Raw genomic sequence first — 57,671 nt, 5'->3', positions numbered from 1 at the left:
AAAGAAAACTTTGAATACCTCATTAATTGGTATCTCGAAGCTAGATTAAGAGATATTAAAAACGTTTCCATTGAACCGGAACAAGATGGTTTTATCCCCGCTAAAATCAACAATCAAGAAGTCGTATTTGTCCACGGTCACTATGATCGTGTTGATCAATGCGTAACCCGCCTACCTCAATTACTTGGTTATATCCCTTCTTACATATTTGGTGGTCATATTCATCACAACTATGAAAAAGAATATGGTAGCACAACAGTTGTTGTAAACGGAGCGCTTGTTGGCGCTGATGATTATGCGATGCAGGGTCGCTTTGGTACGAAACCGTCTCAAAAGTTTATGGTCTTTGATGATGACGGTGTTGAGGCTACATACATTATTCGTTTTAAAAATAAAAACTAAAGGAGGAACCTGCTTGGATTTAGCAATGCATGAAGTGTATAACCTTCACTTATATGATAGAAAAACTGAGGAATCTTTAGTTGATTTAACAACACTTCAAGATGTTGAAATTTTTTATAGTGATGAACATGAAACGTATTTGATTTTTGCAAAGAATGCTCTACTGAATTTTGAGGTACTTAAATTTTTAGGTGATTATAAAGCCCCTACCTCCTTTGAATCAAAGTTGGGAAAGAAACAATATATTTCTGTTTTAACTGAGACACCTAAGCATGAATTCAAACTGTTGGCTGAAACTGTCGGTTCTCGTCCTGAGTCATCAGAGGCCCATAGAGTTACCTTAGAATTTAACAATGTAGAAATTATTTCCAGGGCTGAATTAAAAGGTGTTAACGGAGAAGTATCGGGTTTAGACTTGATTTTTAAAGTGAACCCAGTTGATAAAGAATTTTTTAAAATTCACTATTGATAAAACTTTAATTTTATCCAGATAAAATTAAAAAGAGGGTGAAATTATCCCCTCTTTTTGATTAATATTTCTTTACTAATATGACCCATGAGGAAAAAAGTGTAAGGAGAGTAAGTGCTATTAAAGTGCTAACTATTTCAAACACTGACAATGTTATAACATTCAAGTAAGTACCGTACAATATGACAACCAGATAGGTAAGCAGAGCAGTGAATGAAATTTTCATTCCTTTTTGCTTTATGAAATTTGCTCTTTCATCTTTGTGTTTGAACTGAGGATAGATATACCCTCTTGCAAAGCATATAAATGCTGCAGTTCCATACATTAATATTTCTAAATACGATAAAGAGTCCGTCGCTATTCTAAAAAAAGCGATTACGCCTAATAGCATCAAAAACAAAACTCCAAGCAAATAAAAGTTCCTTTGAGAAGTCATGATTATCCCCCTATATAAAAATGATCAGTCCTCTTCCAGCAGAAAAATTTGCTCTACAATGGTATTGAATATCTTTGCAATGTGTAATGCCAAGGGTAACGAAGGGTTGTATTTACCTTTCTCAATTGAAATAATCGTTTGTCTGCTTACATTTAGTAATTCCGCAAGTTTATCTTGGGAATATCCATATTTTTTTCTATATTCCATTACCCGATTTTTCAAAAGCATTCCCCCTTATAATTTAATTGTAACGTAAAGCAACCTTAACGTAAAGTGTACTTTACATTATAAACAAGCACCTTTTTAGAACGCCCAGGATGATTGCGGTACTCCCCTTCTGCTCTATTACTGAGCGTTTTATAAAACGTGTTTACATCAACGAACTTTATGGAGGTGAAATATGGCTATAGAAAAAATCAAATGCTCATGCTGCGGCAAGGAACAAAATGCCAATCAATATTATATATCCGAATCTCCTTTCAACTCTGCAACCGGCAAGCTGTCAGTATGTAAAAGCTGTCTCCAAAATGAATTCCAAAAAGACAAAGATAACTTAAAGAATGTGCAAAACATCTTGAGAATGATTGACCGTCCATTTGTTTACGACTTGTGGGTTTCTGCTGTTAATGAATCAGAATCCAAGAAAAAATCGGCTGGAAATGTGTTGGGTACATATATGAAAAATATCGGAATGAAAGATTACAAGTCAAAAACTTGGGCAGACAGTGAATTTGACTTTGAAGAAGAACAAGAATACACAACACAACTGTTACTAGCTAAAACTACAGAAGATATATCTAAGAAAGACATAGATCAATTAATGCAATTCTGGGGTCGTGGTCTTGATGTTGAAGATTACATTTGGCTTCAGAATGAGTACATTGACTTCACAAATAGGTATGAATGTGATTCTAAAGGAATGGAACTTCTTATAAATGAAATATGTTTGACTCGGCTAGATATCCGTAAACGACGTGAAAATGGTGAAAAAGTCGATCAGCAGCAAAAAACTCTTCAAGATTTACTTGGATCAAGTAATTTAAAACCAGTTCAAGAAACTGGAGCAAGTGGAGTTGAACAAGAGTCATTTGGCACTCTGATCAAAAAATATGAGAATGAGAGACCTATTCCTGAGCCAGAGCCTAGGTGGAAAGATCCTGATAAAATCGGGAAATACATTAAGGTGTTTTTCCTTGGGCATCTGTCCCGAATGCTTGGTTTGAAAAATCATTATTCAGAGGAATATTGGGAAGAGATGAATAAGCATACTGTAGAAGAACCTATTGCAGAAGAAGAGGATCGAGAAAATGACCTCACATAAAAATTTTACAACAGATCGTAACAAGCACAGTCAAGGAATCAATATTTTTAAAAAGGGAAACAACTTTAAAAAGAAATCAAAATCCGAACGATTAATGGATGGTATCGGCGCATGGACTTCTTTCTATAGAGCAAACCCACACCGTTTTGTAAAAGAATACTTGGGTATTACACTTAAATTGTTTCAATGTATTTTAATTTACATGATGGTACATAACCATTATTTTATGTACCTGGCCAGTCGTGGGCAGGGTAAAACTTGGTTAACCTCTGTATACTGCTGTGTGCAAGCCATACTCTTCCCAGGTACTAAAATAGTTATCGCATCGGGTACAAAGGGACAAGCTCGTGAAGTCATAGAGAAAATTGATGACTTACGCAAAGAATCGCCTAATTTAAGGCGAGAAATTGAAGATTTAAAAACCTCAACGAATGATGCTAAAGTGGAGTTTCATAATGGCAGCTGGATTAAAATCGTAGCCTCAAATGATGGTGCCCGCTCCAAACGTGCAAACCTCCTTATTGTAGATGAATTCAGAATGGTTGATTTTGAAATCATAAGTAAAGTACTTCGAAAATTCCTTACAGCTCCCCGTTCTCCTAAATATCTCGAAAAAGAAGAATACGCTCATCTAAAAGAACGAAACAAAGAAATTTACTTGTCTTCTTGCTGGTACAAGGTTCATTGGTCATTTAACAGATTCATAACTTACTACAATGCCATGATGAAAGGATCAAAATATTTTGTGTGCGGTCTCCCTTATCAGATCGCAATTAAAGAAGGTCTTTTGGATAAAGATCAGGTTAGAGATGAAATGGCCGAAGAAGACTTTGACCCTATCGGTTGGTCTATGGAAATGGAAGCTCTCTGGTTTGGTGAATCTGAAAAAGCCTATTTTAAATTTGAAGACATTGAAAAGAACCGCAAACTTGCTTCTCCCCTCTTCCCTCCTGATTATTACAGTCTAATCAAGGATTCCAACTTCAAATATGAGGGCAAGAAACCAGGAGAAATTAGACTGGTAAGCAATGATATCGCTGGGATGGCCGGTAAGGATAATGATGCCAGTGTTTACACTGTATTCAGACTGATTCCAAACTCCAATGGATATGATCGTCATATTGTATACATGGAGAGCATCGTAGGCGGTCACACAGGAACTCAAGCAACAAGAATTCGACAAATATACGAAGATTATGATTGCGATTATATTGTATTGGATACTCAGAGTATCGGACTAGGTGTGTATGATGCATTATGCCAGCCTTTATATGATAAAGAACGTGCAAAAGAATACGAGCCATTTTCATGTATTAACGATGAAAGAATGGCTGAGCGTTGTACTTACCAAAATGCCGAAAAAGTAATTTATAGCATTAAAGGCAATGCACAATTGAACAGCGAAATTGCTGTATTACTCAAAGATGGATTCAAACGAGGGAAAATCAAAATTCCTATCAACGAAAATGAAGGAAAAGAATATCTGAAAAGATTTAAAGGCTATGAAGGGCTATCTCCTGAAGTTAAAGGAAAATTCCTTTCAAGCTATGCTCAGATTACCCTTCTGATAAATGAAATGATCAACTTAGAAGCTGAATATAGCGATAACGGACAAGTTAAACTTAAAGAGCCAAAGAGCAAACGAAAAGACAGATATAGCTCAGTGGCTTATGGCAACTACATTGCCACTGTATTAGAAAGGCAGTTAAACAAACAAACTGAGTATGACGTTGAAGACGAACTAGTTTATTTTTAAAAGAAATGAGGTGAAACATGGTAACCTTAAATAAAGTTGACATTGAGTCTGAAGAGTATAAACAAATGCTGAATGACTATTCAACTTATACTTCTACATTTGCTTCCGGCTTTATCTCAAATATGTTTTCCAATGGGATTGTTACGGAAATTGAGGCCGAACAATTAAAGAATTATTTTTCTAACCCCGATCAATTTCAAGAGGAAATTGAAGATCTTGCTGAGTATTTTTATATCTCGACTGCAGAGATTCACCAATTGTTCGAATTGATTGAAGCCCTTCCTACCCTCAACTATAAAATTGACTCCTTTAATAAAGTTAAGTCTTCAGATAAGCACATTTCTCTTCTGAATAAATCCTTACATAAGGTCAAACATAAAAGACTTACTAGGGATCTGTTAAAACAAGTAGCTACAGCTGGCACTCTTGTTGGTATATGGCTTGGGGATGCTAAGAGTCCTTATCCGTTTATCTTTGATGAGATTAAATATGTGTTCCCCTCTTTTAGGAGAAATGGGGACTGGGTATGTGTAGTTGACATGGAGATGTTCACTAAATATGAAGATGATCGCAGAAATGAATTGTTAAAAAGCCTCTCCCCTTATATTAAACAGAGCGATTATGAAAACTTCATTAAAGATCGAGAGAAATATCGATATAAGGAACTGCCACAAGAAAGAACTTTTCCACTACGCACAGGAACTCTAAAAAGAAATCAAGGATTGGGAACATCTTGGGTTACCCCAGGCCTATATGATGTTCTTCATAAAAAGAAGCTTAAGGATGTTGAAAGATCCATCGCAAATAAAATCATTAACGCTGTTGCAGTTCTAACGATTGGAACGGATAAAGGTAATGGCGAATATACAAACATGAAGCTACCTAAAGCAGTTAAACAAAAAATTCATGGTGGAGTAAAAGCAGCTTTAGAAAAGAACCAAAAGGATGGAGTAACTGTAGTATCAATCCCTGACTTTGCTGATATCAACTTTCCTGATGTTAAAGCAGATGGATTAGATGGAGCAAAATTTGACCATATCAATAGTGACATTCAATCAGCTTACGGCTTATCCGGCTCCCTTTTAAATGGTAATGGAGGTAACTACGCAACTTCTTCGTTAAACTTGGATACATTTTATAAGCGTATTGGAGTTTTAATGGAGGATATTGAGCAAGAGGTTTATCAAAAGTTATTCAACCTTGTTTTACCTGTTGCCCAAAAAGACAACTACTATATGAATTACGATAAGGACAAGCCACTCACTCTCAAAGAAAAAATGGATATCTTAATTAAATTAAATGATAAGGGATGGTCTATTAAGCACGTAGTTGATAATTTGGCAGGAGTGTCTTGGGAAAGTTACCTTGAACAAACTCTACATGAAACTGAAGAGCTGAAACTCCAAGAAAAAATTAAACCTTATCAAACTTCATATACCTTCACTGGGAATGAAGCAGGCCGCCCAAATGAAGGAAATAAAAACAACGACAACACAGTGAAGTCAGCTACATCCAACGGTAATGACAATCCTATTTAAAACTTCACTTTTGAAGGGAGGTGAAATTATTTGACAAAGAAGCAAAAGAAAAAACTATGCCAACTTCAATTGAATGAGATTAAAACATCAGATGACCCAACAAAGTTGTCATGTAGCTTTGTCATTTTTGATTTCGATGTCTCTCACAATAACGCAGTAATTTCTAAGGATGTTGCTCTTGAAGCTGCTTCAACAATTATTAATAAACCGATTGTTGCAAAATATTACGAGGTTGATGAATTAAATACTTCTACAGATGCTTTGGGAACTCATGAAGCTTATCTAGACACAGACAAGCACGGAGAACTTGAAGTAAAAAGAGATACTGCCCCAATTGGTGTCTTTACATCCGAGGGATACATAACTGAAATTGAAACCCCAGAAGGTAAAAAAGAAGTATTGGCAGCAGATGCAATACTTTGGAGCTCCCGATTTAAAGATGCATGTGAACTTTTACTTGAATGGTATGGTCGGGGTATTAACATTAATACAAGTTGTGAGATCCTTTATTCAAATTACACTATGCAAGATGGCATTGAACACCTACAGTCCCCTATCTATTTCGAAGGTCATGCAATTTTAAATTCAGAGAAACGTGGAGAGCATGACATTGTCCTCCCCGCTTATGATTCTTCCAAACTTCTTAGCTTTAATGAAATTCAACAATTTGAAAGATTAGTTGCTCAAGCAGCTACAAGACAAAATAATGAGGAAGGTGAAAAAATGAATAAGTTTAGAAAAGTGTTTGAATTGTCTCATTCTGACGTACGAACACTTCTTTATAACCAATTAGATCCAACCCTTGACAAGGAATCAGCATCTTATATTGCAGATGTATATGATACTTATTTCATCGTAAACGTGTATAGCTGGTCAGATGACAATAGCTATGACAAATACTTTAAGTTCAATTACACAAGAGCAGGCGATACTGTTTCAATTGATTTTGACAGTAAAACTGAGGTATTCATGACACGTAACTGGGAGGAAGTTGTTCCTGAACCTATTCAAACACAACTTAACCAAAAAGATGAACAGATTAAAGATTTAACGAAACAAGTAAATCAAATCAATAAGAATAAGGCAGATATTGAACTGCAATTCAACACTGCCAGTGAAAAGCTTGTGCAATTAAATTCTGAAGTGGAACAATTGAAGCCTTATAAAGAAAAACACGAGAAAACTTTATTAGAGCAAAAACTAAATGAGAAAAATGAATTCTATAAAGCAAAATTTGAAGCTTTAAATGCTGAGGATAAATTCAGTACAGAAGAAGTACAAAACCTTATCCATGCTTCCATTAAACAAGGGGGAGAAGGAGAAAAAGCTGTATTACAACTTAACACAATGTTAGTTGATTTAGTTAGTGTTCCTACTGAAACAAATACAACCATTAGAGAATTTTCAAGTAAACGGGAAAATTTAATCCCTAACGATGACTCTTTTGAATCACGCTTTTCACAATAAATTTTAAACTTGGAGGAATAAAATATGGCTACAAGATTACAAAAAGCCCTTACTGAAGTAGGCAATCATACTACTGGAAACTTGAATTCTTTAAAAATCAAAACAGTTGCTCACGGTGCAAAAGTGACTGGTTCAGACATTGATAACTTTATGCTTGTTGAACTTGGTTTTGATGCTGAGGGGAACCGTACAGCTTCGAAACTATCAGATAAAACAAAAAAAGCATATTTAATTGCATCCCCTGAAGCACGCTACCTTGGTGAATCAATGAGAGATTTTTATAACGGTGTAGGAGAACATGCTCGAATTGTTATCCTTGAGCCAGCTTATACCCGTTTTGATGTTTCTGCATTTTCATTTAATACAGGAGTGACTGAGGTTAAACAAGGTCAAGTAGCTCACTTTGATATCGCTACTCAAAAGTATATTCTTAGTGATCCTGCTTCACCTCATGAGGATTATGCTGATTCTTCTGCTAAGTTCCTCGTTGTAAACAATGAAGATGACCTTGTTTACACAATGGGACAAAAGCTTGTTCGCCTTGAAGTAATCGAGGCCTAATACATAACAAATAAATTTCAATAAAAGGAGTATTTTAAATGAAATTAGATACTGTGAAAATCAAAGGCTTGTTTAGCCGTGTATTAAATAATAAAATGGACGGTACAGATCAAGCTGATATCCAAACTTACATTAAGAAAGTGTTTGGCGACGGCGGTACTACACCTGACCCTTCCATGCTTCATCAATTTAATAACCTTGTCGTTGAACAAGCTGATGAAATTGCAAAACCCAAAGTAACTCAGCTGCTCTCCCTTTTGGCCAATGTCCAACAAGAAAAACGAGGTAATATTAAACAAATTAAAATTCCGAAAAAGAATAAAGCAAAAGTCATTTGGTCTGCTACAGGTTCTGGCGTTGACTTAGTTCGTGTTGAAGGTCAAGAAACTGTTCCAGCCGTTCCAAAAACTATGTCAACAGGTTTCTACTATGAGCCTCTAGACCTCGTAACAGATTCAATTACTTACTTTAATAAATTGGTGAATGATATTGCAGATGCTAAAGTCCGTTTATACCTCGATAAAATTCATCAATTAACTGCAAGTGCAATTACAGCAGGTAAAATCCCTGCAAAGAATGTTCAAACAGGCTCAAACCTTACTCTTCAACAATACAACAAAGTAGCATCTGTGCTTCAACGTTATGGCGGGAAACCTATCTTCGTAGCTGACACCCTTCTCATCGACTACTTCGCAATCCAACAAGGAACAGACTCAACGTATAAGAACTTCTTAACAGAAGAAATTAAAGGAGAACTCCTTACTGCATTGAACCCTGCTACAATCGGTAGAACAACTGCTGTCAACCTCACTAACCCATTTACTGACGATACAAATAGCAAAGTCGAACTCCCTGTCAATAAAGGATATATGTTTGCCGGCGGCGTTTCTCAAAAACCATTTTCTGTTGTTGAGTATGGCGGATTGCGTCAATTGACAGAGCAAGATATTGAAGATGAAAGAATTAAAATGAAAATTGTCCAAGATGCTTCTGTTAACCTTCTTTTTGGAGAAGCAATCGGAATTATTGAAGAACAAGCTGCAGTGTCTATCTAAATCAAAATATGAGGATTTTTTAGGAGGATATAAATTTGACTGAAAAAATTAAGTTAGCACGATACAGAAGTACATCTTATTTTGTTGGGTATACCGGCGATGGTGGACATAAACAATACACTTGGGCTGGTAGTAAAAATGGGAAGGCTGATATTAAAGAAGTTCCAAAAGAAGTTGTTGAATGGCTCACAATGAACAGCGTTTGTTTCGATAAAGGTGAATTAGTTATTGTTGAAGATAATGAGACAACCAAAGAAATTAAAGATTCTATTGTTGAGTCGGAGGCTTATGAAAATAACATCCATACTAAAGAAGAAATTGAAAAGATGATTAAATCGGGAAATATTGCTCAACTAAAAAATAAGCTCGATAAAATCACAGTGGATTCTGAGAAGCAATTTATTATTGACGTTGCTTCAGAATTTAGCGATGACATTGCTGTGGGCAAATTAAAAGTTTTGGCTGATTGGATGGGAGTCGCTGATCCTTCCCTTCTCTTTGACTAAAAGGAGGGATTTTTATGACATCTTATGATCAAATATGGGAAACCTTTTTAAACAACTGCGAGACATCTGATTTTGATGTTCCTCAAACAGAAGAACACATTTATCAATCAATTCGAAATGCAATCCTTCATTTCAACAACAGACTCAGAGACAATTTAAAGGCTGATGATTCAACAGAAACTGTAAATAGAGATTTATCTGAGGATGATCTTCTTATTATTGCACACTTCTTGAGATACATCTTTCTGTTAAATAAAAAGACCTTGTTTGAGAATACGTGGCAACCCTTCACCAATGACGTGGGAATCAAAAACTTTGGCACACAGCTCAATTCCCTTAAACAAAGTGTAATAGATCAGAAAAACGAAATTGAACGCTTGATATTGAACGCTGCGGTGGATTATCTATGAGTAAAATTAAAGTTAAATCGGCACATAAAGATGGACAAATAAAGCTTGAGGACTTAGATGTTTTTTGCAATAAACTGTGCAAGAGAAACAATTCAGTCCTCTTCAAACTGGAGAAATACCTTACTATAAAGCTACTAAGTGATCCTGAACTCACAGAAATCAGGGACACTATTTTAACTGTAAGTGGTGAATTAAGCAGACTTAGGGATAACTTAGTAACAGACGGTGATTCAAATGAAGGACTACAGTAATTACCACAAAGTTAACATTAATAATAAACTTCTTCATGATGGTAAGCTTATTTTCCAACAAGGCCTAAAGGGGCTTGAATCTGAAAAAGTCACAATTGATGGAATCGAAAAAACAGTAATGATTACCTCAAAGTACTCTAGTGGCGATGGTTCTGCAAGATATATACTAGGTGAAATTGCTGACATTTATTGTGGCGGGGTTGTTAAGTTTAATGATGTAACATGGCTCATCACCTCCCACCCTCTCAGTAATAAGATTTACAAAAAGGCTGAGATAAAAATATGCGGAACATCATTTTTTCTTACTTCAGAAGACAAGCTAATCGACACTGGCAAAATTAACGAAATCACCGGTAAGCCAATTTATGAAAAAGTACCTGGTGAAAAAACTGAAGTCCCCTGCATATTTGAAAGGACAACTTCAATAAATGGCACTGAATTGGCGGTAAATCTTCCGGATGGTCAAGCAAACATTACAATTCCTTATCTTGTTCATGAAAAATTGAAAATTGGACTTATCCTCACCTTCTTTGGCGAAGATTATCAAGTCGATGATATAGACTTTTCAAAAGTCTATGGAGACAACGGAACAATAAAATTGGTTGCCAAAAAGAAAGTTGGTGAAAAGACATGAGCATGACTGTTGAACAGATGACAAAAGTCTTCAGATTAGTTATGGATGATGTTGAACTAAATCGGCTCTTGTATTACAAAACTGATCCTCTCTCCCCTTCTCATCCAGATGTTCAATCACTCGAAAATTATTATGACTCCACAAATGATTCACCCGCTATAATCAATACCATATTTAAGCGAGCGCCTAAAACAGATGATCTATCGGATTCACCATTATGTAGGATATGTGTTTATTTAGGGAACGCATTACCAAAACCATCTAGCCAAAGCGTCATGCTTCTTGATCAAGACTTGATGATTGATGTTTTCACCCATATTAACACCTTTGAAGAAACTGAGTTTAGAAATCTTAAGATTAATGACAGAATTAATAAGCTTTTGTTCAATCAAAATTTTGCTGGTATTGGTAAGACAAGCTCTTATAAAAGACTGCTAATCACTAATCCTCCTGACGGTTACCTCGGATATAAATTAATTTATACCTTTGGGGCTATGAAATGATTGATAGTGAATTCTTTATAACCGGCGAACCAATTCCTACAGAATTTGGCGATTGTCGATTTATAAAAGTTAAAGAATATGCTTTTTTAACTCCGTACCTCAGTTGGTTTAAGATGTCTAAGAATGAGATTATTTATATTTACAGCAAAAAGGAAAATAATCAATTTGGCCAATTAGATGGTCTTATTGCCGAACTTAAAAAACGGACTTTGTTTGAAATTACAAGTATCCTTCCGAATTTTAAAGAAGCATATGAAGTGATATTTAGCACAGTTTTTAATGGCGTTGAAATTTTAGGGAAACTTACACCGGAAAACTTCGAAGCCCTAAGAGAATTGGTCTTGAGAATGTCTTGTCTAAAAGAGGAAAAAATCAGCTCTAACCCAGAGATACAGCGAGCTAACGAGCGCAGCAAGAGGGTGAAAAGTCAGGATTCAGATATGGTTGATATGGCAGACATCATGAGCAGTGTTGCTACTCACACTGGATATTTGTACAAAGATATAAATGAAATGACTCTGTTTCAGTTATACATGACTTACTACAGAGTAGGCCAATTCAAACAGTACGATACCTCCACCCTGTTTGCGACTGTTTCACCTGATGCAGCCAAACACATGGAAAGCTGGGGAAAACATATCGACTTATTTGAGGAAGAAAAGCACTACATAAGTAGAGAAAGTTTCATGAAACAAACTAAAGGTTTTGGTAAAGGCAGCGCATAGCTGTCTTTTTTTATTATTTAAGGAGGCAACAATTAGATGAAAACAGTTATTCAGGATACAGCTGACGTTTATTTCAAACGAAAATCTGACGGTAAGCTTGTATTCACAGCCGAAGCACAAACAGCATCATTCTCCCAAGCAATCTCCGAAGAAAAACTCAGAGGTGGAATCGGAAATAAACCGCTTTACATTCTTAAATCTGAGAAGGAAATTAACCTAACTGTCAAAAATGCTTTCTTTGATTTAGAATGGCTTGCAATGACACAGGGTGAAACTATTCAGGAAGAAACAAAAGTAAAGGTTTTCGATAGAGAACATGGCCTGATTGTAGATGATACAAACAAAGTTACTCTAAAAGGAGAGCCTGTAAGCGATGTAACTTTCTATAACAAAAAAGGGTTAACATATAAGATTGCAGTTTCAACTGATGGTACATATACAATTCCAACAGCATTTGCAGCTGCTAAAGAAAAACTTACAGCAGTGTATCAAATTGAAAAAGTTGGTAGACGTTTAGCCATTAAAGCCAGCAAGTTCTCAGAACGATATGAAGTTGAATATCGCACTATTGCTTATAATCCTGATACAGAAGAAGTATATAGTGACATCTATATTCAGTTCCCAAATGTTTCTCCTTCAGGTGAATTTGAAATGTCATTAGAAAACGGAAATGCTCTAGCTCCTGAGATTAAGTTTGAAGCATTAGCAGATTCGGATACAGACGAAATGGCTGTAGTAATAGAAGCAAGCAGGGACGCCAACGCAACTACTTCAAATCCTGATACCGATACAGAAGTTCAAACTAAATCGATAGATCTTGGCGAATAATTTATAGGAGTGATTTTTAATGGCAGCACAACTTAATGATTTTAATGGTGTAAAATCCTCTGCTAGAGATGACGGAAACGGTGGTTTAGTAACAGATATTCACTTAAAATCTCAAGAAAACCCTCTACAAGTTGACTTCCCTCAGGCTGGCTTGGATGCCATTAAAGGAATCCAAGTACAATCCCCTTCCGTAACAGTGAATGAAAGAGATCCAGGTTTCTCCTCTTTTAAGACGGATAAATTCACTGTTACTTCAACAGCTCAAAAGGTTACCGCAGGTATCACTGACAGAACAGCACTTACTGTCTATCCTCCTTCAGAAGGAACAATTTTTATCGGGAACTCTAATGTAACAGCTGATACAGGTATTCCGTTAGCTGCCGGTGACAAACCTTTTTCTGTTCCCGTTGCTGTTGGCAAGACCCTATATGTCTATGTAATTAATGATGGGACTGACAGAGACGTAAGAGTATTTGAAGCTAAATGATTTTGAGGGGATCTCTCCCCTCATATTTTTCTAGATAAAAGACAGTTTTTATTCAAATTAAGGAGGTGGAGTTGTTGACAGAAACGACTGAAAATGTCGTAATCACGATTCCAGACAAAACTTCAATTACATTTCATGAAGCCGCAACTTCCCCATCTGAAGGTGAAGAATTTGTAGTTGGTCATTTTCGGGAACTTACTGTTAAGATCTCCGGTTCCTCAACTTCACGAGAAATAAAGTTTTATGCAGTAGATGAAAATGGCGAAAAAACTGCACTCAGTGGTACTAATAAAACAGATTTCCAACTTGGAAGCAGTACTTTAAATACTAATGAGTATTGGGATTTTGACATTGCTGGATTGTTTAAAGTTATGTTCGAAGTATCCGCAGTTAATGGCCAAGTATCTGTTAAAGGAATTGCGGTGAGCTAATGAGTAGCAGTAAATTTGTTGGTCAATTAAAACAAAACAATGAACAAATTAACAATCTAAAAGCTTTACTCTCACAAAATGAAAAGCATATGACTGATCATGAACAAGAATTGACCGGTAAGGTTAATGATTTCATGGAGTATCAAAATTATGAGCTAATAAAACACATGAAAGATATAAGTAATCCACACCAAGTTACAAAACAACAAGTTGGGCTTAGTAATGTAACAAATGACAAACAAGCAACAAAAATAGAATTTGATGCACATGTTAAAGACACTAAAATACATGTTAATGATACTGAGCGATCAAGGTGGAATGCTGCTCAGTTATCAAAATTAACACAAGACAACGGTTTGGCTAAATACTTGTCTGGTGTAGATTTCAATACTGTCATTGAGTCGGGATTCTATTATATAACTTCGGTGTCAACCTCACTTAACGCCCCTGTAAATTCCAATGGATATTTATTGGTGTATAACTACGGAACCTATCCATATCAAGAGTTCACCGCATATAGTGGCGCAACAACGTCAATTCCAGAGACTAGAAGAAAATTTATGAGGAACAAGGTTAGCGGAACAGAGAACTGGACGCCTTGGATCGAGTTAGAGTATTCAGCAGGAGCCCAAGCGAAGGTCAATATCCATGAAAACAAAACAGATATTCATGTAACGAAAGAAGATAAGGACAAGTGGAATGCTGCTCAACTGATAAAAATAACAAATGATAACGGAAGTGTCTTAGTATCTATTGCTGACACAGATGACTTTCTCGAGAGAATAGTAAAAGTAGGTAAGACATTTGGGACATTTTATTCTACAGGAAAACCAGCGAATGCTCCTTCAACTATATCAACAAGAGGATATTTTCACTTTACTTCAACAGATGCCAATGGAAATGGCATTTACGGATATGTTGTGGCTATTGATTACAAAAATAATATGTACACAAATATTGTAGATGGAAGCTCTGGTTGGTCTGGATGGCGAAAGCTAACTTCAAATGCAGAGTTTGAAAATATATCTTGGCATAATGTCACACTCAAAAATGGAGCAGCTACAGGAGATAGACCTTTTCAATATGCTATTTGGGGGAATGTCCTTTTATTGCGAGGTCATATTACAGCTACTCGTGAAGTTGTATGCGGCACAATACCATCAGTTCGACTACCATTAAATGGAGCTACTGCTATGATTTCAGTCTCAGGTATAACTGGGTACAGCAAACTTCTACTTTTTGCAAGTGGCGATTTAAAATTAACTGGATTACATTCTAATAATGACAACAATGTGACGGGCTACTATATGGACGCTGTAATACCATTAGAATAACCGTTTAAACATTGCTTTAAGAAGTGTGACACCGAACACAGATTGGTGTCTTTTTTATATGGAGGATATTAAAGGAGGAAATAAAATGGCATCAAAAAAGTTGAATTTAGGTTTAATCGAGGAAAGTGTCAATAAGTACGATAAGAAAGAAAAAGTCCAATTAACAGATGATGTACATGTATTTATCTACCCATACTTTTCCCCTTCCCGGTTAACAAAAATGTTAGCCGGATTGATTTCTGATCAAGAAGAAGCAAAAGAAGCAGGAATTAAATCCTTTAAGGATATAAATCAAGTTCAATGGGCATTCTTTTCACTAATTAAAGAATTTACAGACTTGGGCATTCCAAATGACATTAAAAATAAGGTCAAATGGTATCTTAAACTTGTAGATTCAGAGTTCTTCCCTTTGATTATCAATAGCTTCCCTAAAGAGAGTTTAGAAAAACTAGGTAAAGCCACTGTTATGCTGCAACAAAACATAGATGAGTTATCAAAAAAATCTCAGGAAGAAGCAAATAATCTTATCCTTCAGAAGGTCGAAGAGATTGAAAGCAGCGCTGATCCACAGTAATGGCGAAAAACATAAAAGAAATCAAAGCTATGGTTGAACAAGCTGTAATTCAGTCTATACATAAATCTTCTTCTAACGTTAAGCAAATCATGACGAAAACAGGTCAAGATCATGTTGAAGAAGATGTTTACGGCACCTATACCCCCCTACTCTATGAACGTACAGGAAAGCTTAAAGACGCTTTTATAACCACCAACGAGAGTAACGGGATATCCTTGGACAATATTAGAGAAGATGATGGAAAAGATGTTGCTGCAGTTATTGAAACCGGACAAGGTTATACATACCCTGATTCATATGGATATGGCTACGGTAAACCTCGTCCTGTTATGAAGAATACCGCTGAGACCCTAAAAGATGGACGATTAACTGCAGCACTAAAAAAAGATTTAAAAGCAGATGGAATTAATACAGACTAATGGTGGTGAATTAATGGCCAAAATAAAGAAAAACATGTTACGGGATAGGGCTAAAAAACTCCCTGAAATCACTGACGAAATGTGGCAACATGTAAACGATGAATTAAGAACAATTGTTGATGAGTTCATTGCTGTTCAAAACTTTAGTCCAGCAACAAAAAAACAATATCAATCTGGACTAAGGCAGTTTGGATATTACGTGTATCAATCAATGAATAACAAACCTTTATATAAGCTTACCAAAAGAGACATTCTTCGTTATTTAAGCTATCTTCGTGATAACCGCAAACTCTCCTCATCTGCACAAAGCTTTAAAAAAGCTTGTGTTTCATCCATGTTTAACTATATCGAGAATGTTATTGCTGATGACGAGGATTTCAAAGAGTACCGTAGTTTTAGAAACTTAACTCGAGGGCTCCCTCCTATCCCCAAAAACAAAGTATATGACAAAGTGAAAATTACTTTTGATGAGTACAAAGATATGATGGATGTACTTGAAAAGGACGAGAATTATTTAGGTATGGCATGGCTTGCGACAGCCTTTAACGTCGGAGCCAGAAGGAGTGAAATTATACAATTCAAGACAGAAATACTTGATTATCCAATACCAGATGGAAAGACATTTGTATACAGTCATAATGTTCGACTAAAAGGACAAGGTGATGATGGTAAAGTAGAGCCTTATATGATTAACCTTGAGGCGTTAAAATACATGTGCTTATGGGTTGAGAAAAGGGGCTATGAATCAGAGTACATATTCTCAACTAAATACGGTGGTGAAGTTAGACAAGCTTCAAAATCATGGGCTGATTATTTTTGCTCAAATGTTTTAAGTGATATTCTCCAACGAAGAGTTAATCCGCATATATTTAAAGCCTCTTGTGTAACTTACCTTCTTGAAAGTGGAGTGGATTTAAAGCTCGTTTCAAAATATGTTGCACACCACGAAGATGTATCAACTACCATTGCCCACTATGATCTCAGGGAATTTGAAGAAGAAAAGAACAAAATATTCTCCTAACACTCCCCTCTCCTTCCAAATAAAATCCCTCTTTTATTCAGAATCAAGATTCCTCGCTTGAGGGATTTTGCTTATGTGTAAAAACTTAACAGATCCTCATATATGACCGATAATCATCTTGAGGTGAAATAATTGTTCAACAAAAGTATCATTAAAAGAAATCTTGTAGAAATGAAATCAAGAGATCTAATCAAGTTCATTAGACAAGAGTTTCCAGTTAAAGGACAGAACTATACTGAGCATATGGAGAAATACGAAACACTTAAAAAATTAAGTGAGAACGATCTTTCATCAGGGATTTCTCGCATGGCTAGAATTGAAACAAGCTTTGATAACTCTAAGAATGCCGCTCTCCTTGTAATGATTTTTAACTTTTTAATTGGATTCCTAAAGCTATGTATAGGCGCAGGAGTTGAACTAAATAACTTTTCAGAGAGAGTCGCTCAAAGTCTGAATTTAGCCTACGGATTTTTCACAACTTTTTTTATTGCAATTTTATTTGTAGGATTATTGCTCGATAAAAATAAAGTGACAACCGCCTCCTTTTTTAAAACTCTCCTTGAACAGGCGAAAGCTGATAAAGAAAAGGAGCATAAAAGCTCAAATGATAAATTACAATTTTCCGATAATACAATTGAAATAAAGTTAATTAAACGGCGTCCCTTTTGGAAAAAGAATGTTTATAACAGACAAGCAAAAAATTTAGAGGAAATCTTACTTAAATGGTCTGATGAAGAAATAATTGAGTATATTAGAATAAATTTTGGCTATTTGAGTGAAAAAAATAAAAAAGCTGAATTGCAAAGGATTAGAGGATTAGAATATGACACTATAATATTAGGAATAGGTAGAATGAAAGAGATGGAGGAAACTTCTGACAACTCCAAAATTATACCCGGTTTCACATCAGCAAGCATTTTTCTTATATCTCAATTTATTTACTTTGCCACTTATGGAAATAAAGGTGCACCGACTTTAACGTCTGTTTGTCTAGCGCTTGCTTCATCTGTTGCAATTTTTTTCGGGGTTACTTGGGGTATGGATAAAGGAAGAACACACCGTTCAGGAGCAACCCTTTTTAGAAGTTTATTAGAACAAGTGAAATCTGAAATGGAGAAAAAATGACCTTCCTCTATCTACCTAAGTTTTAACGATTCAAAAAATATATTTGTCATAAATTGTTCTAAAGAAAGAAGTTATATCAAATATAAAATATAACAAGGGTTCATGGAAAAATAGAAATGTATACAGTAAGTAAAGCTACTCAATAGCAGAGTGGCTTTTTTATTTCCCTCCCCCTACTGAAAGGAAGTGATTCTTACTTGAGCCAAAACCTCAAAATCATATTAACCCCGCAAGCTGATACCTCATCAAAAACTGTCGAACAGTTAAATCAGCAAATCAAATCTTTAGAAAAGAAGCTTAACTCTCTCAAACTCAACACCAATATTGATTCTACAACCTTAAAAGCTCTGCAAGAATTCTCTTCTGCTGTAGATGCGTATCAAAAAAATCTAAAATCCTACAATCAAACAGTAAAAGAAACATCGACAGTAATTAAGAATGCTGATGGATCTGTTGAAAAGCTCACCCAGCAATACAAGAAAAACGGTGAGATTCTTCAACGTGAAACTAAAATAATTAATAATCGCAATGCTGCTCTAAGGCAAGAAACTCAAGAAGTTAACAAACTCGCTCAAGCCACTGAAAAATTAGGTCAAGTACAAAAAAAGACCGAACAAAAGAACTTACAAGGCCAAACCACAAAGGTTGTACAGAAAAACCGTAACGGTTTTGAAGACATTGTTTATACGACTGACCCTAAAACTAATGCAACTTCTTCAAGAACAACAACCAATTACGATCAACAAAGGAAAGCAATTGAACAACTAAACCAAAGCCTAGAAAAGTTAAGAGAAAAAGGATTAGTCTCTTCCCAGGCGCTCTCTCGACTTTCCACTTCAATTAACGGTGCTCGAACTGCTGCTCAAATTGATCAAATTGCAAATCGTATTAAACGACTTGATGATTCCTCTACCGCTAAAGCAAAAACAAAAGAACTTGAGCATCAAGTTCAATTATATCAACGTCAAGCGCAAATAAATGTTCAAAACCTCAATACTCGTTACGGCAGTTCACTTAGTACCGCTAACTCCTCTGCCCTTCAGAATTATCTCAACTCAGTTAACCAACTTACGGCAAGAACTCCTAATTTAAGAACACAAATGCAGAATCTAAATATGCAGTTCAGAGAAGTATCTGCGAATGCATCATCTGCTTCTTCTAATGTTTCAGGCTTTGGAGAACAATTAGCACAATCATTTAGTCGTATGCCCGCATATTTTCTGAGTGGGACGATGTTCTATTCAGGGGTTCAAGCATTAAAGTCAATGGTGGAACAAGTCATTCAAATCGATACACTAATGACAGACATTAGACGAGTCATGGACTTACCTGATTACAAATTTAATGAACTACTGCAATCCTCAATTGATCTTGGTGATCAGCTATCTAATAAAATTTCGGATATCCTTGAAATCACTGGTTCATTTGGACGAATGGGCTTTAGTGAATCTGAACTTGGAGATGTAACTAAAACCGCTCAGGTCTTACAGAACATTTCTGATTTGAATCCTAACGATACTGTTAACACCTTAACAGCTGCAATGCTTAACTTTAATGTAGCAGCCGGTGATTCTATATCAATTGCAGATAAGTTAAATGAAGTCGATAACAACTATGCAGTTAGTACCTTAGACCTTGCAAACAGTATTAGAAAAGCCGGATCTACAGCCTCTACTTTCGGTGTTGAATTAAACGAATTGATTGGTTACACAACAGCAATTGCCAGTACTACTCGTGAGTCAGGAAATGTTGTAGGTAACTCACTAAAGACCATTTTTGCTCGTATTGGCAATAACCAAAGTTCAATCAAGGCATTAGAAGAGATTGGTATCTCAGTTAAAACAGCTGGCGGTGAAGCTAAGTCTTCTAGCGAATTAATTGAGGAACTCGCTGGGAAATGGGATATGCTAAGTGACGCTCAGAAACAAAATACATCAATAGGCGTTGCGGGTATTTACCAGTTATCTCGTTTTAACGCAATGATGAATAACTTCTCCATTGCCCAAAGTGCTGCGAATACTGCTGCTAATTCAGTCGGCAGTTCATGGAAAGAGCAACAAAAATATGCCGATAGCTTGCAAGCAAGAGTTAATCGTTTATCCAATGCTTTTACAGAAATGTCTGTGGCATCAGGTGAAGCGTTAATATCTGATAGTATCGTAGTGTTCGCTGATGCGTTAAAAAGTTTAATGCAATTAAGTGCCCAAGTGACCAAGTCCGTTGGATTACTTCCACAAGTATTTGGAGCAGCGACAGCTGCAGTTATATTATTTAACTCTTCCCTTCGTGCAAGTGCTTTAGCTTCAGGCACTGCAATGGGTGCAGCTCTAAAAAATCTTATCCTTAATTTTAATACTTTTACGGTTGGAGTGACAGCAGCTTCAGCCAAAACAGCAATTTGGAGTAAAATCACAACTGCTTTTTCAACTTCACTTACGAACTTAAAAAAGGCAGCAATGACTACAGGAGCTTTCTTAGCTGGTAGCTTCCTTCCTATGGCAGCAATGATGGCTTTTGGTGTTGTTATTGAGAAGCTAATATCCTCATACTCCAAATTAAAACAAGCACGAGAAGATTTTGAACAAGCTAAAATTACAAGTATTGAAGCAATTACGACCAATAAAGACACAACAGATCAATTAATTGCTCAATACAAAGAGCTTCAAAAAGCAAAAGAATCAGGTACTTTAAGTTCTGAAAAAGAACAGGAGTATCTTCAGGTCACGCAACAATTAGCTCAAACGTTTCCTAATTTAGTTGCTGGTTACGACTCACAAGGGCAAGCAATAATTAAAAATAATGATGCTCTACAAGATGCCATCAAATATACACAAGAACTAGCTGACCTCAATAAGAAAGATATTCAAACGGGTGCTAAAGATACTTTTTCTGATAGTTTGAAAGAAATTAAGGATCTTCAGGCTGAAGTTGATCAATATAAAAAGATGGCTGATACATACTCAAAAGGTAAGGGTTTTTGGTCATTCTTTGAAAATCCTTTTGCAGATGACAGCTCAATTAAAAATCAAGGTGTTAAAGCTGAACAAGAGGCTCTTCGTGTTGAACAATCACTCTCTAGCTCACAGTCAAAAATCCGTGAGCAAGTTTCCAAAACAGTCGAAGCATTTAACTCCGTAAAAATTAACCCTCAGCTTGCCAAGGAAGTCAATGATGCATTTAACAAAATTGATTTCAGCAAAATGGATGCATCGCAGTTAGAGTCCTTTTCTATCAATGTATCTCAATATATGGATAAGATACAAAAGGCTCTACAATCTGGAAATCAGACCGACTTTTCTAAAGCCTCTCAAGGTCTTGAAAACCTCATAAGTCAATATGTAAATGGTTCTGATAAGGCAAATGGTCTTGTACTCTCTTATGGGGATCTTAAGGATGCTGTTGACTCAACAAACAATTCAGCCGAATCAGCTAAAGTAACATGGGATGAAAATGGAGAAGGTATAGATGCTTTAGGAGAATCTGTTGGCACCCTATCTGACAAACTTAAAGATGCCAAAGGTGACTTCGAAGCAATTAGCTCCATTATTCGTGACCTTGTTGATTCTAAGCAAAATGATTTAGCCATTTCCGCAATACAAAACGATGCTTATGATGCCATGGCTGATAACATCTCCCCTTTAAATGAATTGCTTGAGAAAATGGCAGAAGGTAAGAGTTTATCAGCTTCAGAAGCTATGAAGCTAATCCAGAAGGAAAACGATCTTGCAGACGCTATTTCAATTGAAAATGGCGTTGTGAAAATAAACAGAGACGCAGTTGTTAAGCTGCGTGACGCCAAGCTAAAAGCATATAATGACATGCAACAGTCTGTTAAGCAGGATCTAATAAATCAAGCTAATGCTTTAAACAAGAAGATTAATATGTATAAATCCGAAGTTAAAGCGATCAAAACTGTTCAAGATGCTTATAATATGAAGTCAGATCTTGAAAAACAAAAGCAGAAAATTCTTGATGAAATGAAAAAAGGTAATGGTGGAGCAATTCAATACCTTCCTAAAACTCAAGAAGATTTGAATCAAGTTACTGACATTACAGATCAACTAGAAGAACTTGATAAATTAGCTGATTTAGCCTCTTCTTCCCTATCAGAGACTGGTACATCAATGGAAGACATGTCTTCATCTGCAGAAAAAGCTTCCGAAGAAGTAAAAACTTCAATGTATGTTGCTGATAAATACAAGGAAGCATTAGAAAAAGTTAATGCTGAGATTGACAAGTACAACAAGCAGGTCAATGATTATCCGAAATACTCTCAGAAATATCGAGATGCCATCAAGAAAGAAATTAAAGCACTTCAGCAAAAGAAAAAGCTTATGCAGGAACAAGCTAAGCTGCTTAAAGAACAAATTAAATCCGGTAACATTACCCAATACGGTATTGTAACCTCTACAACTTCTTCTGGCGGAACCCCCTCCTCAACTGGTGGATCATATTCAGGCAAGTATTCAAGCTACATAAATTCAGCAGCTAGTAAATACAATGTTGATCCTGCCCTTATTGCAGCTGTAATTCAGCAAGAATCAGGGTTTAATGCTAAAGCACGATCTGGTGTAGGTGCCATGGGATTAATGCAACTGATGCCAGCAACAGCAAAAAGCTTGGGAGTAAATAACGCTTACGATCCCTATCAAAATGTTATGGGTGGAACAAAGTACCTCGCCCAACAACTTGAAAAGTTTGGCGGTAATGTTGAAAAAGCATTGGCTGCATATAATGCTGGGCCTGGTAACGTAATTAAATATGGCGGTATCCCTCCTTTTAAAGAAACACAGAATTACGTTAAGAAGATCATGACCAACTACAGCAAATCCCTCTCCTCTGCCACTTCTTCAATCGCCAGCTATTATACAAATAATAGCGCTTTTAGGGTAAGCTCCAAATATGGACAACAGGAATCTGGTCTCCGCTCCTCCCCACATAAAGGAACTGATTTTGCTGCAAAAGCAGGTACAGCAATTAAATCTCTTCAAAGTGGTAAAGTCCAAATTGCTGGCTACAGTAAAACTGCAGGTAACTGGGTTGTTATTAAACAAGATGATGGAACAGTTGCCAAGTACATGCACATGCTTAACACTCCTTCTGTTAAAACAGGTCAATCAGTTAAAGCCGGTCAAACTATTGGTAAAGTTGGTAGCACAGGGAACTCAACTGGAAATCACCTTCATTTACAGATCGAACAAAATGGAAAAACAATCGATCCTGAAAAGTACATGCAAGGTATTGGAACTTCTATTTCAGATGCGTCACAAGCTGAGGCAGAACGGCAACAAGGGATAGCCCAGGCTAAATCTGATCTTCTCTCCCTTCAAGGAGATATAGATGCAGTCAATGATCAGATTCAAGAACTTCAGTATGAACTAGTTCAATCCAAACTCGATGAGTTTGATAAAAGAATTGGGGATTTTGATGTTCGGATAGCTAAAGATGAATCAATGGCTAACCGATACACTTCTGACAGCAAGGAATTCCGCAAATACACCTCTGATCAGAAAAAAGCTGTAGCAGAGCAAGCTAAAATCCAACAACAAAAAGTCAATTGGATTCAAAAAGAAATAAAAACAAATAAAGCACTGAATTCCGCTCAACGTGCACAGCTTCAAGAAGAGCTGAAACAAGCCAAGCTAGATTTAATTTCTGTTCAAGACCAGGTTCGTGAACTACAGAAACAACTTGTCCAATCTAAAGTGGATGAGACGCTTAAGTCAATTGAAAAATCATCTTCTAAAACCCAAGGGAAAATTAAAGATGTCGATAACAAAATTTCAATGACTGAAGAAGATGAAGACAAGGTTAAATACTATAGCAAACAGATAAAGCTTATTCAGCAACAACAAAAGGAAGCCAAGAAATATATTAAGCAGCTTGAAGAGCAAAAGAAAGCCGCGAAAGGCTTCCCTGACATCCAGGAACAGATTGCTGAAGAAATCGAAAACTGGAAAGATAAACAGAAAGATTTTAACCTTGAGCTTTATAACACCAAGAAATCGATCAAAGATATCTATAAATCATTGGCCGATGAAGTTGTATCCATCTACAAAGAGATGTACGAAAAAATGCGTGATATAGAGTTAGAAGCTCATCAGAAAGCGACACAAGATAAGATTGATGAGATCGACAAAGAAGACGAAGAAGCTAAGTATCAAAAGGAATTGAAGGAGAAAAACCAAGCAATACAGGAAACAAAAGATAAAATCAATAAACTTTCAATGGACGACTCCTCTGAGGCGAAAGCTCAAGTCAAAGACTTAGAGAAACAACTTCAAGAGCAACAGAAAGCATTAGATGAGTACCTTAAAGATCGTAGTAACACAAAACGAAAAGAAGCTCTTCAGGATCAACTTGATAAAGATGAAGAGTCGATCAACAACAAGTACGATGATCTTGTGAATGATGAGCGAGCATTCAAAAAGCTTGAAGATAAGCTTATGGATGGTAAAATTACTGACATCGCTAAGCAGCTTAATGAATTCACTAAGTTCATAAATGAGAATATGAAGTCGATTGGAAAAAGCATTTCTAATAACTTGATTGATAAGCTTAAGGATGCTGCCAGCGCTTTAAATACCGTTACAACTGGAAATAAAACAGGTAAAAAGGTGTCATCATTTGCTTCTGGTGGGTATACAGGCACGGGACTTGGAGCAGGAAAGCTTGCATTCTTACATGACAAGGAACTTATCTTAAATAAGACAGATACTGAAAACATGCTGGAAGCTGTAAAGCAAGTTCGTCAAACGTCCACTGATAATTCAGTAAAGACTACCTCTAAATGGGGTCAACCCGGTAAAATTTCAGATGTTCTAAGTAAGAGTATAGCTCTTGTCACGCCAGCAATGAACGCTACAGTTGCTAGTCAAACAAATTTAACTAAAGGCTTAATTCCAACTCTTAAGAACTTCTCGACACCTACTGTAACCCCTTCTACACCTAAAGGAAATACATCAAACAATCAGAACTCATTCACAATTAATGTAACAGAAGCTAGTAATGCTAAAGAAACTGCAAGCTTAGTGTACAAACAATTAGCAAATGGTCTTAAAAATACTGGACTGAATTTCAACATAACATGAGTCGGCTAAGGTCGGCTCTTTTTATATTGGGGGTGAAAAATTGATTAGACAGAGCCAATATTTCATGTTTGATAACGTAAAGTCGATCGACTACGGTGTAGAAAACGTTAATACAGAATCAGGGTTAGTTGAGGAATCTTTTTTGGGTTCACGATCAGTTAATGAAACTTATGTAAAAGGAAGATCAGAGCCATACACTGAAGGTGTCAAAAGAGAATCTAAACAATTCCCTTTAAACTTTTATGTTGGTGAAAATTATGATGAGAAAAAAATAAGAGCAATTAAGCGCTGGCTAGATGTCGATGATTACAAGCCTTTAGCGTTCAGCGAAAATTTAGACATTGTGTATTATGCAATGCCCGTGGATACCAGTGATTTAGTGCATAATGCAGCTAGACATGGATATGTTCGTTTGACTATGAAATGCAACTCCCCTTATGCATACAGTCGAAACACAAGTACCCACTCCTTTGATATATCATCAGGAATGAAAATCATTGAACTCCATAACAAAGGTGATGTTGCGATTTACCCTACTGTTGAAATTTTTAAAATTGGCGACGGTGATGTAAAAATCGAGAACCTGAGTGATTATACTGAACCCTTTATACTTAGCAATCTAAAAGACAGAGAAGTTGTTGAAGTGAATGGTGTCAAAGAAATTATTGAGTCTTCTTTATACGGGAATGAAAGATATGATGATTTTAATGACAATTATATTAGATTGGATTACGGAAAAAACCGATTAAAAGTGACCGGAAAATGCAAACTGAGATTCACTTTCAGATTTAAGTATCGGTAAGAAGGTGAAAAAATTGATAACTATTCGCAAAGATACAGAAATAAAAAACATACGCTTATCCCTTGCTAAACCAGACAAGACTAAAATAGCTAACATTGATGAAGTTCTGAATCCAACTGTAACTTTAAATCACGGAAGCAGCGTTCACGAACTCTCCTTCTCTATTCCGCTTAAGGCCACCTATGATGGGGTCATTAAAAGAAATCATGTTGTAGATTTACTAAAACCCTGGTACCTAATTAAAACAGAGTTCTATGGGCTTACGATTTGGTTTATTATCACTAAAAGAACCAAGTCTTTCAGCAGTGAAATGGATACTGTACAAGTTGAGTGCAGGTCTCTTCAACATGAATTGAGCAGAATAAGCGTTCTTAAATATGAAGAGACATCTAAAAACCTCCTGGAAGTAGTTACAGACTGTTTAAAGAATACCAGTTGGACGGTTGGATACATAGATACTCTCTTTAACATAAAACGAAGACAGTTTGACGTATCATCAACTAATAAGCTTGATTTTTTATATTCAATCTGCGAGAAGTTCGATGCAGTCCCAGTCTTTGATACAGTAAAAGAAACTGTAAGCTTTTATAAAGAATCAGACATTTCGAAATACAAAGGCCTTAAACTGAACCCTCGGCAATATATGATTAGCATGGATGATTCAGATGATGCTGATGAATTGGTAACAAGGCTATATGCTACTGGAAAAGATGGTATCAGTATTAATTCAGTGAATCCAACTGGACAATCCTACATTGATGACTTTTCTTATTTCCTCTTCCCCTTTCAACGTGACGAACAACGAAATGTTATTTCTCACAGTGCCTATATGCCAGATGAACTTTGTCATGCAATTCTTGATTACAATGACCTCGTTAATAACGAAGGAAATGCGTTTAATAAACTTCTCACCCAAAAGAACGAATCTGAAAGTCGTTTAACCGAATTGAAGAATGAGCTTTACATCCTTGATCTTGAAGTTCAAAAGCTATTAGATCGAATTGAAGTTGCAAAGAAAGCCGGAGATGACACAAGTAAACTGAAAGCTCAACTTGCCATAAAGCAGAAAGCAGTTGCAGAAAAGAAAAACCAAATTGATGCAATTGAATCAACAATTTCTCAAATATCTGCTTCAATTTCTAAACTTAAAGAAAAGCTTTCTTTTGAGAACAATTTTAGTGAAAATAAACAAAAACTGCTCTCACGTTTCATTTCAACAACTGAATGGTCAAATGACAGCATCTATGATGAGAATGAACTTTATGATGATGCTAACGAAGAACTCGAAAGTCGAAATACGCCACCAGTAAATATTACGCTCAATATAGTAAACTTTTTTAACTGTCTTAGTGAAAAACATAACTGGGATAGGCTCAGTTTAGGAGACATAGTACGAGTTCAACAGAACGATTTAAATACTGATATCAAAGCCATACTTTCAGCAATAACAATTGATTTTGAACAATCAAATATTGGTGTCACTATTACAAATGGCAAAAGAGTTCAATCTGATTTCGAGAAAATTATTAAGACTGTTTACAGAACAAACAAAATTAGTACTGAATTAAACAAAAGAAAGATTGAATGGGACAAAGTAACTGAAAACTTCAATATCCGAAATGACAGGATCTCAGTGCAGCCAGCACCCCCTATCATTGCTTCTGACGGCACGGCAATTACCCATAAGGTAAATGATAACGGGTCAGTTGATATTACCATTCAGTGGAACTATGTTGAATCCAATGAAGACAAATACAACATTGATGGGTTTGAGGTTTACTTACACGGTAGTGATGACAATGAGGAGTACACATTTGGCTCTGTGCAAGCTAGTGAAAATTTACAAAATGTTAAATATGACAGGCGAACAGCTACTTTTACCGGATTGCCTTCAAATATGTACTATACAATTGGTGTTCAAGCATATCGAAGAGTAGATGCGGATATCGATAATAATCAAATTCTTCTTTCGGATATAGTTAAGTCAAATCATCCTTCTGAAAACCCCTACCTCCCTACTCCTTCAATTGAAGTAAAAGGAAGCCTTAGTGGAAAAGTTAATGGTCTTTATACAATTTCCACGGAAGCTAAGCCAGAAGATCCAGAGACAGGGACAATTTGGATTGACCCAAAGACTAATAAACAGGAACTGTTTAACGGAGAAGAATGGATTGTCTCATCTGCTGGTTCAGCAGACTCCTTGAATGGTTTTTCAGCTTCAACAACGACCTCGCCAAACTCTATACCAGTCCGTAATGAATCAGGGATCATTAGTGGTTCAATAGACGGTAATGCAGAGCTGTTAGGTGGACGAGCAGCATCTGATTATGCATTAGCTGAAAATATCCCCGTTCCTCCCAAGTTTGCAAAGGGCACTTATACAGGAGACGGCACTCCAAGTAAACAAATCCCCCTCGCCTTTACTCCAGATTTAGTCAAAATAACTCCGATCTCAACTGAAGACACTCAACTAGTAATTGAAAATCAATTGGGGGGCTATGCCTATCAAGTTACTTCAACTGGGCTTTCCCTTATTGGAGGAGATTTGAGCTATGGTGCTCTAGGAACCAATCTTTTTATCACAGGCTCAGACAGTAACTGCAGAGGAAATAAATTAAACGTTAAATATATCTGGGAAGCTTACCAGCAAAATTAAACGGAGGTGATTAATCTGACCGACTTTGCTGAATTGTATAACGATCCAATTTTAAGTAAAAAAAGAAAAGGTTCAGTTGAAGACCCGTATCTAACCTATAGCGAGACATTAACTGTATACAACGGAAGAGCACTCCTCACTGAGATTCCTAACAGAGAGTTTCGTGTCGAAGTTACTGGAGAAAACAAGGAATGGCGAGAAATTGAAGATGGTGAACTTGAAGACAATTATTTTAAGGTTGATTACCTTATGGGAGTTGTCTTTTTTAATGCTTCAAATGAAGGAAAATCACTTACCTTTAATTATAGTGGTGAAGGTGCTGCCTTCTTCCCCGCCTCTCGAATTTGGATTAAACGTCAAGGTAACATGGTTGTAGAGACTCTCCAAGGACTTATTGATGATGCTGAAGATGCAATAATACGGATGAATGAGAGAATCGCCGAGTGTGAACGAGTAACAAAACGATGCATCGAAATAACAAACTGGTGTAGACAAGCAACTTCCGATTACGAGTATGTAGTTGAAAACACTAGAAAAATATATTTGCCAATGGTTTATACATATCAAGATTTAATGGACACTTATCCAAATCCTCAAATTGGATGGGTTGTTACTGTTAGAGAAACCGGTATTGAATATCGTTGGGACGGTTTTGACTGGATTAATATTAGCATTTCAGATCAATTCGATGGTTATAACGTTGTTTCGAGTTATGTTGAACCTTACAATATTCGGACAATATGGCTTAGAACAAATAGCTCACCTAGCAAAAAAAGAGTCAAACCCTCTAAAGATGTCCCTGATAGCAGCATGATTTGGATAAGAAAAGGATAAGGAGGAAAATCATTGAGTGACAACCTAATTCCAGTAAATACAATGGGCTATTATGATGAAGAAACTAAACAATGGGTACCTGTTGATTCTATGGCAGTTAAATCCCAAACTAATAGAGTCACAGCCGATGAAATTGTAAATAATTTCAGCTCAATTAAATCTGATTTAAGCTCAGTTACAAACAACTTCAATGAAATCTCAAATAAGTTGTCTTCAGTTAGTTCAGATTTAAGTTCAGTTAGAAATGATTTTGATGAGTTTTACAAAGCAGAAACAACTTTCGATTTTACAACAATATCCCCTGTTTATCATACAACTTTAAATTTAGCTCACACTTCTATCGTACAATGTTTTGTTATTGATGAATTGACTGGTGACATTTACGGTACTCAAGTTGCCTATGTCAATCAAGATAAAAGCGAGAGTTTCACCATTACACGTATGAACCAGAACGGCGTTATGCTGGACAGCATGACACTTGTTCATGGCGGACACGGAACTACAATAGGGTTAGAAAGAGAAGGTGGCAAAGTATATGTGTGGTCTAACTACGATGTTGTAGACTCAAACGGCAATACTGTTGGAAATGACTTAGTACGCTTCCCTTATGTGGCAGGTGCAACACTAACTCAAGACAGTAGTTACATCAAGCGATATAACAAATTTAATAATTACTACACTATTCCTGTTATTGATAGAGAGAACGGCCTGATAGCTTTTCGTATTAAGCTTACCGATGGCAATAGTATAGTGGAACTTCGAAAACTGAGTGATGTAAAAAACGGAGTGAATAAAGTTCTGGGCAAAGTCACGATTCCAAGTGACCTTTCTTATCTCCAAGGCCTCGCGATAGATGGATACGATTTGTATTGGTATACAGGCGATACAAACAACCAGACCTACCCGTGTGAATTAACTTTGTTTAGTTTCGTAGATGGCAAGTTAAAAAAGCGCATCTCTTGTGATTTTGGTTATGGCCCCACTGGAAAATATGATGATAGTTTTAGAGAGCCAGAAGCAGTCTTTTTATACAAAGACCCAAAAACTAGTAAGAAGTCTCTATTTGCCGGAGTTGTAACTGGTGCAGTTGGGAAAAGGATCAATAAAGTGTATGCCTACCATTCTAAAGAAAATGCCACTAAATTTACAGCAGATCTTTCACAAGGCTATCAAGGTTATGCACTCACCAGAAATAATGGCAATGCTAATGGTCTCCCAGAAGGGTTAAGTAATTTAAAGGACTTTCGAAAAGTTGGTTCTTATTACATGTACACAGTAGACACAGTTAACTACAAAGACCATCCAAGCCCTGGGGATGCCGGTTGGTGGCTGCAAATTGAACCTGCTGATCCTCGTGGTACTGTTGTACAAACTCTTAAAAGAAACTCAACAGGACGGGATATTAAAATATATACCCGTGTTGTAACAAACAATGGTTTAACTGGTGATTGGGTAGAAATTATGAGCAGCCAAAGTCTTGTTTGGAACGATCTTGCTTTAATGAATGGCGCTTCCAACCCAGATTCAGGTGATAAATTACAATTTGCTATAAATGGCGGGCTAGTTCATATTCGAGGAAAAGTAACAATTCCTTTAACGGACGGAGTCATTTTTGCAATTTTACCATCTGGAGCACGACCAAAACGTAGTCATTATGCAGCATATGAGGTTGCCGGGACTACAGGAACAAGGAAAATCGGAATTAGAAGTAACGGCGAAATGGAAGCAATGGGTTTAATGGCTAATGGTCGAGAAAATGCTACTTATACATATGTGAACACAAGCTTTCCATTGAATTAAAGGAGGTTAAAATTTGATACAAGTTTATAGATATGATGAGAATCTTATGTTTATTGAGCCTATGCTCATATCTCAAAAGGATGAAGAAGGTAACTATGTCATTCCGTCAGATTGTACAACTATCCCTCTTCCTGACTCACCTTCTTTGTTCAAGGCAAAGTTTGATGCTAAAAAGCAAAAATGGATCGAATCAGCTACCCAAGAAGAGATTGAGGCAGTTTTAAGTTCAGAGACTATTGATGACTCTCCAGTAAGTCAATTAAAACAACAAAATGCTTTGCTGCTTATGCAACTGGCAGAGGCACAAAAACAATTACAAGAACAAGCCGAGACAACATCAAATCTATTATTGTCTTTGGCTGAAAAAGGAGTGTTGTAAATGGAATGGTTTAAATGTATCCAATACTGCTTTAGCTGGAAGGCTTACAATGAAGAACAAGTTGCTAGGTATGTTGAATTAGGCAAGATTACAGATGTTGAGTATAAAGAAATTACAGGTCAAGATTACCCTGCTTAGCGAGCTACTGAACAATTGAATACTAATGAGCTTGCACCTTAACCAATAGGTGTTTTTATTTTGCAAATTTTAAGGGGGTGGCTATGTTCTAGATAAAATATAGATTTTATTTAAAATACATACTTGAAAGACAGAGATAAAAAGAGCATACGTGAGATAAAGAGAGATTGGGTTTAGTCCCCTTCTCTCTTTTTTGTGCTCAAATTTAATTTAGGAGAGATGTTTAATATGGCTATTAAAGCGAGACAAATGTTAGTATCCCCAGAGAAATATTCAATCAAATGTCCATATGCATTATCTGCTTCATTCATCACTTTTCACAATACATACAACGACGCACCAGCGCAAAATGAAGTTAGTTATATGATCGGCAACAATAATGAAGTTTCTTTTCACTTTGCTGTAGATGATAAAGAGGTTGTTCAAGGGATTCCTACAAATCGTAATGCATGGCATACAGGTGATGGATCAGGTGTGAATTCAGGAAACCGGACTTCTATCGGTGTTGAAGTTTGCTACTCTAAATCTGGTGGAGAGCGCTATAGAAAAGCTGAAGCGTTGGCTATTAAATTTATTGCACAACTCCTTAAAGAACGTGGCTGGGGCGTGGATCGAGTTAAAAAGCATCAAGACTGGTCTGGCAAATACTGTCCGCATCGAGTTCTTGATGAAGGACGTTGGAATGCTGTTAAATCTGCTATTGCTGCTGAATTGAAAGCACTCGGTGGAAATACTTCTTCCTCATCTTCAAAGCCAACAAAAGTCGTTAAAACAAATGGGTCTTATGTTAAGAATACAGTTATCGCAGACAGTCTTAATGTGAGAACCCAGCGCAATGCAAACTCCTCTATTGTACTTACCCTCCCTAAAGGCTCCACTGTACAACATCAAAAAGGATCAACTCAAAACGGTTGGGGATATATCGAATATACAAACTCTAAAGGTGCTACATACAGTGGTTACGTCAATGTGAAATACATTAAAAGTGATGGTGAACTTGGGCAATCAACCCCAAAGGCCAAACCCACTTCTAAGCCTAATAGCAGCGGAATCAAATCTGTAGGCGAAATTAAGATTGTCGGTGTAAAGAGCGCTGCAATCGTAATGGACAGACCGGATAAAAATAAAGCGAAGAACCTTGGCACAGTAAATCTGGGTGATACGCTCAGCATTTCTGGTTCAGTGAAAGGTTCAAACAATGCTAAAGGTTACTGGGAAGTTATCTACAAAGGTAAACGTGGCTACATCTCAGGACAGTTTGGGTCAAAAATCTAAATATATTTGAAAGTCTTTGAGGATAATTGCTGATCAAGGTATATCAATGATTATCATCTCAATTTTAGGAGGTGATGTAATGTCACCTTTCTATATTCATTAAAGGTTGGTGACAAATGGATAACTTTGAACAAAGCACCATTTCAAGATTAAGTGCACTAGAAGAAAAAGCAAAACACACTGATAACAAGATCAACTCTCTTGAGGAAAGAACAAATGTTATCGGTCGTATAGCTACGCTTGTTGAGCAACAAGTTGAAATTAATAAAGACTCCCAAGCACAATCAAGAGAACAATTCAGTACTCTTAACGAAATGAGTAACAGTTTAAAAAATCTAAGTAAATCATATGAAAAACTGGACAATCGAGTTGAAATCTTGGAACGCTCTGATTCAACTCGCAAAATTGATCCCTCACAATTTACAAAAGACCTTGTATTCAAGGTACTACCAAGTGTAATTGCCACTATTATTGGTGCATGGTTACTCATACATTTTGGCCTCAAATAAAATTAACAGGAGACGATTAAATGACTAAAATCAACTGGAAAGTAAGATTTAAAAAGAAAACATTCCTTGTTGCGATTTTCTCAGCAACGCTGTTATTTGTACAAGCAATTGCATCTGCTTTTGGGTATGACTTGACTGTATTGGGTGACGACTTAACTGAGAAATTTAATGCGCTTCTAACTTTTTTAACTGCAATGGGAATTGTGGTTGACCCAACAACTCAAGGTATTTCTGATAGTGAACAAGCAATGGATTACGATTCACCGAGATAACACCCCTGCCCTTCTCTTAATTGAGGAGGGTATTTTTTTCGTTTTTTAAGAAAACGTTAATCTTCCTTATTCACTTAAATATGATAAAATATTACATATTTAGTCTACTGGATACATAGAGGGAGGGATTTCAATGGAGCAATTAATTCCGTCATCCACAGTTGGAGTTAAAATCAATGAGTGGTATAAATACATACGGATGTTCGCCGTTCCAGATGCTGAGATATTAAAAGCAGAGGTTGAAGAAGAAATAAAACATATGAAGGAAGATCAAGACTTATTGCTGTATTATTCTCTCATGTGTTTTCGTCATCAGCTAATGCTGGATTACCTTGAGCCTAAGTCATTGAATGAAGAACGCCCTAAAATTTCAGACTTATTAGAAAAGATTGAAGGCAGCCAAATAAAACTTAAAGGTGTCCTAGAATACTACTGCAATTTCTTTAGAGGAATGTACGAATTTGATAGGAAGGAATATATAAAAGCAATAAGGTCATATAAAATTGCTGAGAAAAAGCTCGCTTTAGTAACAGACGAAATTGAACGAGCTGAGTTTTATTTCAAAATGGCTGAAGTGTATTATCACATGAAACAAACCCATGTATCAATGCACTATGCTGAAGCTGCGCTTAATATTTATAAAGGCCAAAAAACTTATACTGTTCGTCGAATTCAATGTGCTTTTGTTGTAGCTGGGAACTTTGATGATTTGGAAAGTCATGAAAAAGCAGTTCCACATCTTCAAAGAGCATTAAAAGATTCGAAAGCTATAAACAAGCACAAACTAATTGGGGCATCGTTATATAATTTGGGGAACTGTTATTATAAAATGAAAGAGTATGACAAAGCTGCTGAGTATATTGAACAAGCAGTTTCATTGTACGAAAACGATAAAAGTGATCATCTCCCTCATACGTTATTTACACTGACACAAATTTACTTCAAAATGAAGGATATTGAAAAAGCCTTTATTATTTATAAAAAAGGAATCGAGAAAGCACAAGCCATTAACGATGATGTCTTGGTTGCTGAGTTTAATTACTTAAAGGCTTTATATATCGACTCTATAGATAAACGCACAGTTTTCCGAACTTTTTCTGTACTAAAAGATAATGTTATGTATCCAGATTTAGAGGAATTAGCACTCGACACGGCTAATTATTGTAAGGAGATAGGGCAATTTGAAAATTCAACCACCTTTTTTGACGTTATGGTGGATGCCCGAATCCAAATACAAAGAGGAGAGTGTTTATATGAAATTTAAACTTGCATTAGCCACCTTGTCAGTTGTCGTTGGATTAGCAATTTTTAGTGGCTTTTCATCCTCGAATGACAAAGAGTTCCATGAAGCTAAAAGGAATATTACTTCTATTCAACCGACCAAGTTTTTTGTTTAATGTTTAGCCCTTCTCTTTGAGAAGGGCTTTAACTCTTATGTCCACCTGTTAGCCCTGCTCTGTGAAGCGCAGTTCCTGCAGATGTATAAGAAACTGCTCTCAGAATGGCTTTCGATCAATACTTGCATCTAATCCCATCCAAACGAAACAAGCTTTCTTCTCTTCTCATTATCCACTTCAAATAAAATCATCAGGTGTTACACATATTGATTTAGCCCAAGTAGACGCTATATTGATTTATTTATCATTTTTGGGGTTCGTTACTGATCCAACGACTTTAAGTATTTCAATAAAAAATTCAAAGGGTGAAAAAGACACGCCACTCTATAGAGGCGTGTTTTATATTCTCCATATTAAATAATTATCTAGAATTAAAGCGTCTAAATTACTTTCTGCGAAACAAGATATTGCATCTTCTGGTGTTTCTACAATTGGCATGCCATTTAAATTAAAAGAAGTGTCTAGGACTACGTAAACGCCAGTTATCTCCCCAAATTTTTTTATAAGCTTATAATAAAGCTCGTTATCACATTCTTGAACTGTTTGCAACCTAGCAGTTCCATCAATATGAGTTATAGCAGATAATAAGTTTCTTTTATCTGGATTAACTGTAGCTGTAAACATCATCGATGGACTTCTCTCTCTAAAATTAATGAAATATTCAGATGTTTTTTCTAAGATTACACTTGGAGCAAATGGTCGAAAGGCCTCCCTTTTTTTTATTTCTAAATTAAGACGATTCATAACTAACTTATCTCTTGGGTCTGCTAAGATACTACGATTACCTAAAGCTCGTGGACCAAACTCACTTTTCCCTTGGTACCAACCAATAACTTTTCCTTCACTTAATAATTTAGCTCCCACAGTAGTAATATTATCCATCTCTTTAAAAGTTAAACCTTTGTATTTCTTATTGATAATTCTAAGATCTTCTTGTTTTATTCTATATTCCTTTCCAAGATACAATGGTATATTAAAGTTAGGGCTTACGGGGATATTCCTTTCTTTCATATCTTCTATAACACCATATAAGGCATTTCCTATACACAAACCTTGATCCTGAGGGGCACTAGGAACATAAACGCTTTCAACTCTTTTTATATCTAACAATTGACTATTACTAAGACAATTTAAAGCCACTCCTCCTCCCACGCAAATATTACTTAAATTATACTTATTCAATAAAAACTCTGCCCTAACCCTTGTCCATTTTTCTAGTTGTTTTTGAATATATTCTGCCATATCTGCATGAATTTGCTTAAGAGGTTCATTTCTTTTTCGTGAATCTGGTATTGTTACAGATAGTTTACTAAATAAATTTTTAATATCTTTTTCTGTATCTCCCGTATCCTCTATAATACAATGTAAATTTCCATCATAATCCATCCTATAGGCATCACCTATATTTTCAAAAGCCCCAGAACCATATGATGATAATCCCATTGTTTTGCCAGCGTTGTGATAGTTACCTAATCCCAAGTAGGTAGTAATTTTATTATACAATTTTCCGAACCCTAAGGCATATGGATAGTCAAAGTCTCTGTCCACTAATTTTATTTTGTCCTTATTTCCTATGTAATAAGAATTTCTTTCGCAAGTATTTTCGAACATATACGGTGATGTTTTTTCACCAATTATTTGCCCTTCATTGTCATTAATTATAATTAATGCAGAGTCATAACCGCTAGAAAAATAAGCAGCGTATGCATGTGATAGGTGGTGTGTTGGTATTACTATGAGCGATTGTTTTTCATTAATACCTATCTCTTTTTTTATATGATCAATTAAAAATTGAGGAACATTTATAGATACTCCATAAAAACTTACCACAAATTGATCAACGTCTTCCAAACTTAAATTGCAACTTTCAAGAACATATGGTAATGATTTTTTAAAGCCACCATCATATTTTATATATGAGAGTCGTTCTTCTGTAATCGCTGCAGCTATATGGTTGTCTTTGAAAATACAGACCCCTCCCCCATCAACATATCTGATTTCATCATCATCATTTACAATGCACGCATTTAAACCTACTGTAATCATAATACCCTCCAGTAAATAATAAAATTATCCCTCTGTATAAACTTGGTCATTAGACTCAACCGACTTTAATTTAGATGTTAATGAGATAATCAAAGATATTATCCCCATCAATAATAATATAAAAATAGCAACCCTGATATTATATATACCTACAACTGTAACCATTAAAGACATGCTTAAAGGGTTAGCTGTTTGTTCAATCATTTGAAACGTGGAATTTACTCTAGCAAGATACTCTGTAGGACAGTGCTTTTGAACAAACGTAGCTCGACAAATAGCATACATAGTAGAACCACAACTCATACAAAACAACCCTATAGGGATTAGAACCCATCCAGGCATTAATAATATAAATAACCCTAAAGATATTATGGAATAAGCTAAATTAATTATAAATCCTAAATTTAATTTTTTTAGAATTCTAAACAAAAGCGTAGCTGAAAACATACCGAATCCAGCTGTAGCAGTTATAAAACCTATCTGAGAATCTGTAAAGTGGAGAGAATCTTTTAAATAATAGATTACTATAGTTGTTACTGGAGCAACTGAAAAAGTAATTAGGAATACAGATAAGGAAAAAAACCTTAAAGTTCTAGTTTTAAAGGATATTTTTAATCCTTGTGCAACATCCTGAAAAAAGGTTTTATTAGGCATTTTAATTTTTTTATCTGGGATTCTAACAAGATACAAAAAAAACATCATTATTCCAAATGTGACAGCATCTAATAAAACTAAGTCAATTGGAGCGAGAAAAGTTAATAGTAGTCCTCCTAAAACTGGCCCTGTTAACATTGAGGATGTCCAAACCGTTGTAAATCCTGCATTAGCCTCTATTTTTTGATTAGGGTAAAGTACTGGAATCAATACAAAATTTGAGGACCTTGCAAATAAATCAACCGATTTAATTAAAAAGCCTAGTATAAGTAATACCCAAGCATTCAGTATACCAACGTAGTAAAAACAAACTATTAGGATTGCTAAAAGCGCTTGCAGTATATAAGAAGAAAAAATCACTTTTTTGGGGTTTAATCGATCAACCATAGCTCCAATAAAGGGCCCCAATAAAATTTTTGGCAATTGCACTATAACCGTTAAAACACCCATTAAGGATAACGATTTAGTTAAACTATATATTAATAAAGGTAAAGCAAGATCAAACCATGCATTCCCTAATGAATTAAATAGTGTACCGGTTGCATATGTAGTAAAGCGAGAATTCTTCCAAATAGAATTACTTACTTTATCCATTAAAATCCTCCTTTCGATTGAATAGAAGGAGGCTTCAAAAAAAACCTCCTTCTACACTTACAAGATTAATTTGTGTAATGCCCGTTTTGAGCTCTAATAATTTTCACTTTGCGAATTTTCAACATCCCGCTCACCTCCTTTCAAGTTTTTTATTATCATTTCTTTGCAAAAATCACCCCAAAATTCAAATATTTAAATGCTAAAGAAACTTCTTTAAAACCAGCTTTTCTGAGCATATCGATATTTTCATTAAATGTGTACGGGATCAAAACATTTTCCAATTCCTCTCTCTTTTTTGCTATTTCAATTTGAGAATAATTATTTTGAGTTTTAAATGTATAGTACATATCTATATATCTGCGGGTGAAGAATGAAGAAGTATCAATGAATTTCTCGTATAACACCAAAATTCCATCTTCCTTAAGGTTATTAAAAAGGTTATTTAAAATCTTTTGTCGATTAATTGGTCTAATGAATTGTAAAACCAAGTTCAGAATAAAACATCCCGACTTTTCAAATTCTAAATCATTTGTTATATCACCTTGTATTAAATTTATTTTTTGCAAATTAAGTTTCTTTATTTTTTCTTCTGCTTTTTCAAGCATTGATTTTGAAAGGTCTACTCCTATTAATGGATTTTCCTTTTGAAATTCTGTTAATTTTCTTCTTAGTAGTATTAATGTTGTTCCTGTAGAACAACCTAAATCGTATATAGTGTTATCATTTTTAATATTATCAACTATAAAATCAACTATAAGATTTTGAGTTTCATTGTATAAAGGAACACTACGAGTAACCATGTCATCAAATACATTGCTTACTTCACTATTAAAAGTGAAATCCTCAACTGATTTTTTATGTATATATATTGAATCAGATGGCATATCTATCTTCCTTTTTTAAAACAAAAACTTGGAAATAAGGAATTCGTGAGCATTTTTCAAAAAGTATTGGGTGAGTTTCACTAACCCTACTTATTGGCTGTGGCTCTAGAAGAGACACAATCTTAAAACCCGCATCGCTAAAAGAATTGAAATATGTTTCTGTTGTCCGATGGTAAGTTTTAATAGACTTTATAACTGTTTCACCATTCTTATCTTCCCTTGACTTTTCTATTGAACCTTCATTAAAATAGTCTTTCAAAATAAACTCTTCATAATTCCATTTGCCATTATAGTATTCTTTTCTCCAACCTCCTCCATCCTTAATTGGATGAGGAATAGTAATTATTAATGTTCCCTCATTTTCCAAAAGTGCATTTAATTTCCTGAGAGTATTGTTTATTTCAGGCAAATAATCAAGGATATTATTACATAGAATATAATTAAATTTATCATTAATTTCTATAGATTCAATATTACCTAGTACAGTCTTAACTGACCCTGCATTTATATTGTTTGCTTTTTTATCTAAGACCTTTAACATGTCATTTGAAATATCAACTGCTGTTACTTTTGCTCCCTTGTTAGCAAAATGTAAAGCCTGTTCACCAGTAGCACACCCAATATCAAGTATTTTAGTTTCCCCTTTATTCATTTTCACCAATTTACTCATAGTTTTATCTAACAATATGGAATTAAAAGAATCACTCTCCCGTTCTTCAATATATACTTCATGTAACTGTTTTTCTGAATTTGAAACACTAACAACTGACGGATATTTACATTTTATATCAGAACATAAGCAGTTATTTTTTTTCTCGTATTTTTCTTCGTGTATTTTATAGTTTTCCGAATTAATTAAAAGCCTTTTTCCGCTTGTTTTTGTTTTTAACCCTAAAAGAAACCGAATGACCTCATTAGCTTGTATTGAAGAAACCATTGCGTTTAAAGGACCATAACTAGGAGCTTGGAAACTTTCATTTAAATTTACAGATAGTTCCGCCTTGTTGTCAGAAAATTGATAAAGATCGCCTTTATCTTTATAGCACTCGTAACATGCCGTTTCACCAGGTATAACTAAAGGCCCTATTGCACCATATGTCTCTATATAACCAGCGTTACTATAACTAAACCCATATTTTAATGCAGCATTGTTAATCCATTCATGAATAAAGAAAGGAGAATCAGCAGACAAAACAACAAAATCACATTCACTAAAATGATTATCAAACAATTCTTCTCCAGATATAGACTCACAAACAGGAATTAACTCAATCTCAGAATTAAGTAATTGAAGTTGCTTTTTCGCTGACTCAACTTTAGATTGACCAACTTGGTTTTCTTTATAGAGATACTGTCTTGTTAAATTTGATATTTCTATAGTATCTCCATCTGAAAAAATCAACTTGCCAACACCTGCTGCAGCTAAATTCATAGCCACATTAGACCCGATGCCCCCCATACCGACTAAGCCAACAGTCTTTTCTGCTAAAATTTTTTGAGCATCTCCTGCATTCGTATCAATCATTTCATAATACAAGCTGTGTCGAGAATACCTATTATTTGGATCATAATTTGATTTTACAATGATTTCATTTTCCATCAGATCATTTAAAAGTAAATTTATTTCTTTTGATGAAAGATTTGTATTTTCTGAAAGATATACTTCTGCTTCCTTAATTGTTTTTTTTGAAGAAAAAAATCTAAGGACATCAGACAAGTATTCTGGAGCATCTTCAATGACTAATGCATGAGGAGGCATTGAGCCAATTGCTATATTGTTTTGTAACTTATGTATACGGCTATAAACTTTCAATTGATAATAATCTTCCAAAAAAACCATTCCTTTCTATATTAATCGTTTATTCCATTAAATAAAATATTCTGATAACTTTGTTTAGGTTTTATTTTACATTATTTTCTCTTTTTTTACAATAAAAAAATAAAAAAAGACATAAAAATCAATTTTTATGTCCACCTGTTAGCCCTGCTCTGTGAAGCGCAGTTCCTGCAGATGTATAAGAAACTGCTCTAAGAATCGCTTGAGAGCCATATTTGTTTCTAATTCCATCCATAGCGAATCCAAGTTTCCTTCTTTTTTCATTATTCACTTCAAATAAACTCAGCTGCTGATTAACATCATCCTCTATATTTGATAACGTAACTGAGATACTTCTCACTGTTTTCCCCGAGTAAAACTTATTAAAGGGCATCAAGCATCATTTATAAATATCCATCGTGATATTTGTGGGAAGATCAATTGTTTTGGATCGATGAAATCCACCGCCAAACTCATCCTTACTGTACCCAATTCCTAGGCTTATTGTTCGACCAACTTTATTATGCGTACGTGCCCTTCTTGCTACTTCCTCACAAATCTCCAAAAGAACAGCCTTAATCTCTTCTCTCCTTGTATAATCCCTCAGTAAAATCTGACTCTTACCAAAACTATTCTGACCCTGCATCAACGGAGCACCAATTTCCGATAAATCAATTCCATGTGCATGATAATACAACTGGTTTCCAATTATTCCGAACTTCTTTTCAAGCAGCTCTAAAGGAAATTTAGCTAACTGACCTACAGTTGATATCCCCATTCGATTTAGGTTTCTTTCCATCCTCCCTCCTATTCCCCACATTTTAGACAACGGGTGAACCTTCCAGAGTTTATTTGGCACATCTTCATATCTCCAACGTGCAATACCACTTTTCATTTTCTTACTCTCTAGGTCAAGTGCAAGCTTACTGAGCAACATATTATCTCCGATGCCTACTGTGCACATCAAACCAAATTCTCTCCACATGCTGCTTTGTATTGCTTTGGCCATTTCTTCAGGATCTTCTTTTCCTGCATCTAAAAAAGATTCATCAATTGAATAGGTATGAACACTTTTTTTCAGGAACATACCTGTAAAACAGCTTTGTTAATCTCAGTCGAAACTCTGATGAAAAGCTTCATTTGTGGATTTACAATGTGTATTCTTGGATATTCAGGTATCTCAAAAAGTCTCGATCCTGTTTTGATTCCAAAATCTTTTTTAAGTGCAGGAGATGCAGCTAATACTACACTTCCCTGTCTCTCCGTATTCCCTACAACAGCTAGATAACATGTTAAAGGGTTAAGCCCCATTGTTGCAGCCGATACAGAAGCATAAAACGATTTCATATCGACACAAAGTATATTCTTACGTGGAAATTGTGAGTAATCAATCATTGTATGTAACTCCTATGATGTTATTCATGTTGATATAAACTGTATTGTCGTTCTGGTCTTTTACGTGAAGCTTTTGTTGTTCAAAATTAATGTAGTGAACTCTAGCGGTGACATTTTCAACGAATCCATTGTTAAAAAGTTTGAATCGCAATTCTTTGTTAAATTCAAGTGTCTCAGAGACGAGTAGATCCATCTCTTCAATTTGTTGATCATTCAAGGATGGCTTTTCAATTTTTGATACATCAACCAAATCTTGTTTAAGCTGTGTTAAATGTTCTGGAAGCATCATTGATGTCCATTTGATTGTCCCTCGATCTCTAAGCATATCGACTCACTCCTTTATCGATTTAATATTAACAGAACAAATGTTCTTTATCCAAGATAAATCAGAACAAAAATTCGATGTAATTGTTGGAAATGACTATTCATCAAATATCCACTGTTCTTTATGACCTGTTAGGCGAGACTGGAGTTTCAACTCCATTGAACTCCCTCCATAGGCATGGGAGCGAAAAGAAATCCGCAGGAAAAAGTAAACACACAGCCGCATCTTTCCTGGCGGCTGTGTGTCTTTATTTGTCTTTATCGGTTCCGGATTTCTCCTGTTCTTCATTCGGTAGCTGGACGGAAAGCGTCATGCCTGGTCCCTGCTTCGTTATAAAACTGCGGCACCTCTCTTTGAATGGCTTTAATGGAGACCAGAATATTATTTGTCACGACTGATGTCTTACTGGCAAACGGAATAATGGCATTCTCTTTTATTTCCACAAAAATGCTGATATCGATCACGGTATTGTTGATGATGTGCAAAAGAGAAAGGAAAACTTGGTTGCAAAAAGTCTTCTGGCTTTATTATGCGAAAAAACTTAAAAGTGGGGTTGAATGATTACTTTATCTTGATATGATCAATATCCTGAACGTTATTCACAGAAATAATTATAGTTAGACTAAGCTCATAAAGTGTTGCTTCATACCTAGCGGGGCTAATCTGTACAATTCCGCTTTCTGCAAACTTGTATTTTACACTTTGGCTTAATTGGTGCTCGAAATTCAATAAAATGCTTTTTAGTTTATTAAAGGAGTTGAAATTTCTATTCTCCCTAACTTTAAAAAATTCTGAGATTGCAACAATGAAACTTTGATGCTGAGGAGTCAAATAGTCATCATGAAAAATACCATTAGGTACGAAAAGATAGTCTATATTAGTAAAATCATTGTATATTTCATTCATTGTAAAATGCAAATTCCAAAGGCTAATTTGTTTATGATCATACGCGTGGCTTAAACTTCCTTGAGTATTGAACACAAATCTAAAGGCATCATTCTGTGAATCAATTTTATGGAAATCTTGAATAACCTTTTTTTGTGCAGGGCTAATTAAAAAACTAAGATTATTTGGAACTAGAATGCTCTCTAGTTCATCTAATAAACGTATTAAATTGTGAGTCTTTGTATAAGTGATGGGGAGACGAAAAAAAATTTGAAATCTAAGTATATTTTCTTTTAACACTAACTCTAAATAGTGTCTATAATTAAAAATAATAGGATAAACCAAACTGTCTGAATAATATTTAGCAAGTTTAATGGACATATGTGCAGCTTGAAAGAAACCTTCTTTATATCCGTAGTAGTATGATTCTCCGTCCCAACCAATCACAGCATTATAATCTGGATAATTGTAATTTGGACAGAATGTTTCGAAACTAGTATTATTTTTTCTAGTGAATTTATTAAATTGCCCACCAGGATTGTAGATGGGAATTTCGTCTGAGGATTTATCCCTGTTAAGAAATTTTTTCATTTCGTTTATTTGATCATTGTTAATCATAAGAATCTCCTTTTGCTCAAAACTTGTTTTGATATTGAATAGATGTTACTAATTTTTTCTAATTTTGTCCAACCATTTTGATTAGAATAAAAGAAGAATTTTATTTAAAAGTCATCTGTTTAGTGGAAAAATAGTCCACAAAACAGTAACATTGAATGATAAACATCGAAAAAGGAGATGGCCATGAAGCTAGTTGGATTAGAAATTCTTCATCAGAATATGAAAGAAAACAATTTAGAACGTGTGAAGTTTGATTTTAGAAAAAACGGAAAACTTTTTAAAGCGATATTCTTAGCTGATATTGAACCATATAAACTTTTAATTGGTGTACGTTCTGAATTGTTTTGCCTTTCCATGTCCGTAAGTACTGATTATGATATAAAAACTTCCATTTCCAGAGACCATTACAAGGCTTTAGTTGAGATTTTAGGGCTACAGTACGATCCGAATAATCCTTTTAAACCAAAGTACTTTTTCGAAGAATTAAATACTCAGATTCCTGAAAGGATTAATGTTAATTCAAGAGTTGCAATTCACGAAATAGCTGAATTGAATCCTGCTTATGAAGATAGAGAGAAGATTTATTTCAAAGGGTGGAAGGATAATAATATCAAAGGTGAAAAAGTGAGAAACCTGCAAAAAACTAGAGAGTGTTTAGGTGAAGAAGCCTACCAAATGTGTAAAGAACATAATATTAGCAGTGTTTGGACGAAGCATAAGACAGAATCAAAAGAATTTCATTTGCCTGACGTTGTAATTCAAACAACGAATAGGGGGGATGACTGAGGTTATTGACGATATCTAATGATTGAAAAGGAATCTAATATAGCCACTTTTATAATACAAAAAGACGCATCCATAAGGATACGCCTGTTTAGTTTACATGCCTATATGCTTCCCAGATGTACTTTGTATTTAATTTATTCCCTCTTTGATTTCTGTCTGAGCCTATTATAAACCCAATTTCGTTTATACTTCCGTATGTAGAGTTTCCCCCAACCAGGGATAATTCTATTTCATTTACACGATACATATGGCCCCCATTGTCATTATCAATTAGTAACATGGAATCGTCTATAGATAATGGGTAATCCTTTACAAGAGTTGGAGTGAAAGGCAGTAATATCTGTTTACTAATTGTTCCATCGCCCACATACGTTCCTTTAGCCATCTGGGGAACATCAGAGGATAGCTCCATATTCAAAGCGTAGTTTACCACCAAGAGACTCAACGTTTCCATCTATAGAATCTGTAATGATTCCCTTGTCATTACGTGCAGGTATTGAATTAGGCGCGGATAGTGTTGAAGCCGTATAACCATATAATGAATCAGCCGAGCCCGCAGAAGACACAATCCACTCTTTACCATTAAAAAGCTCTTGTTTATTAGTCTTTGTATCGATCCAAATCGTTCCTGCACCTGGCTTAGCTTCCGTGGAGATTGTATAAAGTCCGTTAACTTTCCACTGAGACTTCCTTTCATTTCAACGGAATTAGAAGGAAGGTAGGGGTTTTCTGAGGGGAATTTAGGCTGTACAATATCAGATAGTATTCGACCGCTGCTATCAATGGATGTCTCTCTGTGCGATAGACTTAAACTCCAAATGTATAGCTTATTTGCTTTAATTCAGGATAATAGAAAAGTTTACAGTTTCAAAAGATAACTCGCCTTCCTCCCTTTTTTTGGATTATCGGTGAGCATTAATAAAAATTAAGACGGATGGAATTAGAGTGTTTCAGTCAAAGTAAGTGGATGATTTCTTAATGAGATACGTGGAAAAAAGCATAAAGAACTTGCTTAATGCAGGTTCTTTCATTTTGTCAATTAAATTACAAAAGCTAACGACAAGGACATTTATGTATAGTATAATATTTCCTGTACATTAAGTTTGCTCACTCAAGGGAGTCTTGCTCATCCCCTAATGAAAGGGGGTGGGAAAATGACTGTTTACGAATCATTAATGATAATGATCAATTTTGGCGGGTTGGTATTAAATACCGTCTTATTGATCTTCAATATAATGATGATTGTAACGTCAAGCCAAAAGAAAAAATAGACCTCCCTTGAGCTTAGGAACCTTAAAGGGTTAGGTCTACGCAGATTGAACATCGAGCAAGCCCTTTGATGGGCAGCTTTTTGTACATATCCGGGGTGTTGGTAGCACCCTGGCCTTTTTTATTTTATGCATTTCTCACTAAAGAAATACGCTATAATCAATCAAATGTCTTACAGTTCTGATTATAACACATTAAGTAAAACCATTGAAATAATTTGCAAAATTTTGTTTTATAGATAAAACCATTGTTTTATTTGGATTGTAGCCCTCTTTTAACGACCGTTGAAAAAGAATGTTACTTATTTTTATTCACTTTTGTCAAACACTATATTTAAACTATCGTTAACCAGTAAACTTATATCGTTTTTAGTATCATATGATCTCACTTATCACAACATCAATGTTGGTTGTTGTCAACTAACGCATCCGATATTTTAAATGTACTCCTTCACAATCTTTTACACCTTATCTCTAATTTAATGTGTGGAATGGTTTGAAAAAGACACCCGCCTTTTCCTGATAGATCTAATACCCTCTAAATTCATGAAGGAGATTACTTAACTCTTCGTTCTTTTTAATAAAATTATAAAGGTAATCCTCTGTAATAATAAACTGTTTTCCATTCTTATGTTTAGTTGCTAAAGTCTGTTTACCATCACCATCAGTTATTCGAAAGCTATGAATAATTCTATTTCTCATTTCAATAACTTCAGAAAAACAAGAAGTAATTTTTGTATCTGAAAACTTAGTTATAGTTTCCTTTATTGGTTTACTAAGTTGACCAGAATTATAATCAATTAATTCATGCCAATTAAACCTGTTTTCCTCATCTTTGTTAAGTATATTTTCAATGATAAATGCATTGTTAGAGTTGAAAACACAGATTGCACTTCCTAACAATTCCCTATATTTTCTTGACGGTAAAGATTGCTTACTATATTCTTCATACATTTTCACTATTCTCCTCGCTAAGGAAAACTTTATTCCTTGTATTTATTCATAAACTAACTTTCAATGCATCAGCTAGCATGGCGTTAAAATCATAAAATTTGTTTATCGGCGTTCCAGAGGGTTTATCAAGCTCTAAGTATTCATTCTGAATTACATCTAAACAATACCAAGCTGTATCTGAGTCACCAAAAAACAGATATTTTTTCTGCTCATCATTTTCGTGCCAAAGTTCATTTGTTTTAATAAAACCATAAACTTCTTCATCTTTTTCTTCTTCCAATAAATCATCGTCGATTCCGTAAATCACTAAACCATTGAAATCTAATCCGTTTACACCTTGAAGGAATTCCTTATATCCTGTAGGTATCTCATTTATAGGAAACTTGCCTACAACCGCCGCTTCAAATTTAATGATATCTTTTTCTGTAGCAGGAGAATTTAATTCATCTCCATACTTTGCTTCTCTTTTTCGAATTTCTTCTAATAAATTTACCGACATAAAACTGCCCCCTTTTATCTCGGCTAAATTCTAATCTACCGCATTCTTTAATAAAAAAGCTCTCCTATCGAGAGCTTAAAACATTATCTTTGCAATACTTTTGCTTAACTGTTTAGTAAGTCGTCTTCTAATTCAATTGATAGAATACCATCATCTCCATCATCTGATGCCTCTTCAATAAACAGGCTTTGAATGAAGTCAGAGAAAGAATTTGCGACCAAAAATGTGTCTTTTACTCCATTTATCAATTCATGATCCCAAAAATAAACTTTCCCTGCTGCTTCTCCTTTCACACCCAGACAAACTTGGTCTCCTCCATCACCATCAGCAATCGGAATAATCCAGTCTGGCATTTGTTCTTCATAAGTAACTGTCATTGATTTAACATCAAAGTCATTATCATCTACCCCAAACCCATAAAATAGCCCTAACCTTAAATGATTATTACTAGCCAATGGATTCTCTTCTAAGCTTGGAAATAAAACATTATCTGCTTGTATCGTGCTTCCACCATATCTTATTGCAAATTCTTTGTACACCTCATCAAGGTTTATGTTTAATTCGTTTTCAAATGCCTTGATTTTTCTTTTGCTTTCTTGTTCATTGCTTGAAGTGTAATACTTCAAATCAAATTTGTTCATTTTTTCAAAAATATCACGGAAGACCATTCTCTTACCTCACTCAGATCGGATTTTCAGGATAATCAGCTTTATATTTCTCAATTATCCCTTTTAGAGAAGTATCAGACGGTTCCTCACCTAGATATTTATGTTTCCATATGATTTGTTGGTCACTGAAGCTGTAGTCAGTGCTGAACCAATCAGTGTAATCAAAACTAATGTTTAACTTGCCTGTTCTTTCAAGACTTAACGTAAACGAATACCACAATTCTTGATCGTTCTCCTTGAACACATCTCGCAGCTTCTCACTCAGATCAAACAACTTTCTCTTTTTCTCAGTAAAGTCGTCTTCATCAATTGTAAAAATAAAAGGTACTTCTATGCTATACTTATAATTTTGTGGCTCGTCAGGAGTATTGTAATAAAAATAAGTTCCTCCTCCTGTTTCCGAAACTTGTGCATAAAACCAAAACTTTTCCCATTGCTCGGGGATCATTTCATTTACTGTTTCTGCGATCTCTTTGTATAGATTGTTTAGTTTTGTCTCCAACGTTGCTCAACCTCCAGGTTTATTTTTTATAATCTTTTCATAAAACCCTTTTCCTTCAATGTGATACATTATCTCAAAAGAATCTGGTCTTAGTGAATCACCTTTATAAACAGGTGAAATTTTCACTTTAACTTTTCTTGGAGGTTCTTCTTTTAATGCATTTGCCCATTCAGTCTCCATTTTGTACCATTCTCCACCAGAACGGTTTACTTGGCTGTTTTGGGCTATTAGATTATCAATTTCACCCGATCCTTTAAATTGGCTACCGATCAAATGACCTCCATCATCATCTGGTAAACGATCTTGCGGTTTACCAACATTGGACTGAGCATATTGATTTCGTTTCCCCTCACCTAATTGTAAATCAGCATCTACATTTGTAATTCTTCCATAGTTGTCAGTTTTATAAGAATAGCCCTCTTTTGTTTTATATATAACGTTAGGCTTTAGTGTCTTTCTTCTCGACCATTTTGCATAATGTTCACCGTATTTAACAGTTACAGGAGGTACTTTAGGTACCGGGAGCCTTCTTCCAGTTGAGGAAGTGCCATAGACACTACTTTGTTTTTTAGCGAAGTTTAATATGTTTTCTTTCAATCCTCGGCTGTTAACTACATTATAAGGAACTCCCCCAGCTGGAACAACACCATAACGTGGATTATAAGGCAATAAATCAGCAGTTGAGACATCTTTTAGCTTTTGGCTGGCTTTGCTGACTTTAGAGGCGACTTTCCCTGCTGCATCTGCTTTATTAATGGCTCCTGCACCTTTGGTTCCAAAAACAGCTACAGCCACTGAACCAATTGCATACGTTACCCATCTTGATCTAGAATAGGCATCTCCATTCACCATATCTTTTTGATATGACTCTTCTATTGCTGCTGAAATAGCATCATATGTTTTCACTGGATGCATAGCTGCATTTCCCAGTGCTGAGAGTGTTTCTCCTGGATCGGTAATGAAATCCCATATGCCAGTTACAGTGTCTTTACCAACATCATATAAGCCTACTCCTACACCTTTTACGATATCCCAGGTGATATCTCCTGCTCCTTCTAGCTGCTTCGCTTGTTCAATTTGCACTGCAAGCTGCACTTGAGCTGGCTCAAGATTCTCGTACCCTACTTTCTTAGCAATCTCTAAGTATTCATCAGGATCAGACACACCGTCATTAAGTTTTTTCTTTAATTCCTTAATTTCACGTTCTTTAGCTTCTTCTTTCTTCACACTTAAATAAGACTCCGAATGCTTCTCAATATCGCCTTTTTTCTTATGTATGTCACTATCTCTATACGTTTTAGCGTTATAGTGAATTGGTGTGGCATTCTTCCCTTTTCCAGTTGATTCCTGCAGCTTTTTAAAATCTTGCTGAATGTATTGCTCGTTTGACTCAGTCTCTGAGTACTCTGTTTTTAAATCCTCATCAAGCTTGTTTATCTTATCGATTGTTTTTTCACGTTTGTCATCTGCAGAAGAAAGTTTGTCTTTGAAGTCTTCTGTTGAGAATATTTCAAGAGGAAGAATATCATTGATGTCGTTTAAGATGTCTTTCATTGCTTTTTTCTGTTCAGACATAATGGATTTTGATTTTGTATAAGCGTTCACCAACTCATGCTCTAGAAAAGATTCTTCTATGTAAGCATCAGACATCTTAGCATCTTCAAGTTTTGCAGAAACACTGCTTAGGAAAGCAATCGTCATGTCAATTAAATCAATCCATTGATCTGTAACACCGACATGATCATGATAAAACGCTTTAATGTTATCTGCACCCTTACCGGAAAACTCGCTGTCATCTAGGTCAGCTACGTCCTTAAACGCTTTTCTGAGCTTCACCATTTGTGATCGTAGTTCCTTATACTCTTTGGTTCTTTTATCCGCTTCAGAGAGCAATGAATCAGCTTCAAATACCTTCATTTCATTCTCCTTTCAAGCATACTCTATGTAAATTTTACCACAACTATTTGCTTGAATAATAGAAAAAGACAGCCAAAACTGACTGTCTTATACATCGTGCTATCGTGTTCTATAATAATTTTCTGCTGTATAGTATCGCCAATCCCAAAAAGGCTCCCCACTGGCCAAAATATATCGATCTAGAAATATCTCAAAGTTTAAATTTAATGGATTATATTCTAAACCACTTTCAAATATATAGAGATAGTTGGGATCACCTTGATTCACTTTATCTTTATCGATCATTAAATGATACTCTTCCAATAAGTAGCCAATTGGGATACCATTGATACCTTCAAATAAATCCTCATATTTTAGTTCCTCTTCAATCTCTTCAAGGCTAAATAGTTGAAGTCCCCCACCTATATTCTCCCCATCAGAAAGAATCTCAAAAATTTTCGCACCATTATGTAGTGTAATAAACTTTTGATAATCCTTTGGAAGGGTAATCTGGTGTTTAGCTTCAAAGCTTTGTATGTCGTGAAGGGTTGCTTTGTCCGGTGAAAAAGTAACAAGGCATTCCATCGTATCTCCTTCAGAACAAAACAATTTAATGGCTCCTTTTTCATCTAAGAGACTTTTTAAACCGTTGACTGTCTTATGAACAAAGTTAGTCAAATAAATCACCCCATATATAAATGCTTTTTATTATCACGAAACACATGGCAAATGATCTTTAATGTTTAAGTATTAACAATTTTACTCATAATTGAAGCAGCATTAGTAGTAAACAAAATATATTTGGTATTAGCTGTTTTAATCACTACCCTGTGGTAGAGCCATAAGGAAATCCAATCCTTACTGCGCTTTTTTCCTCTCCGCCATAGTTTGGGTCAAGGAACACATCATTAATGTCTTTGATTGGGATTTCAATTTTGGATAGCTGCCAATTAATAATTAAGTTTTCATTTAATTTTTCAATTTTAATCCCTAGCATAAAAACATTCCCCCTTTTGACTATGAATCCAGTAAAATTTTAACATATGCCAGGGAGTCTTAAAGAGAAATGCTATGATATTAAGGAAAATTTAAATTCACAATAATTGGATACAGGATTATAATTATTGATGGTCTACCGATATAGATAGAGAACAAACATAGGGGGAAATACAATTGAAGAAAATGCTATTAGGTTTTGCAGTATTCACTTTGAGCTTATCGTTGGCAGCCTGCAGCTCAAATGATTCTGAAAAAGTAAGCACAGAAAAAGAAACACCACAAGCGTCTACGGATGTAGAAAAGAAAGCAGAACAAAAGGAAGATGCTAAAGAAAAAACTGCTGACAAATCTAAGGAAAAAGACAAAAAAGAGTTGGTTGATGTTACTCTAGATAGAGCTGTTGATGGCGACACGATTAAAGTTAACTACAATGGAAAGAAAGACACAGTTCGCTACTTGCTCGTTGACACACCTGAGACGAAGAAGCCAAATTCTTGTGTTCAGCCATACGGTAAAGATGCGTCAAAACGGAATAAAGAATTGGTCAACAGTGGGAAGCTACAGCTGGAATTCGACAAAGGCGATCGCAGAGATAAGTATGGAAGACTGTTAGCTTATGTTTATGTGGATGGTAAATCTGTTCAGGAAACGCTGTTAAAAGAAGGATTGGCTAGAGTAGCATATGTATACGAGCCAAATACGAAATACATAAATCAATTTAAGAAAGATGAGCAAGAAGCAAAAACAGAGAAGCTTTCTATTTGGAGTAAGAATGGATATGTGACTGAGCGAGGATTTAATGGCTGTGTGAAAGAGAAAACCACTGCTGTTAAAAAAGAAACAACATCTAAACCAGCAGCTAAACAGCCTATTACTCCAAAAGCATCAAGTGAAACTTCGACTACAACTGAAAATAAAGCTTCTTCAGCGTCAACTGAAGAAACAGAAACTTTTAAAAATTGTACTGAGTTAAGAAAGAAATATCCTAATGGAGTGCCTAGCTCCCACCCTGCTTACCAATCTAAAATGGACAGGGATCATGACAACTATGCATGTGAACGTTAATTGAAAGCCCTTTGTGGCTTTCTTTTTTTGTAAAAATCCTAAAACTTAGGCTTTTATATTCAAACAGAAATTCATAATTATCAATACTTTTTAACCTAAATTGACTTTTCAGTAATAATTCCTATCAATTTACGTTGCTTTATATTGTATCGAGTTTTCCATTAACCCTTCTTCAAATAATGCAACATAAACATTAACGATTTTTATTTCTCTTATTGGACTAACCGTATATAAGAACTTGATACCTATCCTCCTTCATCCCCTTACATGCCTTGGAATAAATCCTGTAGCGAATAAGTTAGATACAAAAAATAACTCCTTTCGAAAGTGGGTTATTTGTACTCAAGATAGCCTTTTTAATTCATCCATCGCTTCGATATAATCGGGACTTTGCATAATACTAAACTTAACAATTCCTTCTTCAAATAATTCTTCTGAATATGAATAAACAAGAACTAATTCTTCACCACCAACTTCTTTCTGTAATGAAGAAATCCATTCCCCCGAATCGGTGATATATTTAATATAAAATTTAGTTGTTTGAACGAATACTTCCTTCATTATTTTATTCATAGTTTGAGCGAAACCATCAATCACAATAGATTCTTCCATCTCCTCTATTTCTTCTTTTACAGCACTCCATCCTGAATACTTTAATAATTCTCGTTGATTTATTGCGACTTGGAGACCATCATATCCAGGTATTATAGAGGTGAATGGAATATTAAAGTGTTGTGCATAATTCCTCAGTCTAATTAAGAATCGAAACTCAAAAAAATCGTCATACATTTTTGACAAAATCTTTTCAAACCCTTTCTTCACATCCGAATTAAGAGTTTTTGATAGAGCTGAAGGAATAAGATCATTGTATGTCCTGACCATTGATAGATAATTCATGAGCAATCTATTAGCTTCAAACAAGATATTCCCTGGGTTTCCTAGTGTAGCTGGAGTTGGGTTTTTATCTTTGAACGTTTCTAAAAACTTCTCCAATTCTTCTCCATTTCTCACAATCAGTTCATATAAGTGCTTGTTTTTTAAATGTAAAGCAAGATAATCCACAGTTTTAACATATTTTGTGTACTCTTCTTGCGTAAACTCTCTAGTTGTTTTTAGATTTAAGCTACCATATTCATTCATATTCTCAATAATGCCAATTTTATAGAACATAACTTCCTCCTATGATTATTTACCTTTTAATACATTTTACCGACAAAACCTGTTTTTGGATACACTTTAAAAAACCCCTTCTCTAAAAAGAGAAGAGGAATAAATTTACAGAGAACCCCAGATAGATTTACCACCTGTATGTCCGGTTTTTTCATGTATAGTTCTATTTACTAATTGCACTCTGCCTGTATTTTCGTGGTGATGCCATATATACCCCCGTGGAGTTTTCCCATTTTTAATGTCTTGAATCTGATACTTATTGAATTTTTTCGCATGCTCCCAAGTATTAATTGCTTTCTTCAAAGATGCATTTGCATTTTTAAATTGAGTACCGTTTGAAGATTTAATCAGACTCATAGGGAGATTGTAATTGTATTTAGATGCGAAAACAGGAAACCCTTTAGAATTAAATTTCACTTCAGTCTTAGGATGTTTCTTACCTGCGAGCTTACCATTCCTGACTGCAATTTTCTTTGTAGTTGACTTTAACGTTTGCTTGACTAAAAGCTTACCGCCTACACGACTAACTATAGCAATTGCAGGTGGAATTAACCAAGCCCATTGAGCATGATAAGATTCATCCTCACCTACATCGTCAGTTTCTGGTTCAGTGGCGCTTTCAGTCGGAGTTACAACATTCTCTTCAAATTCACTATCAGGAACACTTTCGTCTTTAATGATTTCCTCTTCAGCAGCCCCATCTTCTAATAAACTCTCGTCTTTATAGACAGGAGCATCTGCTAAATTATCATAATACGAATCTTCCGAAACATCAGAGTAATCTTCGTATGTATCCTCTTCGTAGTTAAAGTCGTCCTCATACTCTTCATACTCGGAATCAACCGGATTTTCATCTGATCCTTGAACTGACTCTGTTCCAGATTGAACCGGCTGTTCAATTGACTGTGCTTCAGCAAAGTTCGGTAATACAAAAGTTAGCAGCAGAAGCAAACTCAAAACGACACTCAAAATCTTCTGATAGCTTTTCATTAATTCCCTCTTTTCTTTAGGATTTTTAACACATTTCCATTCTAGTACAAATGATGTTAAAAATAAACAAAAAGAGGAAAATTATACTTATTTTACAAAAAATCTTTAAGTTGATCTAATATAATCTCAGTATCTTCATTTCTGGACTTTCCTAACTCCTGAGCAGCTTCTTGAACCACAGTTTTTAAATTATTCGACTTTATTTGGTGTGAGTATGAAGAAACAACTGACATCAATACGTCAGCCAATTCAAAAGCCATGTCACCTTGTGTCCCTATGGAACTATCATTAATAATGTTCAGCAACCACTTTAAGTCTTCGACACTTTGGATCGGAAAAAGAGAAATCCTTTGAATCTCCATAGGGTTCTTATTAGCAAGAATTTTTTCGACTTCTTCCTTCTGAATAGCATCTGGATCATTTGGGTCAATACTTGGGATTTCATCAAAGTCTAAATTTTCGTCTTCTTGAACTTCTTCGTATTCATGTGTATAGAGTTTAGATAAGAATTCATCAAATGAATCTGCAATCTTAAAATCATTATTTAATTCAAGATCAAAATAATGAACAGGTGGATTTTCATCAGTTAGACGATAATCTAATGCAACCCAATTATGCCCATCCCCCTGTATTAACAATAATCTTTGGGGTAGACCCCACTCTTTTATTAGATATTCACTCTCTAATATCCCCAGATCCTTTCCTATTCCTCTAATATGATCAACTTCAATATGATCGTCTGCCCAAGATGTTTCCCGATCTGTTGGGAATGCATTAAAATTAATCAATCCACCATTTTGTTGGATAATCAATTTTTTATATTGTTCAGGCAAAGTTAAGTCTAACTTTTTTTCAACCTTTTTTATTTCATCTTCACTGATGTCTTTTAACCTAAAAGGATCATATTCACTGTTCTCCCAAAACTCAATCATGGTATTACCTCCTATGGGCTATGTAATGATTCTAAAAGACTGTACGCTTTAAAATTCGGAAAGTTTCATCAAGGTTGTGATGGAAAATAAAACAGCAAAGGATGTTTTTTACTTGAGGCTTATCTTAGAAGAAAAACCAGAGAGTATGTGAGGGAACTCTCTGGCCTATAGTAGTTGATACACCAACTATGATACATATACAGGATACTTTAAATTTAGGATGTATTCAAGCAGCTTTTGGGTTTAAATAAAATGGGAATTTTATTAAGATCATCTCCTAATAACTATGTAGATTAAACCCACAATAATAAACAGTAAAAGGATTATTACCCATATATAAAGATTCAGGCTTATCAAGAACGATCCGATTGCTAGAAATAATTTTGGGAATAGAGCAATTAATAGAGGTACGATCACACCGATAGTAGTAATGATTAATGATAAAATTTCGATTTGTGATTGATCCATTATTCTTTCCTCCTTAATTTTCATTAGGTTTTATTGAGAGCATTCAATTTTGCTCACAAGCATTATAGATAGTTAGTTGAGATATTTAACAATTTTTGAAGAACTTTTTTATACGTTACTCATAAGCCAATGATTCATCCCCTCTCTCATATATGCCTCAATAGATAATACCCGTGACTTTTGCTATCCGCACAATTCAGTGAAAAATTCTTCCGTCATTAATAACTGCGAGTTTAACTTCCAGATTGGCACAACCCTTTCATAAATAACTGCAGAGTTACTTTTCAAAACGGACACCTTATCGTTTAAATTTCTTCTCGTGTCACTAATAGATGCGTAGATACCTGGGAGAATGGACAAAATAAAAACCCCGTCAATTAAAGACGAGGTCTGATCTAAGATTAGAATTCATTGGATTTTATTATAAACGCTTCAAATTCGCCAACATGTATACCGTTCTAGCAACACTTTGAACTCCTCAACTCTTATGTTGATTTTTAAAGGCTAAGTGTTTAATTCCCTGATCCTTAAAAACTTGACGAATATAAGGTGGAGAATAATCGTAAGCTCGACTTATTTCCTTCAGGCTCATTTTCTTATTGAAATGTAGATCATAAAGAAAAGCAAAGTCTTTAGTGCGCCTACGTTTAGATAACTCCTGAAATGAAAGCTTGTCCACATTTTGAGCTTTAAATAAATCTAAAATGATCCAATCTGAAATATTTAGTTCCTTAGAAATCTCTCCTACAGTTTTAAGTTCTTCAAAGTGCATTTTTTTAATCTCATTAAATTGCTCTAAATATTGCTGCCATACATATTTATGCTGGCGCTCTGGCTTAGGGATATCGAGT

At 35.2% G+C, this 57,671-nt stretch carries 55 protein-coding genes and 5 pseudogenes (1 of these 60 running past the window's edge); 37 read left to right on the top strand and 23 right to left on the bottom strand.

Features of this window, described 5'->3' with window-relative positions; genetic code table 11:
- A protein-coding gene (locus tag G4P54_RS09335; RefSeq protein ID WP_167872454.1) for a metallophosphoesterase family protein crosses the window boundary here: on the top strand, positions 1-402 show its 3' end. The gene continues 798 nt to the left of window position 1, outside the view; 402 of the gene's 1,200 nt are visible here — the last part of the coding sequence; the start codon falls outside the window, past its left edge; the stop codon is at positions 400-402.
- A gap of 13 nt (positions 403-415) precedes the next feature.
- On the top strand, positions 416-871 hold the full coding sequence (locus tag G4P54_RS09330; protein ID WP_041336998.1) for a hypothetical protein: 456 nt from the start codon (positions 416-418) through the stop codon (positions 869-871).
- Between the two features lie 61 nt (positions 872-932).
- Here the strand turns inward: G4P54_RS09330 and G4P54_RS09325 are convergent, their stop codons facing one another.
- Both G4P54_RS09325 and G4P54_RS09320 read right to left on the bottom strand, forming a co-directional pair.
- A complete protein-coding gene (locus G4P54_RS09325; RefSeq protein ID WP_167872453.1) occupies positions 933-1,307 on the bottom strand; it encodes a hypothetical protein in 375 nt (124 codons plus the stop codon).
- A gap of 24 nt (positions 1,308-1,331) precedes the next feature.
- Positions 1,332-1,529 (bottom strand): helix-turn-helix transcriptional regulator, encoded by a 198-nt coding sequence (locus G4P54_RS09320; protein ID WP_167872452.1) that lies wholly within the window; start codon positions 1,527-1,529, stop codon positions 1,332-1,334.
- Between the two features lie 178 nt (positions 1,530-1,707).
- Here G4P54_RS09320 and G4P54_RS09315 point away from each other — a divergent pair, with 178 nt between their 5' ends.
- From G4P54_RS09315 to G4P54_RS09160, 32 genes are all read left to right on the top strand, one after another.
- Positions 1,708-2,628 carry a hypothetical protein gene (locus tag G4P54_RS09315; protein ID WP_167872451.1) on the top strand — a complete coding sequence of 307 codons (921 nt, stop codon included), beginning with the start codon at positions 1,708-1,710 and terminating at the stop codon, positions 2,626-2,628.
- A complete protein-coding gene (locus tag G4P54_RS09310; protein WP_167872450.1) occupies positions 2,615-4,384 on the top strand; it encodes a terminase large subunit domain-containing protein in 1,770 nt (589 codons plus the stop codon). Before G4P54_RS09315 ends, G4P54_RS09310 begins: the two co-directional genes overlap by 14 nt.
- A gap of 17 nt (positions 4,385-4,401) precedes the next feature.
- On the top strand, positions 4,402-5,922 hold the full coding sequence (locus G4P54_RS09305) for a hypothetical protein (protein ID WP_167872449.1): 1,521 nt from the start codon (positions 4,402-4,404) through the stop codon (positions 5,920-5,922).
- Positions 5,923-5,952: 30 nt separating this feature from the next.
- Positions 5,953-7,389 carry a DUF8531 domain-containing protein gene (locus G4P54_RS09300; RefSeq protein WP_167872448.1) on the top strand — a complete coding sequence of 479 codons (1,437 nt, stop codon included), beginning with the start codon at positions 5,953-5,955 and terminating at the stop codon, positions 7,387-7,389.
- A gap of 24 nt (positions 7,390-7,413) precedes the next feature.
- Positions 7,414-7,950, top strand: coding sequence for a hypothetical protein (locus G4P54_RS09295; protein WP_010328108.1), 537 nt, complete (start codon positions 7,414-7,416; stop codon positions 7,948-7,950).
- Positions 7,951-7,988: 38 nt separating this feature from the next.
- Positions 7,989-9,005: a hypothetical protein gene (locus G4P54_RS09290; protein ID WP_014472029.1), complete on the top strand. Its 1,017-nt coding sequence runs from the start codon at positions 7,989-7,991 to the stop codon at positions 9,003-9,005.
- Between the two features lie 35 nt (positions 9,006-9,040).
- A complete protein-coding gene (locus G4P54_RS09285) occupies positions 9,041-9,511 on the top strand; it encodes a hypothetical protein (protein ID WP_167872447.1) in 471 nt (156 codons plus the stop codon).
- Between the two features lie 14 nt (positions 9,512-9,525).
- Positions 9,526-9,921, top strand: a complete 396-nt coding sequence (locus G4P54_RS09280) for a hypothetical protein (protein WP_167872446.1) — start codon at positions 9,526-9,528, stop codon at positions 9,919-9,921.
- A complete protein-coding gene (locus G4P54_RS09275) occupies positions 9,918-10,172 on the top strand; it encodes a hypothetical protein (RefSeq protein ID WP_167872445.1) in 255 nt (84 codons plus the stop codon). Before G4P54_RS09280 ends, G4P54_RS09275 begins: the two co-directional genes overlap by 4 nt.
- On the top strand, positions 10,156-10,806 hold the full coding sequence (locus tag G4P54_RS09270) for a hypothetical protein (RefSeq protein ID WP_167872444.1): 651 nt from the start codon (positions 10,156-10,158) through the stop codon (positions 10,804-10,806). Before G4P54_RS09275 ends, G4P54_RS09270 begins: the two co-directional genes overlap by 17 nt.
- Complete coding sequence (locus G4P54_RS09265; RefSeq protein WP_167872443.1) at positions 10,803-11,309, top strand: hypothetical protein; 507 nt, start codon at positions 10,803-10,805, stop codon at positions 11,307-11,309. Before G4P54_RS09270 ends, G4P54_RS09265 begins: the two co-directional genes overlap by 4 nt.
- Positions 11,306-12,034 (top strand): hypothetical protein, encoded by a 729-nt coding sequence (locus tag G4P54_RS09260; RefSeq protein WP_167872442.1) that lies wholly within the window; start codon positions 11,306-11,308, stop codon positions 12,032-12,034. The genes G4P54_RS09265 and G4P54_RS09260 overlap by 4 nt, the downstream gene beginning before the upstream one ends.
- 36 nt (positions 12,035-12,070) lie before the next feature.
- Entirely contained in the window at positions 12,071-12,862 is a 792-nt protein-coding gene (locus tag G4P54_RS09255) for a YomU family phage tail tube protein (protein ID WP_167872441.1), read from the top strand.
- 19 nt (positions 12,863-12,881) lie between these two features.
- Complete coding sequence (locus G4P54_RS09250) at positions 12,882-13,349, top strand: hypothetical protein (RefSeq protein WP_167872440.1); 468 nt, start codon at positions 12,882-12,884, stop codon at positions 13,347-13,349.
- Positions 13,350-13,423: 74 nt separating this feature from the next.
- Positions 13,424-13,780, top strand: a complete 357-nt coding sequence (locus G4P54_RS09245) for a CBM20 domain-containing protein (protein WP_167872439.1) — start codon at positions 13,424-13,426, stop codon at positions 13,778-13,780.
- On the top strand, positions 13,780-15,114 hold the full coding sequence (locus tag G4P54_RS09240) for an XkdV family phage structural protein (RefSeq protein WP_167872438.1): 1,335 nt from the start codon (positions 13,780-13,782) through the stop codon (positions 15,112-15,114). Before G4P54_RS09245 ends, G4P54_RS09240 begins: the two co-directional genes overlap by 1 nt.
- A gap of 85 nt (positions 15,115-15,199) precedes the next feature.
- Positions 15,200-15,688, top strand: a complete 489-nt coding sequence (locus G4P54_RS09235) for a hypothetical protein (protein WP_167872437.1) — start codon at positions 15,200-15,202, stop codon at positions 15,686-15,688.
- Positions 15,688-16,107 carry a hypothetical protein gene (locus G4P54_RS09230; protein ID WP_167872436.1) on the top strand — a complete coding sequence of 140 codons (420 nt, stop codon included), beginning with the start codon at positions 15,688-15,690 and terminating at the stop codon, positions 16,105-16,107. The genes G4P54_RS09235 and G4P54_RS09230 overlap by 1 nt, the downstream gene beginning before the upstream one ends.
- 13 nt (positions 16,108-16,120) lie before the next feature.
- Positions 16,121-17,128: a tyrosine-type recombinase/integrase gene (locus tag G4P54_RS09225; protein ID WP_167872435.1), complete on the top strand. Its 1,008-nt coding sequence runs from the start codon at positions 16,121-16,123 to the stop codon at positions 17,126-17,128.
- A gap of 132 nt (positions 17,129-17,260) precedes the next feature.
- Entirely contained in the window at positions 17,261-18,253 is a 993-nt protein-coding gene (locus G4P54_RS09220) for a hypothetical protein (protein WP_167872434.1), read from the top strand.
- Positions 18,254-18,450: 197 nt separating this feature from the next.
- Positions 18,451-25,344: a phage tail tape measure protein gene (locus G4P54_RS09215; RefSeq protein WP_167872433.1), complete on the top strand. Its 6,894-nt coding sequence runs from the start codon at positions 18,451-18,453 to the stop codon at positions 25,342-25,344.
- A gap of 40 nt (positions 25,345-25,384) precedes the next feature.
- Positions 25,385-26,146 (top strand): distal tail protein Dit, encoded by a 762-nt coding sequence (locus G4P54_RS09210; RefSeq protein WP_167872432.1) that lies wholly within the window; start codon positions 25,385-25,387, stop codon positions 26,144-26,146.
- A gap of 13 nt (positions 26,147-26,159) precedes the next feature.
- Positions 26,160-28,802, top strand: coding sequence for a DUF7359 domain-containing protein (locus tag G4P54_RS09205; protein ID WP_167872431.1), 2,643 nt, complete (start codon positions 26,160-26,162; stop codon positions 28,800-28,802).
- 15 nt (positions 28,803-28,817) lie between these two features.
- Positions 28,818-29,636, top strand: a complete 819-nt coding sequence (locus G4P54_RS09200) for a hypothetical protein (RefSeq protein WP_167873851.1) — start codon at positions 28,818-28,820, stop codon at positions 29,634-29,636.
- A 12-nt stretch (positions 29,637-29,648) separates the two neighbouring features.
- A complete protein-coding gene (locus G4P54_RS09195) occupies positions 29,649-31,436 on the top strand; it encodes a phage baseplate protein (protein ID WP_240939756.1) in 1,788 nt (595 codons plus the stop codon).
- 13 nt (positions 31,437-31,449) lie between these two features.
- On the top strand, positions 31,450-31,815 hold the full coding sequence (locus G4P54_RS09190) for a YomQ N-terminal domain-containing protein (RefSeq protein WP_167872430.1): 366 nt from the start codon (positions 31,450-31,452) through the stop codon (positions 31,813-31,815).
- Positions 31,816-31,953: an XkdX family protein gene (locus tag G4P54_RS09185; RefSeq protein ID WP_167872429.1), complete on the top strand. Its 138-nt coding sequence runs from the start codon at positions 31,816-31,818 to the stop codon at positions 31,951-31,953.
- 228 nt (positions 31,954-32,181) lie between these two features.
- Entirely contained in the window at positions 32,182-33,228 is a 1,047-nt protein-coding gene (locus G4P54_RS09180; RefSeq protein WP_167872428.1) for an N-acetylmuramoyl-L-alanine amidase, read from the top strand.
- A 116-nt stretch (positions 33,229-33,344) separates the two neighbouring features.
- A complete protein-coding gene (locus G4P54_RS09175) occupies positions 33,345-33,737 on the top strand; it encodes a hypothetical protein (protein WP_167872427.1) in 393 nt (130 codons plus the stop codon).
- Positions 33,738-33,757: 20 nt separating this feature from the next.
- The gene (locus G4P54_RS09170) at positions 33,758-34,009 is read left to right on the top strand and encodes a phage holin (protein ID WP_167872426.1); all 252 of its coding nucleotides are present in this window, start codon (positions 33,758-33,760) and stop codon (positions 34,007-34,009) included.
- 133 nt (positions 34,010-34,142) lie between these two features.
- Positions 34,143-35,273 (top strand): response regulator aspartate phosphatase, encoded by a 1,131-nt coding sequence (locus G4P54_RS09165; protein ID WP_167872425.1) that lies wholly within the window; start codon positions 34,143-34,145, stop codon positions 35,271-35,273.
- Positions 35,263-35,406, top strand: coding sequence for a hypothetical protein (locus tag G4P54_RS09160; RefSeq protein WP_153801665.1), 144 nt, complete (start codon positions 35,263-35,265; stop codon positions 35,404-35,406). Before G4P54_RS09165 ends, G4P54_RS09160 begins: the two co-directional genes overlap by 11 nt.
- A gap of 28 nt (positions 35,407-35,434) precedes the next feature.
- On the opposite strand, the pseudogene G4P54_RS21270 reads toward G4P54_RS09160, so the two are convergent.
- The 9 genes and pseudogenes from G4P54_RS21270 to G4P54_RS09110 form a co-directional block, all read right to left on the bottom strand.
- Positions 35,435-35,591: pseudogene (locus G4P54_RS21270) on the bottom strand (hypothetical protein); the annotation flags it as partial.
- Between the two features lie 154 nt (positions 35,592-35,745).
- Positions 35,746-37,452 carry a carbamoyltransferase C-terminal domain-containing protein gene (locus G4P54_RS09155; RefSeq protein ID WP_167872424.1) on the bottom strand — a complete coding sequence of 569 codons (1,707 nt, stop codon included), beginning with the start codon at positions 37,450-37,452 and terminating at the stop codon, positions 35,746-35,748.
- Positions 37,453-37,476: 24 nt separating this feature from the next.
- Positions 37,477-38,700, bottom strand: coding sequence for an MFS transporter (locus tag G4P54_RS09150; RefSeq protein ID WP_167872423.1), 1,224 nt, complete (start codon positions 38,698-38,700; stop codon positions 37,477-37,479).
- A gap of 155 nt (positions 38,701-38,855) precedes the next feature.
- A complete protein-coding gene (gene cmoA, locus G4P54_RS09145) occupies positions 38,856-39,584 on the bottom strand; it encodes a carboxy-S-adenosyl-L-methionine synthase CmoA (RefSeq protein WP_167872422.1) in 729 nt (242 codons plus the stop codon).
- Positions 39,574-41,415 (bottom strand): ThiF family adenylyltransferase, encoded by a 1,842-nt coding sequence (locus tag G4P54_RS09140; RefSeq protein WP_167872421.1) that lies wholly within the window; start codon positions 41,413-41,415, stop codon positions 39,574-39,576. Before G4P54_RS09140 ends, cmoA begins: the two co-directional genes overlap by 11 nt.
- A 127-nt stretch (positions 41,416-41,542) precedes the next feature.
- Positions 41,543-42,795: pseudogene (locus G4P54_RS21470) on the bottom strand (Y-family DNA polymerase).
- Positions 42,788-43,120 carry a YolD-like family protein gene (locus tag G4P54_RS09120; protein WP_167872420.1) on the bottom strand — a complete coding sequence of 111 codons (333 nt, stop codon included), beginning with the start codon at positions 43,118-43,120 and terminating at the stop codon, positions 42,788-42,790. The pseudogene G4P54_RS21470 and the gene G4P54_RS09120 overlap by 8 nt, the downstream one beginning before the upstream one ends.
- A gap of 247 nt (positions 43,121-43,367) precedes the next feature.
- Positions 43,368-43,596 (bottom strand): annotated as a pseudogene (locus G4P54_RS09115) (sporulation protein YunB); the annotation flags it as partial.
- An 85-nt stretch (positions 43,597-43,681) separates the two neighbouring features.
- Complete coding sequence (locus G4P54_RS09110) at positions 43,682-44,623, bottom strand: hypothetical protein (protein ID WP_167872419.1); 942 nt, start codon at positions 44,621-44,623, stop codon at positions 43,682-43,684.
- Between the two features lie 183 nt (positions 44,624-44,806).
- On the opposite strand from G4P54_RS09110, the gene G4P54_RS09105 reads away from it, so the two are divergent.
- The gene (locus G4P54_RS09105) at positions 44,807-45,409 is read left to right on the top strand and encodes a DUF6037 family protein (RefSeq protein WP_167872418.1); all 603 of its coding nucleotides are present in this window, start codon (positions 44,807-44,809) and stop codon (positions 45,407-45,409) included.
- An 88-nt stretch (positions 45,410-45,497) separates the two neighbouring features.
- On the opposite strand, the pseudogene G4P54_RS21560 reads toward G4P54_RS09105, so the two are convergent.
- Positions 45,498-46,202 (bottom strand): annotated as a pseudogene (locus G4P54_RS21560) (DUF7361 domain-containing protein); the annotation flags it as partial.
- Between the two features lie 361 nt (positions 46,203-46,563).
- On the opposite strand from G4P54_RS21560, the gene bsrG reads away from it, so the two are divergent.
- Positions 46,564-46,680: a type I toxin-antitoxin system toxin BsrG gene (bsrG, locus tag G4P54_RS09095; RefSeq protein ID WP_167872417.1), complete on the top strand. Its 117-nt coding sequence runs from the start codon at positions 46,564-46,566 to the stop codon at positions 46,678-46,680.
- A 525-nt stretch (positions 46,681-47,205) separates the two neighbouring features.
- Here the strand turns inward: bsrG and G4P54_RS09090 are convergent.
- From G4P54_RS09090 to G4P54_RS09060, 7 genes and pseudogenes are all read right to left on the bottom strand, one after another.
- The gene (locus tag G4P54_RS09090) at positions 47,206-47,631 is read right to left on the bottom strand and encodes a selenium binding protein (protein ID WP_167872416.1); all 426 of its coding nucleotides are present in this window, start codon (positions 47,629-47,631) and stop codon (positions 47,206-47,208) included.
- A 46-nt stretch (positions 47,632-47,677) separates the two neighbouring features.
- Entirely contained in the window at positions 47,678-48,130 is a 453-nt protein-coding gene (locus G4P54_RS09085; protein ID WP_167872415.1) for a YrhA family protein, read from the bottom strand.
- Between the two features lie 104 nt (positions 48,131-48,234).
- On the bottom strand, positions 48,235-48,798 hold the full coding sequence (locus tag G4P54_RS09080; RefSeq protein ID WP_240939753.1) for an SMI1/KNR4 family protein: 564 nt from the start codon (positions 48,796-48,798) through the stop codon (positions 48,235-48,237).
- Between the two features lie 13 nt (positions 48,799-48,811).
- Positions 48,812-49,300 carry an antitoxin YezG family protein gene (locus tag G4P54_RS09075; protein WP_167872414.1) on the bottom strand — a complete coding sequence of 163 codons (489 nt, stop codon included), beginning with the start codon at positions 49,298-49,300 and terminating at the stop codon, positions 48,812-48,814.
- A 6-nt stretch (positions 49,301-49,306) separates the two neighbouring features.
- Positions 49,307-51,217 (bottom strand): T7SS effector LXG polymorphic toxin, encoded by a 1,911-nt coding sequence (locus G4P54_RS09070; RefSeq protein ID WP_167872413.1) that lies wholly within the window; start codon positions 51,215-51,217, stop codon positions 49,307-49,309.
- Positions 51,218-51,316: 99 nt separating this feature from the next.
- Complete coding sequence (locus G4P54_RS09065; protein ID WP_167872412.1) at positions 51,317-51,874, bottom strand: SMI1/KNR4 family protein; 558 nt, start codon at positions 51,872-51,874, stop codon at positions 51,317-51,319.
- 65 nt (positions 51,875-51,939) lie between these two features.
- Positions 51,940-52,193, bottom strand: a pseudogene (locus tag G4P54_RS09060) (SunI/YnzG family protein).
- Between the two features lie 176 nt (positions 52,194-52,369).
- Between G4P54_RS09060 and G4P54_RS09055 the strand changes: the two are divergent.
- Complete coding sequence (locus G4P54_RS09055) at positions 52,370-53,260, top strand: thermonuclease family protein (protein WP_167872411.1); 891 nt, start codon at positions 52,370-52,372, stop codon at positions 53,258-53,260.
- A 342-nt stretch (positions 53,261-53,602) separates the two neighbouring features.
- Here G4P54_RS09055 and G4P54_RS09050 read toward each other — a convergent pair whose 3' ends face one another.
- From G4P54_RS09050 to G4P54_RS09035, 4 genes are all read right to left on the bottom strand, one after another.
- Positions 53,603-54,430 carry a hypothetical protein gene (locus G4P54_RS09050; RefSeq protein ID WP_167872410.1) on the bottom strand — a complete coding sequence of 276 codons (828 nt, stop codon included), beginning with the start codon at positions 54,428-54,430 and terminating at the stop codon, positions 53,603-53,605.
- A 105-nt stretch (positions 54,431-54,535) separates the two neighbouring features.
- Positions 54,536-55,420, bottom strand: coding sequence for an HNH endonuclease (locus G4P54_RS09045; protein ID WP_167872409.1), 885 nt, complete (start codon positions 55,418-55,420; stop codon positions 54,536-54,538).
- A 92-nt stretch (positions 55,421-55,512) separates the two neighbouring features.
- Complete coding sequence (locus G4P54_RS09040; RefSeq protein WP_167872408.1) at positions 55,513-56,352, bottom strand: SMI1/KNR4 family protein; 840 nt, start codon at positions 56,350-56,352, stop codon at positions 55,513-55,515.
- Between the two features lie 946 nt (positions 56,353-57,298).
- On the bottom strand, positions 57,299-57,592 hold the full coding sequence (locus G4P54_RS09035) for an AraC family transcriptional regulator (RefSeq protein WP_167872407.1): 294 nt from the start codon (positions 57,590-57,592) through the stop codon (positions 57,299-57,301).
- Between the last annotated feature and the right edge of the window lie 79 nt (positions 57,593-57,671).

The sequence above is a fragment of the Bacillus tequilensis genome, assembly GCF_012225885.1.
GTDB classification, from domain to species: domain Bacteria; phylum Bacillota; class Bacilli; order Bacillales; family Bacillaceae; genus Bacillus; species Bacillus tequilensis.
This window is presented reverse-complemented; position numbering and strand designations above follow the sequence as displayed.

What these genes read in the sequence shown, in the direction of transcription:
- G4P54_RS09325 (WP_167872453.1), bottom strand. Translation starts at nt 1,307, where the DNA reads ATGACTTCTCAAAGGAACTTTTATTTGCTTGGAGTTTTGTTTTTGATG.
- G4P54_RS09315 (WP_167872451.1), top strand. Translation starts at nt 1,708, where the DNA reads ATGGCTATAGAAAAAATCAAATGCTCATGCTGCGGCAAGGAACAAAAT.
- G4P54_RS09310 (WP_167872450.1), top strand. Translation starts at nt 2,615, where the DNA reads ATGACCTCACATAAAAATTTTACAACAGATCGTAACAAGCACAGTCAA.
- G4P54_RS09305 (WP_167872449.1), top strand. Translation starts at nt 4,402, where the DNA reads ATGGTAACCTTAAATAAAGTTGACATTGAGTCTGAAGAGTATAAACAA.
- G4P54_RS09295 (WP_010328108.1), top strand. Translation starts at nt 7,414, where the DNA reads ATGGCTACAAGATTACAAAAAGCCCTTACTGAAGTAGGCAATCATACT.
- G4P54_RS09290 (WP_014472029.1), top strand. Translation starts at nt 7,989, where the DNA reads ATGAAATTAGATACTGTGAAAATCAAAGGCTTGTTTAGCCGTGTATTA.
- G4P54_RS09280 (WP_167872446.1), top strand. Translation starts at nt 9,526, where the DNA reads ATGACATCTTATGATCAAATATGGGAAACCTTTTTAAACAACTGCGAG.
- G4P54_RS09275 (WP_167872445.1), top strand. Translation starts at nt 9,918, where the DNA reads ATGAGTAAAATTAAAGTTAAATCGGCACATAAAGATGGACAAATAAAG.
- G4P54_RS09270 (WP_167872444.1), top strand. Translation starts at nt 10,156, where the DNA reads ATGAAGGACTACAGTAATTACCACAAAGTTAACATTAATAATAAACTT.
- G4P54_RS09265 (WP_167872443.1), top strand. Translation starts at nt 10,803, where the DNA reads ATGAGCATGACTGTTGAACAGATGACAAAAGTCTTCAGATTAGTTATG.
- G4P54_RS09260 (WP_167872442.1), top strand. Translation starts at nt 11,306, where the DNA reads ATGATTGATAGTGAATTCTTTATAACCGGCGAACCAATTCCTACAGAA.
- G4P54_RS09255 (WP_167872441.1), top strand. Translation starts at nt 12,071, where the DNA reads ATGAAAACAGTTATTCAGGATACAGCTGACGTTTATTTCAAACGAAAA.
- G4P54_RS09250 (WP_167872440.1), top strand. Translation starts at nt 12,882, where the DNA reads ATGGCAGCACAACTTAATGATTTTAATGGTGTAAAATCCTCTGCTAGA.
- G4P54_RS09240 (WP_167872438.1), top strand. Translation starts at nt 13,780, where the DNA reads ATGAGTAGCAGTAAATTTGTTGGTCAATTAAAACAAAACAATGAACAA.
- G4P54_RS09235 (WP_167872437.1), top strand. Translation starts at nt 15,200, where the DNA reads ATGGCATCAAAAAAGTTGAATTTAGGTTTAATCGAGGAAAGTGTCAAT.
- G4P54_RS09230 (WP_167872436.1), top strand. Translation starts at nt 15,688, where the DNA reads ATGGCGAAAAACATAAAAGAAATCAAAGCTATGGTTGAACAAGCTGTA.
- G4P54_RS09225 (WP_167872435.1), top strand. Translation starts at nt 16,121, where the DNA reads ATGGCCAAAATAAAGAAAAACATGTTACGGGATAGGGCTAAAAAACTC.
- G4P54_RS09185 (WP_167872429.1), top strand. Translation starts at nt 31,816, where the DNA reads ATGGAATGGTTTAAATGTATCCAATACTGCTTTAGCTGGAAGGCTTAC.
- G4P54_RS09180 (WP_167872428.1), top strand. Translation starts at nt 32,182, where the DNA reads ATGGCTATTAAAGCGAGACAAATGTTAGTATCCCCAGAGAAATATTCA.
- G4P54_RS09175 (WP_167872427.1), top strand. Translation starts at nt 33,345, where the DNA reads ATGGATAACTTTGAACAAAGCACCATTTCAAGATTAAGTGCACTAGAA.
- G4P54_RS09170 (WP_167872426.1), top strand. Translation starts at nt 33,758, where the DNA reads ATGACTAAAATCAACTGGAAAGTAAGATTTAAAAAGAAAACATTCCTT.
- G4P54_RS09165 (WP_167872425.1), top strand. Translation starts at nt 34,143, where the DNA reads ATGGAGCAATTAATTCCGTCATCCACAGTTGGAGTTAAAATCAATGAG.
- G4P54_RS09160 (WP_153801665.1), top strand. Translation starts at nt 35,263, where the DNA reads ATGAAATTTAAACTTGCATTAGCCACCTTGTCAGTTGTCGTTGGATTA.
- G4P54_RS09155 (WP_167872424.1), bottom strand. Translation starts at nt 37,452, where the DNA reads ATGATTACAGTAGGTTTAAATGCGTGCATTGTAAATGATGATGATGAA.
- G4P54_RS09150 (WP_167872423.1), bottom strand. Translation starts at nt 38,700, where the DNA reads ATGGATAAAGTAAGTAATTCTATTTGGAAGAATTCTCGCTTTACTACA.
- cmoA (WP_167872422.1), bottom strand. Translation starts at nt 39,584, where the DNA reads ATGCCATCTGATTCAATATATATACATAAAAAATCAGTTGAGGATTTC.
- G4P54_RS09120 (WP_167872420.1), bottom strand. Translation starts at nt 43,120, where the DNA reads ATGCTTAGAGATCGAGGGACAATCAAATGGACATCAATGATGCTTCCA.
- G4P54_RS09110 (WP_167872419.1), bottom strand. Translation starts at nt 44,623, where the DNA reads ATGATTAACAATGATCAAATAAACGAAATGAAAAAATTTCTTAACAGG.
- G4P54_RS09105 (WP_167872418.1), top strand. Translation starts at nt 44,807, where the DNA reads ATGAAGCTAGTTGGATTAGAAATTCTTCATCAGAATATGAAAGAAAAC.
- bsrG (WP_167872417.1), top strand. Translation starts at nt 46,564, where the DNA reads ATGACTGTTTACGAATCATTAATGATAATGATCAATTTTGGCGGGTTG.
- G4P54_RS09090 (WP_167872416.1), bottom strand. Translation starts at nt 47,631, where the DNA reads ATGTATGAAGAATATAGTAAGCAATCTTTACCGTCAAGAAAATATAGG.
- G4P54_RS09085 (WP_167872415.1), bottom strand. Translation starts at nt 48,130, where the DNA reads ATGTCGGTAAATTTATTAGAAGAAATTCGAAAAAGAGAAGCAAAGTAT.
- G4P54_RS09080 (WP_240939753.1), bottom strand. Translation starts at nt 48,798, where the DNA reads ATGGTCTTCCGTGATATTTTTGAAAAAATGAACAAATTTGATTTGAAG.
- G4P54_RS09070 (WP_167872413.1), bottom strand. Translation starts at nt 51,217, where the DNA reads ATGAAGGTATTTGAAGCTGATTCATTGCTCTCTGAAGCGGATAAAAGA.
- G4P54_RS09050 (WP_167872410.1), bottom strand. Translation starts at nt 54,430, where the DNA reads ATGTTCTATAAAATTGGCATTATTGAGAATATGAATGAATATGGTAGC.
- G4P54_RS09045 (WP_167872409.1), bottom strand. Translation starts at nt 55,420, where the DNA reads ATGAAAAGCTATCAGAAGATTTTGAGTGTCGTTTTGAGTTTGCTTCTG.
- G4P54_RS09040 (WP_167872408.1), bottom strand. Translation starts at nt 56,352, where the DNA reads ATGATTGAGTTTTGGGAGAACAGTGAATATGATCCTTTTAGGTTAAAA.
- G4P54_RS09035 (WP_167872407.1), bottom strand. Translation starts at nt 57,592, where the DNA reads ATGCACTTTGAAGAACTTAAAACTGTAGGAGAGATTTCTAAGGAACTA.